56 protein-coding genes (1 of these 56 only partly in view) are annotated in these 55,638 nt (G+C 63.7%); 29 read left to right on the top strand and 27 right to left on the bottom strand.

Annotation, left to right across the window (positions count from 1 at the left end):
* Together AC1Y2B_RS01805 and AC1Y2B_RS01800 are read right to left on the bottom strand one after the other, a co-directional pair.
* Positions 1-390 carry the 5' portion of a DUF481 domain-containing protein gene (locus AC1Y2B_RS01805; protein ID WP_482251336.1) on the bottom strand. The gene continues 438 nt to the left of window position 1, outside the view, so 390 of the gene's 828 nt are visible here — the first part of the coding sequence; it begins with the start codon at positions 388-390; its stop codon lies off the left edge, out of view.
* Positions 391-1,073: 683 nt separating this feature from the next.
* Entirely contained in the window at positions 1,074-1,805 is a 732-nt protein-coding gene (locus tag AC1Y2B_RS01800) for a Crp/Fnr family transcriptional regulator (RefSeq protein WP_482251335.1), read from the bottom strand.
* A 212-nt stretch (positions 1,806-2,017) separates the two neighbouring features.
* Between AC1Y2B_RS01800 and AC1Y2B_RS01795 the strand changes: the two genes are divergently transcribed.
* Complete coding sequence (locus AC1Y2B_RS01795; RefSeq protein WP_482251334.1) at positions 2,018-2,254, top strand: hypothetical protein; 237 nt, start codon at positions 2,018-2,020, stop codon at positions 2,252-2,254.
* Positions 2,255-2,437: 183 nt separating this feature from the next.
* Here the strand turns inward: AC1Y2B_RS01795 and AC1Y2B_RS01790 are convergent, their stop codons facing one another.
* From AC1Y2B_RS01790 to AC1Y2B_RS01765, 6 genes are all read right to left on the bottom strand, one after another.
* Positions 2,438-2,821, bottom strand: a complete 384-nt coding sequence (locus tag AC1Y2B_RS01790; RefSeq protein WP_482251333.1) for a hypothetical protein — start codon at positions 2,819-2,821, stop codon at positions 2,438-2,440.
* Position 2,822: 1 nt separating this feature from the next.
* Positions 2,823-3,131, bottom strand: a complete 309-nt coding sequence (locus tag AC1Y2B_RS01785; protein WP_482251332.1) for a hypothetical protein — start codon at positions 3,129-3,131, stop codon at positions 2,823-2,825.
* Complete coding sequence (locus tag AC1Y2B_RS01780; RefSeq protein WP_482251331.1) at positions 3,131-5,023, bottom strand: AI-2E family transporter; 1,893 nt, start codon at positions 5,021-5,023, stop codon at positions 3,131-3,133. Before AC1Y2B_RS01780 ends, AC1Y2B_RS01785 begins: the two co-directional genes overlap by 1 nt.
* A gap of 174 nt (positions 5,024-5,197) precedes the next feature.
* Positions 5,198-5,929 (bottom strand): Crp/Fnr family transcriptional regulator, encoded by a 732-nt coding sequence (locus AC1Y2B_RS01775; protein WP_482251330.1) that lies wholly within the window; start codon positions 5,927-5,929, stop codon positions 5,198-5,200.
* Between the two features lie 893 nt (positions 5,930-6,822).
* On the bottom strand, positions 6,823-7,695 hold the full coding sequence (locus AC1Y2B_RS01770; protein WP_482251329.1) for an amidohydrolase family protein: 873 nt from the start codon (positions 7,693-7,695) through the stop codon (positions 6,823-6,825).
* 154 nt (positions 7,696-7,849) lie between these two features.
* Positions 7,850-8,185 (bottom strand): cupin domain-containing protein, encoded by a 336-nt coding sequence (locus AC1Y2B_RS01765; protein ID WP_482251328.1) that lies wholly within the window; start codon positions 8,183-8,185, stop codon positions 7,850-7,852.
* Positions 8,186-8,347: 162 nt separating this feature from the next.
* Here AC1Y2B_RS01765 and AC1Y2B_RS01760 point away from each other — a divergent pair, with 162 nt between their 5' ends.
* From AC1Y2B_RS01760 to AC1Y2B_RS01730, 7 genes are read left to right on the top strand one after another with little or no spacing between them, the layout of a single operon-like run.
* Positions 8,348-9,187, top strand: a complete 840-nt coding sequence (locus tag AC1Y2B_RS01760) for a helix-turn-helix domain-containing protein (RefSeq protein WP_482251327.1) — start codon at positions 8,348-8,350, stop codon at positions 9,185-9,187.
* 48 nt (positions 9,188-9,235) lie between these two features.
* Positions 9,236-9,679 (top strand): acetyl-CoA carboxylase biotin carboxyl carrier protein, encoded by a 444-nt coding sequence (locus AC1Y2B_RS01755; protein WP_482251326.1) that lies wholly within the window; start codon positions 9,236-9,238, stop codon positions 9,677-9,679.
* Between the two features lie 3 nt (positions 9,680-9,682).
* On the top strand, positions 9,683-11,038 hold the full coding sequence (locus tag AC1Y2B_RS01750) for an acetyl-CoA carboxylase biotin carboxylase subunit (RefSeq protein WP_482251325.1): 1,356 nt from the start codon (positions 9,683-9,685) through the stop codon (positions 11,036-11,038).
* Positions 11,035-12,501, top strand: coding sequence for a hypothetical protein (locus AC1Y2B_RS01745; protein ID WP_482251324.1), 1,467 nt, complete (start codon positions 11,035-11,037; stop codon positions 12,499-12,501). The genes AC1Y2B_RS01750 and AC1Y2B_RS01745 overlap by 4 nt, the downstream gene beginning before the upstream one ends.
* Positions 12,498-13,301, top strand: a complete 804-nt coding sequence (locus AC1Y2B_RS01740; RefSeq protein ID WP_482251323.1) for an HAD-IIA family hydrolase — start codon at positions 12,498-12,500, stop codon at positions 13,299-13,301. Before AC1Y2B_RS01745 ends, AC1Y2B_RS01740 begins: the two co-directional genes overlap by 4 nt.
* Position 13,302: 1 nt before the next feature.
* Positions 13,303-15,279: an acetoacetate--CoA ligase gene (locus AC1Y2B_RS01735; RefSeq protein WP_482251322.1), complete on the top strand. Its 1,977-nt coding sequence runs from the start codon at positions 13,303-13,305 to the stop codon at positions 15,277-15,279.
* Positions 15,276-16,037, top strand: coding sequence for an SDR family NAD(P)-dependent oxidoreductase (locus AC1Y2B_RS01730; RefSeq protein ID WP_482251321.1), 762 nt, complete (start codon positions 15,276-15,278; stop codon positions 16,035-16,037). Before AC1Y2B_RS01735 ends, AC1Y2B_RS01730 begins: the two co-directional genes overlap by 4 nt.
* Positions 16,038-16,115: 78 nt before the next feature.
* On the opposite strand, the gene AC1Y2B_RS01725 is transcribed toward AC1Y2B_RS01730, so the two are convergent.
* From AC1Y2B_RS01725 to AC1Y2B_RS01685, 9 genes are all read right to left on the bottom strand, one after another.
* A complete protein-coding gene (locus AC1Y2B_RS01725; RefSeq protein WP_482251320.1) occupies positions 16,116-16,436 on the bottom strand; it encodes a 2Fe-2S iron-sulfur cluster-binding protein in 321 nt (106 codons plus the stop codon).
* 10 nt (positions 16,437-16,446) lie between these two features.
* Positions 16,447-17,202: an SDR family NAD(P)-dependent oxidoreductase gene (locus AC1Y2B_RS01720; RefSeq protein WP_482251319.1), complete on the bottom strand. Its 756-nt coding sequence runs from the start codon at positions 17,200-17,202 to the stop codon at positions 16,447-16,449.
* Positions 17,202-17,804, bottom strand: coding sequence for an HD domain-containing protein (locus tag AC1Y2B_RS01715; RefSeq protein WP_482251318.1), 603 nt, complete (start codon positions 17,802-17,804; stop codon positions 17,202-17,204). Before AC1Y2B_RS01715 ends, AC1Y2B_RS01720 begins: the two co-directional genes overlap by 1 nt.
* Entirely contained in the window at positions 17,801-19,237 is a 1,437-nt protein-coding gene (locus tag AC1Y2B_RS01710) for an aldehyde dehydrogenase family protein (protein ID WP_482251317.1), read from the bottom strand. Before AC1Y2B_RS01710 ends, AC1Y2B_RS01715 begins: the two co-directional genes overlap by 4 nt.
* A 9-nt stretch (positions 19,238-19,246) precedes the next feature.
* Positions 19,247-19,849 (bottom strand): HD domain-containing protein, encoded by a 603-nt coding sequence (locus AC1Y2B_RS01705; RefSeq protein ID WP_482251316.1) that lies wholly within the window; start codon positions 19,847-19,849, stop codon positions 19,247-19,249.
* Positions 19,850-19,915: 66 nt separating this feature from the next.
* Positions 19,916-21,727: a PEP-utilizing enzyme gene (locus AC1Y2B_RS01700; protein WP_482251315.1), complete on the bottom strand. Its 1,812-nt coding sequence runs from the start codon at positions 21,725-21,727 to the stop codon at positions 19,916-19,918.
* Between the two features lie 37 nt (positions 21,728-21,764).
* Complete coding sequence (locus AC1Y2B_RS01695; protein WP_482251314.1) at positions 21,765-22,823, bottom strand: PEP/pyruvate-binding domain-containing protein; 1,059 nt, start codon at positions 22,821-22,823, stop codon at positions 21,765-21,767.
* On the bottom strand, positions 22,820-24,061 hold the full coding sequence (locus AC1Y2B_RS01690; protein ID WP_482251313.1) for a cytochrome P450: 1,242 nt from the start codon (positions 24,059-24,061) through the stop codon (positions 22,820-22,822). Before AC1Y2B_RS01690 ends, AC1Y2B_RS01695 begins: the two co-directional genes overlap by 4 nt.
* A 119-nt stretch (positions 24,062-24,180) precedes the next feature.
* Complete coding sequence (locus AC1Y2B_RS01685; RefSeq protein WP_482251312.1) at positions 24,181-25,617, bottom strand: AfsR/SARP family transcriptional regulator; 1,437 nt, start codon at positions 25,615-25,617, stop codon at positions 24,181-24,183.
* 225 nt (positions 25,618-25,842) lie between these two features.
* Here AC1Y2B_RS01685 and AC1Y2B_RS01680 point away from each other — a divergent pair, with 225 nt between their 5' ends.
* The 7 genes from AC1Y2B_RS01680 (at position 25,843) to AC1Y2B_RS01650 (ending at position 32,976) form a co-directional block, all read left to right on the top strand.
* A complete protein-coding gene (locus AC1Y2B_RS01680) occupies positions 25,843-27,459 on the top strand; it encodes a GMC family oxidoreductase (RefSeq protein ID WP_482251311.1) in 1,617 nt (538 codons plus the stop codon).
* A 55-nt stretch (positions 27,460-27,514) separates the two neighbouring features.
* The gene (locus AC1Y2B_RS01675; protein WP_482251310.1) at positions 27,515-28,768 is read left to right on the top strand and encodes an ABC transporter substrate-binding protein; all 1,254 of its coding nucleotides are present in this window, start codon (positions 27,515-27,517) and stop codon (positions 28,766-28,768) included.
* A 91-nt stretch (positions 28,769-28,859) separates the two neighbouring features.
* The gene (locus AC1Y2B_RS01670; RefSeq protein WP_482251309.1) at positions 28,860-29,816 is read left to right on the top strand and encodes a branched-chain amino acid ABC transporter permease; all 957 of its coding nucleotides are present in this window, start codon (positions 28,860-28,862) and stop codon (positions 29,814-29,816) included.
* The gene (locus AC1Y2B_RS01665; protein WP_482251308.1) at positions 29,816-30,802 is read left to right on the top strand and encodes a branched-chain amino acid ABC transporter permease; all 987 of its coding nucleotides are present in this window, start codon (positions 29,816-29,818) and stop codon (positions 30,800-30,802) included. Before AC1Y2B_RS01670 ends, AC1Y2B_RS01665 begins: the two co-directional genes overlap by 1 nt.
* Positions 30,799-31,515 (top strand): ABC transporter ATP-binding protein, encoded by a 717-nt coding sequence (locus AC1Y2B_RS01660; protein ID WP_482251307.1) that lies wholly within the window; start codon positions 30,799-30,801, stop codon positions 31,513-31,515. Before AC1Y2B_RS01665 ends, AC1Y2B_RS01660 begins: the two co-directional genes overlap by 4 nt.
* A complete protein-coding gene (locus AC1Y2B_RS01655; protein ID WP_482251306.1) occupies positions 31,512-32,213 on the top strand; it encodes an ABC transporter ATP-binding protein in 702 nt (233 codons plus the stop codon). The genes AC1Y2B_RS01660 and AC1Y2B_RS01655 overlap by 4 nt, the downstream gene beginning before the upstream one ends.
* Position 32,214: 1 nt before the next feature.
* Positions 32,215-32,976, top strand: a complete 762-nt coding sequence (locus AC1Y2B_RS01650; protein ID WP_482251305.1) for an SDR family NAD(P)-dependent oxidoreductase — start codon at positions 32,215-32,217, stop codon at positions 32,974-32,976.
* 129 nt (positions 32,977-33,105) lie between these two features.
* Here AC1Y2B_RS01650 and AC1Y2B_RS01645 read toward each other — a convergent pair whose 3' ends face one another.
* On the bottom strand, positions 33,106-34,002 hold the full coding sequence (locus tag AC1Y2B_RS01645) for a LysR substrate-binding domain-containing protein (protein WP_482251304.1): 897 nt from the start codon (positions 34,000-34,002) through the stop codon (positions 33,106-33,108).
* 93 nt (positions 34,003-34,095) lie between these two features.
* On the opposite strand from AC1Y2B_RS01645, the gene pcaD reads away from it, so the two are divergent.
* The 5 genes from pcaD to AC1Y2B_RS01620 all read left to right on the top strand — a co-directional run bounded on the left by pcaD (position 34,096) and on the right by AC1Y2B_RS01620 (position 37,997).
* Entirely contained in the window at positions 34,096-34,875 is a 780-nt protein-coding gene (pcaD, locus tag AC1Y2B_RS01640; protein ID WP_482251303.1) for a 3-oxoadipate enol-lactonase, read from the top strand.
* Positions 34,868-35,251, top strand: a complete 384-nt coding sequence (pcaC, locus tag AC1Y2B_RS01635; RefSeq protein ID WP_482251302.1) for a 4-carboxymuconolactone decarboxylase — start codon at positions 34,868-34,870, stop codon at positions 35,249-35,251. The genes pcaD and pcaC overlap by 8 nt, the downstream gene beginning before the upstream one ends.
* On the top strand, positions 35,248-35,988 hold the full coding sequence (gene pcaH, locus AC1Y2B_RS01630; RefSeq protein WP_482251301.1) for a protocatechuate 3,4-dioxygenase subunit beta: 741 nt from the start codon (positions 35,248-35,250) through the stop codon (positions 35,986-35,988). Before pcaC ends, pcaH begins: the two co-directional genes overlap by 4 nt.
* 63 nt (positions 35,989-36,051) lie before the next feature.
* Positions 36,052-36,666: a protocatechuate 3,4-dioxygenase subunit alpha gene (pcaG, locus tag AC1Y2B_RS01625; RefSeq protein WP_482251300.1), complete on the top strand. Its 615-nt coding sequence runs from the start codon at positions 36,052-36,054 to the stop codon at positions 36,664-36,666.
* Positions 36,666-37,997 carry a lyase family protein gene (locus AC1Y2B_RS01620; RefSeq protein WP_482251299.1) on the top strand — a complete coding sequence of 444 codons (1,332 nt, stop codon included), beginning with the start codon at positions 36,666-36,668 and terminating at the stop codon, positions 37,995-37,997. Before pcaG ends, AC1Y2B_RS01620 begins: the two co-directional genes overlap by 1 nt.
* A gap of 64 nt (positions 37,998-38,061) precedes the next feature.
* On the opposite strand, the gene pobA is transcribed toward AC1Y2B_RS01620, so the two are convergent.
* The gene (gene pobA / locus AC1Y2B_RS01615) at positions 38,062-39,231 is read right to left on the bottom strand and encodes a 4-hydroxybenzoate 3-monooxygenase (RefSeq protein ID WP_482251298.1); all 1,170 of its coding nucleotides are present in this window, start codon (positions 39,229-39,231) and stop codon (positions 38,062-38,064) included.
* Between the two features lie 51 nt (positions 39,232-39,282).
* Here pobA and AC1Y2B_RS01610 point away from each other — a divergent pair, with 51 nt between their 5' ends.
* Positions 39,283-40,164, top strand: a complete 882-nt coding sequence (locus AC1Y2B_RS01610) for a helix-turn-helix domain-containing protein (protein ID WP_482251297.1) — start codon at positions 39,283-39,285, stop codon at positions 40,162-40,164.
* Positions 40,165-40,432: 268 nt separating this feature from the next.
* On the opposite strand, the gene AC1Y2B_RS01605 is transcribed toward AC1Y2B_RS01610, so the two are convergent.
* The 4 genes from AC1Y2B_RS01605 to AC1Y2B_RS01590 are packed head-to-tail and all read right to left on the bottom strand — an operon-like array spanning position 40,433 to position 43,517.
* Positions 40,433-40,924: a pyridoxamine 5'-phosphate oxidase family protein gene (locus AC1Y2B_RS01605; RefSeq protein ID WP_482251296.1), complete on the bottom strand. Its 492-nt coding sequence runs from the start codon at positions 40,922-40,924 to the stop codon at positions 40,433-40,435.
* Positions 40,921-41,706 (bottom strand): bifunctional 2-polyprenyl-6-hydroxyphenol methylase/3-demethylubiquinol 3-O-methyltransferase UbiG, encoded by a 786-nt coding sequence (gene ubiG / locus AC1Y2B_RS01600; RefSeq protein WP_482251295.1) that lies wholly within the window; start codon positions 41,704-41,706, stop codon positions 40,921-40,923. Before ubiG ends, AC1Y2B_RS01605 begins: the two co-directional genes overlap by 4 nt.
* The gene (locus tag AC1Y2B_RS01595; RefSeq protein ID WP_482251294.1) at positions 41,687-42,511 is read right to left on the bottom strand and encodes a methyltransferase family protein; all 825 of its coding nucleotides are present in this window, start codon (positions 42,509-42,511) and stop codon (positions 41,687-41,689) included. Before AC1Y2B_RS01595 ends, ubiG begins: the two co-directional genes overlap by 20 nt.
* Positions 42,504-43,517 (bottom strand): alpha/beta hydrolase, encoded by a 1,014-nt coding sequence (locus tag AC1Y2B_RS01590; protein ID WP_482251293.1) that lies wholly within the window; start codon positions 43,515-43,517, stop codon positions 42,504-42,506. The genes AC1Y2B_RS01595 and AC1Y2B_RS01590 overlap by 8 nt, the downstream gene beginning before the upstream one ends.
* A 338-nt stretch (positions 43,518-43,855) precedes the next feature.
* Between AC1Y2B_RS01590 and AC1Y2B_RS01585 the strand changes: the two genes are divergently transcribed.
* Positions 43,856-44,239 carry a COG4315 family predicted lipoprotein gene (locus AC1Y2B_RS01585; RefSeq protein ID WP_482251292.1) on the top strand — a complete coding sequence of 128 codons (384 nt, stop codon included), beginning with the start codon at positions 43,856-43,858 and terminating at the stop codon, positions 44,237-44,239.
* A 450-nt stretch (positions 44,240-44,689) separates the two neighbouring features.
* On the opposite strand, the gene AC1Y2B_RS01580 is transcribed toward AC1Y2B_RS01585, so the two are convergent.
* Together AC1Y2B_RS01580 and AC1Y2B_RS01575 are read right to left on the bottom strand one after the other, a co-directional pair.
* On the bottom strand, positions 44,690-44,989 hold the full coding sequence (locus AC1Y2B_RS01580; protein ID WP_482251291.1) for a PRC-barrel domain-containing protein: 300 nt from the start codon (positions 44,987-44,989) through the stop codon (positions 44,690-44,692).
* Positions 44,990-45,107: 118 nt separating this feature from the next.
* Positions 45,108-45,593 (bottom strand): YciE/YciF ferroxidase family protein, encoded by a 486-nt coding sequence (locus AC1Y2B_RS01575; protein WP_482251290.1) that lies wholly within the window; start codon positions 45,591-45,593, stop codon positions 45,108-45,110.
* A gap of 564 nt (positions 45,594-46,157) precedes the next feature.
* Between AC1Y2B_RS01575 and AC1Y2B_RS01570 the strand changes: the two genes are divergently transcribed.
* The 7 genes from AC1Y2B_RS01570 (at position 46,158) to AC1Y2B_RS01540 (ending at position 53,343) form a co-directional block, all read left to right on the top strand.
* A complete protein-coding gene (locus AC1Y2B_RS01570; protein WP_482251289.1) occupies positions 46,158-46,394 on the top strand; it encodes a hypothetical protein in 237 nt (78 codons plus the stop codon).
* A 405-nt stretch (positions 46,395-46,799) separates the two neighbouring features.
* On the top strand, positions 46,800-47,021 hold the full coding sequence (locus tag AC1Y2B_RS01565) for a hypothetical protein (protein ID WP_482251288.1): 222 nt from the start codon (positions 46,800-46,802) through the stop codon (positions 47,019-47,021).
* A gap of 133 nt (positions 47,022-47,154) precedes the next feature.
* Positions 47,155-48,222: a type III polyketide synthase gene (locus AC1Y2B_RS01560; RefSeq protein WP_482251287.1), complete on the top strand. Its 1,068-nt coding sequence runs from the start codon at positions 47,155-47,157 to the stop codon at positions 48,220-48,222.
* The gene (locus AC1Y2B_RS01555; protein WP_482251286.1) at positions 48,219-48,713 is read left to right on the top strand and encodes an isoprenylcysteine carboxyl methyltransferase family protein; all 495 of its coding nucleotides are present in this window, start codon (positions 48,219-48,221) and stop codon (positions 48,711-48,713) included. Before AC1Y2B_RS01560 ends, AC1Y2B_RS01555 begins: the two co-directional genes overlap by 4 nt.
* Before the next feature lie 17 nt (positions 48,714-48,730).
* Positions 48,731-50,854, top strand: coding sequence for a catalase (locus AC1Y2B_RS01550; protein WP_482251285.1), 2,124 nt, complete (start codon positions 48,731-48,733; stop codon positions 50,852-50,854).
* Positions 50,855-51,589: 735 nt separating this feature from the next.
* Positions 51,590-52,519, top strand: coding sequence for a diacylglycerol/lipid kinase family protein (locus AC1Y2B_RS01545; protein WP_482251284.1), 930 nt, complete (start codon positions 51,590-51,592; stop codon positions 52,517-52,519).
* Entirely contained in the window at positions 52,516-53,343 is an 828-nt protein-coding gene (locus tag AC1Y2B_RS01540; protein ID WP_482251283.1) for a metallophosphoesterase family protein, read from the top strand. Before AC1Y2B_RS01545 ends, AC1Y2B_RS01540 begins: the two co-directional genes overlap by 4 nt.
* A 10-nt stretch (positions 53,344-53,353) precedes the next feature.
* Here AC1Y2B_RS01540 and AC1Y2B_RS01535 read toward each other — a convergent pair whose 3' ends face one another.
* Complete coding sequence (locus AC1Y2B_RS01535; RefSeq protein WP_482251282.1) at positions 53,354-54,133, bottom strand: phosphatase PAP2 family protein; 780 nt, start codon at positions 54,131-54,133, stop codon at positions 53,354-53,356.
* A gap of 137 nt (positions 54,134-54,270) precedes the next feature.
* A complete protein-coding gene (locus AC1Y2B_RS01530) occupies positions 54,271-54,750 on the bottom strand; it encodes a cupin domain-containing protein (RefSeq protein WP_482251281.1) in 480 nt (159 codons plus the stop codon).
* Between the last annotated feature and the right edge of the window lie 888 nt (positions 54,751-55,638).

Here is a 55,638-nt window from a genome sequence, read left to right as displayed (position 1 = left end):
GATATAGTAGTTCGCGTCATAAATGACGAAGATGTCTTGTTTCGATTTGACGCCGGCCGCGTCCGCGTAGTCGAGCGCAAAGCCGATGGTCTGGATCAAGGGACCGGCGGCATAGCGCAGGCGTGCCCCGATCGCCGTATCCTGCGACCGGTTGTTGCCGGTCTGCCCCGAATAGCTGAGCGAGGCGTTCCCCGACAGACCCGGCCGGAAATCAGGGTTTCCGAAACGGTTCGCATCGTTCCCCAGCGCAATGTCCTTGTTTGCGGCCGTCTGCATGTCGTCGATCCGCTGGTTCAATGCGGTCATGCCGGTGGTGTCAGGTGTCTGGGCCTGAGCCATCGCACCTGCCGACGCGAAGACCGCCGCGATCGCTATGATGTTCGATTTCATGATATACCCCTCGATGGGCTTGAAGTTGAAAAGGAAGCCCGGAAGACGCCATCGCCTTGCCGACACAATGAAACGCGCCATCCGTCGAAGGGTTGCCGTTTTTGGCCCGAAAGCCCGGCTTCTGTGCCACGTTGCCATTTCCTCAGAACGAACCAGGCCGACCGGCGGATATGCGCTCGACATGGCTGGCGGCATTTTATGACATAAAATCAGGTTGTTGCCGCACATTTCCCCGGATTTCGGTTCCTTGCGGTAACCTTGGATCTTCCCAATGGACCCTTTTCGCCGCAGCGACTGTCGCTTCCTTGCAACTATGACGAGAGTGAATTGTCGCAACCTTGATCTTGAAAGGACGTGTACAGGAGGGGTCTGCGCCGGTCATGGCGCCTGTCGGCAGGCCACGCAGTTGCAGGGTGATTTGGGGGGGTGGCCGGCAATCTGGTGAAACATCATGACGGCTGAGGGAGGCAGGCCCCACGACGCTACACCAAACTGCACTCATCGTGGCAACCGTACGGGCACGACAGGCCGATCTTGGGCCGATTCCTGCCCCATCATGCTGACGCACCTCAGTGGTTCGCCTGTCTACGTCACGCGGTGGAAGATTGGCTTGATTGCGTCACGCGCAGCGCGATGTCGCAGAGCCCGTGGCCGGGGTGTGCAAAACCCGCCCGGATGATCTCTCAATGCAGCAGCGGGCCCTTGTATTCCAGATAGGCCCGGTCGAAATCGGCAAATCGGACCAGACCGTCAAAGTCATCAAACTGCACGCGGCCATTGGCAAAGGTCACAAGCCCCGCTTCCTGCAACTGGCGCAGAACCCGGCTGACATGAATGGCCGAGATCCCCAGGGCGTCCGCCATCATGAAATGCGACAGGGGGCAGTCGTAGCCCAGCTTGCCGCCCATCCCCACAAGTTGCATGCGCGTGGCAATCTCCAGCAGGAAATGCCCCGTGCGTTCGGCAGCATTGCGTCGGCTCAGGCTGACCACGTGGTCCGCCAGCAGCGCTTCATCCCGGGAGGCCGACCACATCAGGGCAAAGCCAAGCCTCGGCGCCTGCGCCATGGTGTTCAACATGTCCGCCACCCGAACCTCTGCCGCAACGACCGGAGTAATTGCGGCGGTCAGGCGGTCGGGCGTCTGCAACAGGATGGACCGCAGGCCCAGAAAATCGCCCGGGATCCGAAAATCCACGATCTGGCGCGCACCGGCCGCGCCCTGCCGATAGGAAAAGGCCCAGCCCTCGGTCAGGATGAAGGCCTTCTGCTCATGCGGGATCGGGATCGGCACATCCAGACCGCCCCGGAAGGTGCGGCGACGCGATTGCAGATCCGACAGCACATCAAGCTCTCTGGAACTCAAGTCCGCAAACGCGCTGAGTTTTTGAGCCAAAGGGCTTGCCATGCCGATCATCAGGAAGATTCCTTTTGCGCCGTTTTATCCGGCATGGTTCGTCGGGTCGATCTCATGGAAATCGGCAGGGTCCTGAGAACCGGTTACACCAGCCTTGCCACCTATGAGGATCAGTGTCACTGGTGATTTGTGGACCAAGACGGTGCCATATGCAGTCTGTCCGCCATCCAAGGGCCGGTGGACGTCATTTCTCCGAAAGAAGCTGACCCTGAATGCAAAACACGTCGGATGTGGCCGGACTTGCGGCATTGGCCATTTGCGAGTCTCTGCTGCTTGCCCTCAATGACCGCAAGATCCTGCCAGAGAACGAAATCATCGGGATTCTGGTGGACGCCGCCGAAGGCCATGCCAGTGCGCCCGCAGATGACGAGAACAAAGGCACTCACCGCGCCGTCGCGGCCTTGATCCAAGCCATCATCGACGGAGGCAATTCGGTCCGCCACAGGTAGGCCGGGAACGAACAGGCTGGGCCGGTGACGTTGTCGCGGGTCGTCACGCCTTCCCGTTTTGTCATCAGCACTGTGCCCTGTCGTTCGAGGGACCAGAGAGCTTGCGCCCAAAGGCCATCTTGATGGATGGCAGATCGGGAAGCGCTTTGGGATTGGAACCGGGTAAGGCGGCGCGCCGCCGGATCAATCTTTTGGCCTGCCGCCCAGAATGAAGCCCAAGAGGGCGACGCCGATCAATGGGGCCCAGACCGCCGCCATCGCCGTGTTGTCCTTGAAGGCCGCGTTCAGGTCCTCCACGATAGAAGAGGCCAGCAGATCTGGCGGACGGCGGTTTTGCGCGATCAGCACCACAAGAAGGGCCATCGCCACGCCGCCGCCGCCGATCGTCAGCGCGGCGGCCACCGGGTCCAGAACCCGCGCCAGCCAGATCCACAGGGCGACCAGAAATCCGGTCATGCCAACCAGCAGACACAGCACGGCCAGCGCCCAGAGGCCTGCTGTCACCGCCACATGCCGAAGGGTTTGGGCAACCAGAAGACGGGCCAGCGTCAGGGCAAGGCGCAGCATGTCAACGGCGCCCGAACATCAGGCCCAGCAGCAGTCCCAGCCCGCCCGCCAGTGTAAGGGCCTGACCCGGGTTGCGCCGTGCATAATCCGTCACATCGGCAAGGGTTGCTTCCGCCGACCGGCCCGCCTCGGCAAGCCGGGCCTGTCCGTCGTTGCGCAGCGCCTCGGCCTGTTCGGCCAAGGTGGCGCGCAGCGTTGCGCCGCTGGTTTGGCCAAGTGCGGCAAGGGTCTCGGCGATGCGGGACATGTCGGCCCGCAGTTGCGCGATCTGTTCTTCCAGTTGGGCGACATCCGGTTCGGATTTGGCCATCATGTGCCTCCTGCGGCGATCGGTTTCAGATTGGGGCGGCGGGTCAGACGCGGCGTTGGTTTGGTGCGGTCGGGCACGGGCTTGGGCGGGCTGGCATCGCAGACGGCCAGCAACGCCGCCTCGATCGACGTCACCGCGAAATCAGCGCCAAGATCTTCGACTTCTGCCAGTTTGGCGGCAGAAACAGGCATCTGCAGGCCATCGGCGCGCAACGTATCCGGCATCTGCAAGATGACCACCCCGACCCGCACCTTTGGGGCGGCGCGCTTGATGCGGCGCACGTGCAAAAGAGAGGTGTGGGTGGGATTGCCGTCCAGGAACACCAGAACCAGACAATCGGTGGTCGCCAGCTGCAGGGTCGCGATGCGCGCGGGTGCCAGGTCGCCGTAGCGGCAGGCTCTTGTGGTTGCCCCCTCGATCCGCATGACATGCGCCAGCATGGCTGCCGCGACATTGTCGATCGAGCTGCGCCCGCCCACCACGCCGATGCGCAGACCCGCCGCCGGAAGGACATCGCCAGACGCGTCACCTTCTCCGGCATCCTCCATCGCCAGATCCTGCACCATGTCCAGGGCCACTTCGGCCAACCGGGCCTCCTGATCGCCATTCAGCACGCCACGGTCACGGTCATCCTGCGCCAGAAGCAGCGCGGGGATCAGGATGTCTTGGTAGTAATCGACCACCTCCATCGTCTCCAGCGCCTCTTCGGCGCCGAAGGTCGCCTCCATCGCGTCCCCGACCAAGAGCCGCTGGTACAGTTTGGCATGAACCGCCAGAACCTGTTCATCGCCCAACAGGATGTCGAAGATGCCGAATTGCGGAACATGGCGGCCCAGAACGACAAGACAGACGGTCAAAGGTGTCGAAAGCACCAGGCCCAGGGGCCCCCACAGAAAGGTCCAGACAATCGCTGCCACGATGATCGCCAAGGGGCTGAGGCCCGTGCGCGAGCCGTAAAGCCAAGGCTCGATGACGTTCGACGTGACCATCTCGACGGTACCGAACAGGGCTGCCGTCCACAGGACGGCCGACCAGTCGGGCGCGACGGCGAAGGCCAGAAACAGGGGGAAAGCCGCCGCGAGGGCCGAGCCGATGAAGGGTACAAACCGCAGGACCAGCGTCAGCAGCCCCCACAGAACGGCATTGGGCACCCCGATCAGGTAAAGCCCAAGCCCGATCGGCATGGCATAGACCACGTTGACCAGAAGCTGGATCAACAGATAGGTCGCAACCCGGTGGCCGGCTTCTTGCATGACCTGCGTCGTGCGGTGCAAGTCGTTGGAACCCACCAGACGGATGAACCGATCCCTCAGGTTCTCCCGCTCCAACAGCATGAAGATCACCAGAACGACGACCAATCCCGTCGTGGCCACCGGGCTGACCAGCGGGAAGACCAGACTTTGCAGCAAATCCACCGCATTGGCCGGCTTCACCACCTCGACCGGCATCGGGGCCTGACCCCCCGCTGGCAGGGCCGCGCCAATTCTGGCGTTGATTGCGGAAATCATGTCCGACAGCCGCGCAATCAGGCTGTTCCCGCCACTGCTTGCCTTCAGGCTTTCGACTTTGGTCAGGATATTCGCCTGAAAGGTCGGCAAATTCTGCGACAACGTCGCCAGTTGTGATGCCACGACCAAGGCGAAAGCCGCGATCAGCGTGAAGGCCAGAGTCACCACGGCAATGACGGTTGCCATCAACGGCAAGCCGCGACGCCGCAACAGGGTGACCAGAGGCGACAGCGCAAAGGTGATCAGCATGGCAATAGCCAAAGGCACGAAGATCTCGTGCGCCACCGTCAGAACCGTCGCCACACCCACCACCGTGGCCAATTGCGCAACATTGATCCGCCCGACCGGCGAGATCGAAGGGCCTTGCGTCCCGTCAGCAGCCATTGGCACGGCATCTCCCATCAGTCATAATGGCCATGGTGCGCCAAAGGCCAGCGAAGTCAACTCAACTCACAGCACGGGGATCTGCCAAAGGCCTTTGCAGGCTGTTCCGGCAGCGTGCCCGTCTTGATCTTCCGGCTTTTCGTCGTGGATCCGACAAGGGTCTACGCAAGCCCGTCAGTAAGGTGAAACGGGTCCGTCCTGATCCAGATAGCTGCGATCGAAGTCGGCGAAGTCGACAAGGTTATCATAGTCATCAAAGGACACGCGTCCGTTCTGAAAGGTCATCAGCCCAGCCTCGCGGATATCGCGCAGGACACGGTTTACGTGCACAGCTGTCAGGCCCAGGGCGTCAGCCAGATGGTATTGCGTCAAAGGGCAGTCAAAGCCGGCGCGGTCGCCCATGCCAACCAGCTTGAGCCGGGCGCCCAGTTCCAGCAGCAAATGCGCCGTACGCTCTGCGGCGGGCCTTTGGCCGACGCCCACCAGATGCTCGACCACCATCGCTTCATCGCGCGAAACCGCCCAAAGGACTGCCGTCGCCAGGCGCGGAGTCTTGGCAAAGGTCTGGAACAGTTCGGTCTTGGTCACCTCGGACGCCTCGATCGGCGTAATCGGCTCGACATTGTGATCCGAGGTGCGAAACAGCATCGAGCGCACACCCAGAAAATCTCCGGGGATCTGGAAGTTGACGATCTGGCGGTCCCCATCGGCGAGGATCTTGTAAGAGAAGGCCCAGCCTTCGGCCATGATGAAGGCGGATTGATCAATCTCGCCCTGATGGACAAGCTCAACGCCCGGCGCGAATTTCCGGCGGCGCAGGTAAAGGTCTGAAACTGCGTGTAATTCACCTTCGCCCAAACGGACATAGGATGCGATCTTGCGGGCGAAGGGACTGTTTTGAACCAAAGAGTAATCTTCTTTCAGGAATAAGCCGGCACCGTTCTCTTGCGATATTGCGGGGTCAAAGTGTCCCTATGCATACGGGGACAGGTTTCGATCCAAGAGGCCGTCCTTGCAGTTGCAAGGTCTGGGCCAGTGCCTGACGCGATATGTAGTCGAATGCCTTTCATCTCGCTACAGGTTTCTGGAATAATGCCATATGCCGCAGCGTCAGTCGTCATCCACCGCCATCTGAAGACGATGGCCGCTTGCCTCAAGTTTCCCGATGTCCCAGCCAACTCCTTCTGCCATGGTTGGCTTCCCCGGAAGGACATGCCGCCGACATTTCGTCCAATCCGGCACGACGTGGCGCTCAGTGAAACAACCCGAGAGCGCATTCTGACGGAAGTGCGCCTGCAAGGTCGGTCTCGATCCGACGGACATTCTTCCATGACCGGTGTTCCACCGCAAGGCACAGATCAATCCAAAGCTGCAGCGCGCCCTGATTTTCAACGCCAACCACACGCCGAAGGATCAGATTTGTGCGCCGTTGAGGCAGCCGCCTGCGGCTGTGCCGTCATCGTTTGCGACGCCGAGGGCTGCGCGGGGCTGATGCGCCCGCAACACACGGATGGCGGCAGGATTGCCGTGTTGGAACGGGCCGCCCGCGTCCTTTCAGCCGGGCGCGAAGCCTCCGATTGCATCGCCGGACTTTGCGCCCGGCTGAAAGGACGCTGACGGCGCCGCCGCACCGCTGGCCCCCTGCATCAACCGAAGGCCAGCGCGGCAGAACGGTGTTCGGCGTGCATTGCCATGCCGATTTCGGTGCCGGTTTGCACGATCAGGCTGGCGCGTTTCGCGGGCCTGGCACCGGGGCAGGGGCGCCTCCCGATCGCGATGTGTTTCGGCAACTGGTGCCCTTACGTCACGCCCAGAAGGCGCATCGCGTTGTCTTTCAGGATCAGCGGCCGCACCTCGTCCTTGAAAGGGGCCTTCTCGAACGCATCGAGCCACTTTTCCGGGGCGATCATCGGCCAGTCCGAGCCGAACAGCATCTTCTTCTTCAGCAAGCTGTTGGCATAGCGGATCAGGATTTCAGGGAAGTATTTCGGGCTCCAGCCAGACAAGTCTATGTAAACATTGGGCTTGTGCTGGGCGACCGACAACGCTTCGTCCTGCCAGGGGAAGGACGGGTGGGCGAGGACGATGGGCATGTCGGGGAAATCGACGGCCACGTCATCCAGAAACATCGGGTTGGAGTATTTCAGCCGCATCCCGTTGCCGCCGCGCATGCCGGATCCGACGCCGGTCTGACCGGTATGGAAAAGGGTGATGGCACCCTCTTCGGCAATGGCCTCGTAGAGCGGATAGGCCATGCGGTCGTTGGGGTAAAAGCCCTGCATGGTGGGGTGGAACTTGAAGCCCTTGACGCCGAAGTCGCGCACCAGCCGCCGCGCTTCGCGGGCACCAAGCTTGCCCTTGGCCGGGTCGATGGAGGCGAAGGGGATCAGGACATCGTCATTCTCGGCGGCCAGTTTGGCCACTTCCTCGTTGGCATAGCGGCGGTAGCCGGTCTGCCGCTCGGCATCGACGGGGAAGATCACGGCGGCGATGTTCTGGGCGCGGTAGTGGGCAGCGGTTTGCGGGACGGTGGGCGGATGCGACCACGGCGCGCCGAAGTATTTCGCCATGGTGGATTGCAGATCATCATAGCCGTCGTCGGCATGGCAACCGCAGGGCTCTTCGGCATGGGTGTGGAAGTCGATGGCGCGGATGGAGGAAAAATCAACCATGCGCGGCTCCGTTCAGGACGCGGCAGCCGCCGGGCGTTCTTGGGGCCGCCGACGGGGGGAATTTCGCAGTTCGGTTCGGTATGGGCATCGCAATCCTCCTGCCGGCAGTCTGGGGCAACGGGACTGCGCTGATCCAGAACTTTCTGCGGGCGTTTCACTTTTCAAGGTGGTTGATGGCGAAAGCCTTGTTGGTGAAAAGCAGAACCGTCACCGGCCCTTCGGCCGTGGCACCGTGGCAGCCGACCGTGCCTTCGGGATACCAGACGACATCGCCCGGCCCGAACGCGCCATCCTGCGTGAAAAGCCGCCCCGCGATCACCACCAGCCCATGCGCGCAAGGGTGGGTGTGGGCGGGCGTGACACTGCCGGCCCTATACCGCACCAGAATGGCCTCGGCCCCGGTTTCAGGGTCCTTGACCAGACGGGCGCTTTGGTGGCCGGTCCGGTCCTGCCAAGGGGTCTGATCCAGCCGCCACGCCTGCATGTTCATCTGATGCGCCCTTTGACCAAGAGCGGGGGTTTCACACCCCCGCACCCCCGTGGGATATTTGGACCAGGATGAATGGAATTTGATTTAAATTGTAGGGGTTTGGCGAGGCTGGTTTTCTTTTCGGTATTGGGTGCGATAGTTTGGCCTGTGGGGAGAGGTGCCATGCAGGTCAAATCGATTCAGGCGCTGGCGCGGGGGTTGCAGGTCTTGCAGGTCCTGCAGACGTCGCGCGGCATGTCTCTGGCGGTTTTGCATGGCCGGACCGGCGTGCCGAAGGCATCATTGCTGCGCATCCTGAAGACGCTGATGGAACAGGGCTTCATCTGGCAAAGGATGCTGGACGAGGCTTGGGTTCCCTCTTTCTCGCTGGCCGAGACGGCGGGGCGGATCGACCGGGATCATCAACTGGTCGAGGTCGCCTCGCCCATTCTGGAGGCCTTGACGGGCCGGGTCGAATGGCCCTCGGTTCTTGCGGTGCCACGGCTGAGCCATATGGAAGTGATCGAGACCAACGCGACGCGGGCCTATTTCGACAAGATCGCCCTCGGCCCGATGGGGTTTCAGGTCAACATGCTGCGGTCAGCCTCGGGCCGCGCGTTTCTGGCGTTCTGCGAAGCGCCGGCGCGCGAGGCGGTGCTGCAGACCCTGCGGCGATCTGACCGCAAGGGCGACCGGCTGGCGCAAAGTGCCGCCTATGTCGAGGCCGCCTTGGCTGAGACGCGGGCCCAGGGCTATGGCCTGCGCGACCCGGATTTCGGCGGCGATTTTGACGAAGGGCGGTCGGTCGTTGATGACGGGCGGGAATCGCTGGCCGTGCCGATAAGGCTCGCCGGTCATGTGCCGGGCACGCTGAACATCACCTGGACCCGCAAGGTCCACAAACGCGAGCGGGCGGTGGAGTTGCTGTTTGCCCCGGCACTGGCCGCAGCGGACGAGATCGCCCGACGGCTGGCAAGATCAGCGCCCGTTTCACCAAGTGAAATCACGCGCAGGGTGGATTGAGCGGCGCGCGCTCTGTGCCTAGCGTTTGGGCAACGCGAGGAGGCTTTCATGCTCACACGGTCAGACATCGACGATATCCTGAAGCTGATCGACGGATCGGATTTTCTGGAGCTGAAGCTGGAAATGGGCGATCTGAAGCTGGAATTGCGCCGGCCCGGAGCGGCTCTGTCGGCGGTTCCGGCTGAGCCGCCGGCGGTTGTGGCAAAGCCTGCGCCGGTCTCGGTGCCAGCGCCGGTCGTCGCCTCGGGCGGCGGGTCAGAGGTTCCCGCCCCGCTGCTGGGCATCTTCTGGCATGCGCCGCGCCCGGGCGCGGACCCTTTCGTTAAGCCGGGTGACAGGGTCACTGCGGATACCGTGATTGGCATCATCGAGGTGATGAAGCTGATGAACTCAGTGCCCGCCGGGATCGCTGGCCTGGTTCTGGCCTACGCCGCGCCCAACGGCGAGATGGTCGAACATGGCCAGGCCCTGATCCGCATCCAGCCGGAATAAGACATGATCCGCCGCATTTTTATTGCCAACCGGGGCGAGATTGCCGTGCGCATCATCCGCACCGCGCGGGAATTGGGGCTGGAGACGGTGCTGGGGGCATCCGCCGCTGACCGCGACTCGCTGGGGGCAAAGCTCGCCACGCGGGCGGTTGTGCTGGGGCCAGCGCCGTCGAAGGACAGCTATCTGAACATCGGCGCGGTGATCGAGGCGGCGAAGGGCACTGGCTGCGATGCCGTGCATCCGGGCTATGGGTTTCTCTCGGAGAACCGCGCACTGGCCGAGGCTTGCGCAGCGGCTGGCCTGATCTTCATCGGCCCCTCGCCCGACAATCTGGCCGCTGTGGGCGACAAGCTGACCGCCCGCGGCCATGCCGAGGCGGCGGGGGTGCCCTTGGTGCCGGGCGGGAATGCGTCTACCTTGGCTGAGGCGGAAGAGGTGGCCGGGCGCATCGGCTATCCGATCCTGATCAAGGCCGTCGCGGGGGGCGGCGGCAAGGGGATGAAGCGCGTTGACCGGCCAGAAGACCTCGCCCCGCAACTGTCGATGGCGATGGCCGAGGCGGCGGCGGCCTTTGGCGATGACCGCGTCTATCTGGAACGCTTCGTCACCGTCGGCCGCCATGTCGAGGTGCAGATCATCTCGGACGGCACCACCGTCCTGCATGCCGGTGAGCGTGATTGCTCGGTCCAGCGCCGCTATCAGAAGCTGGTCGAGGAGGCCCCCGCGCCGAACCTGTCCCCCGCGCTGCGGCAGGGCCTGCTGGACGCCGCCGTCGCCTATGCCCGCCATATCGGCTACCGCTCACTGGGCACGGTGGAATTCCTTGTCGACGTGCCGCGCAACGCCTTCTACTTTCTGGAAATGAACGCCCGGGTTCAGGTCGAACACCCGGTGACCGAGGCTGTCACTGGCCTTGACCTCATCGCCCAGCAGATCGCCATCGCCGAAGGCCGCCCCATGACCTTGCAGCAGGATGACCTGCACCCCAAAGGCCATGCCATCGAATGCCGCCTGAATGCCGAGGATGTTTTCCGCGATTTCCAACCCTCTCCGGGCCGGGTCACGCTGGCGTGGTTCCCCTCGTTGCCGGGCCTGCGGGTGGATACCCACATGACCACCGGCGCGCTGATCCCGCCCTATTACGACTCGATGGTGGCCAAGCTGATCGCGCATGGCCCAACCCGGGCCGATGCCATCGCCACCCTGCAAAAGGCGCTGAAGGTCTGCACCCTGCAAGGCATCACCACCAACGCGCCGCTGCATCAAGCCATCCTCGCCGACCCCGCGTTCCAAGCCGGCGGCGTCGATACCAACTACCTGACGGGCCTGCTGCCCAATCTGACAAAGGCCGCCCCATGACCAAGATCACCCTCATCGACACGACCGTCCGCGATGGCAACCAGTCGAACTGGGGCGCCACCGGCCTTGATACCGGCATGATGCTGCAAATCGCCCCGGTGATGGACCGCGTGGGGTTTGAGGCGATTGACTTCACCACCTCCACCCACATGGCCGTCGCCGTCCGCTATTCCAAGCAGAACCCGTGGGAGCGGCTGCGCCTGTTCCGCGCCGCAGCCCCCAAGACCACGCTGTCCTTCCTGACCACCGGCATGCGCTTCATCTCCTGGGAAACCGCCAGCCACGAGATGATGGAGTTCTCTTTCCGCCTGCTCGTCAACAACGGCATCCAGCGCTTTGCCGTGATGGACCCGATGAACAACGTCTCCGCCATGCTGACGATGGCCGACCTGACCCGCAAGGCCGGGGGCAGCCAGATCGTCGCCGCCCTCACCTTCACCCTCTCCCCCCTGCACGACGACGCCCACTTCGCCGACGCCGCCCGCCGCCTGACCGAGGGCGGCAAATTCGACCGCCTCTACCTCAAAGACCCCGGCGGCCTCGTCACCCCCGACCGCGCCCGCAGCCTCATCCCGGCCATCAAAGCCGCCATCCAAGTCCCGCTAGAGTTCCACTCCCACACCACCATCGGCCTCGCCCCCTTCTCCTACCTAGAAGCCGCCGAACGCGGCGCAGAGTGCCTGCACACCTCCTCCTCATCTGCCGCCAACGGCACCGGCCAGCCCGCCATGTCCCCCACCATCCGCAACCTGCGCGATCTTGGCCTGACGGTGGATGTCGATGACGAAGCCGTGGCGCAGATGGACGACTACTTCACCACCCTCGCGAAAGCCGAAGGCCTGCCGCACGGCACGCCGGGAGAATTCGACCGCAGCTATTTCCGCCACCAGATGCCCGGCGGCATGATGGGCACCATGAAGCGGCAACTCTCTGAAATGAAACGCCTTCACCTGCTTCCGCAGGTCCTTGAAGAGGTCGAACGCGTCCGCGCCGACCTTGGCTATCCCATCATGGTCACCCCCTTCAGCCAAGTCGTCGGCACCCAGGCCCTGATGAACGTCATCGCCGGCAAGCGCTACGAAACCGTCCCGGACGAGGTGACCCGCTACGTCCTCGGCCGTTTCGGTGCGCCGTCGATGCCCTTGGACCCGCAGGTCGAAGACCGCATCAAATCCTCCAAGCGGGCCAAGGAACTCGACGACGAACCCCGCATGGGCAGCCTCGACGAACTCCGCGCCAAGGTCGGCAAGCACTATTCGGACGAGGAATTCCTCCTCCGCGCCGTGATGCCCGCCGATCAGGTCGATGCCATGATCGCCGCAGGCCCCGCCCCGCAGACCTATGACCCCAAGACAAGGGGCGTCAAACACCTGCTGTCCGAACTGACCAAACGCAAGGGCCTGCAATCCGTGAAAATCTCCAAACCCGGCTTCAAGCTGGAACTGAACGGAGGCCAGCCATGATCCGCGCTGCCATTTTCGACATCGACGGCACCCTGGCCATGATGGACAAGGAAACCGGCACCTACACCGCCCTTCCCGGCGCGGTGGAGGCGCTGAAAATCCTCTCCACCAAAATGCCCGTCGTCGCCTATACCAACGGCACCTTCTTCCCGCCCGCCCATTACTACCCCCTCTTGGCCGACGCGGGCCTGCCCTTCAAACCCGGCCACATCCTCACTCCCGCCGCCGTCGCTGCCCGCCAACTGGCCCTGAAAGGCTACAAACGCCTGCTGGTCCTCGGCGCAGACGGCACCCGCGTCCCCCTGCGCGATGTTGGGATCGAGGTCGCCATCCCCGGCGACAAAGGCCCCTTCGACGCCGTGATGATCGGCTGGATGAAAGACTTCGGCGCCAAGGACCTTGAACACGCCGCCCAAGCCCTCTGGACCGGCCTGCCCCTCTACGCCACCTCGATCGCGCCCTATTTTGCGGGCGCCAACGGCCGCCTCCTAGGCATCTCCGGCGCCATCGCCGCCGCCCTGCAGAACGCCACCGGCGCCACCCCCACCGTCTTCGGCAAGCCCGAGACCATCGGCCTGCACGACATCGCCACCATGCTGAACATCCCGCCCGAGGATATGGTCGTCATCGGTGACGACCCCAAGCTTGAAATCGCCATGGCCCGCAAGGCAGGCGCCTTCACCGTGGGCGTCACCACCGGCACCGTAGACGTCGCAGGCTTCGCCGCCATGCCGGACACCCTCCGCGCCCATGTCACCCTGCCGGACCTGACCGGGCTTCTTTCGGAAAGCTGGTGGTAAGATGACCCCCGAAGGCACCATCCTGTGGGACGCATCCCAAGACCGCAAAGACAGCCTCAACATCACCAAATTCCTGCACTTCCTCTCCGCAAGGGGCCACACCTTCCAAGGCTACCAAGACCTCTGGCAGTGGAGCGTCACCGACCTTCCCGCCTTCTGGTCTGCCATCGCAGACCACTTCGACCTTATCCTCGAAGGCACCCCCACCGCCATCCTCACCGGCGACATGCCGAAGACGCGCTGGTTCCCCGGCACCAAAGCCAACTACGCCGAACACGTCCTGCGCCACGAACAGTCCGGCGACCCGGCGCGCACCATGCTGCACCACTCCAGCGAACTCCGCCCCATGCAGACCGCCTCATGGGCTGACATCGCCGGCCAAGTCCGCAAACTCGCCACCAAACTCCGCGCCATGGGCATAGGCCAAGGCGACCGCATCGTCGCCTACATGCCCAACCTGCCCGAAACCGTCATCGCCATGCTGGCCACCACCGCCATCGGCGCCATCTGGTCCTCTGCCGCACCCGAGTTCGGCGCCCAGACCGTCATCGACCGCTTCGGCCAGATCGCCCCAAAACTCGTCTTCGCCACCAACGGCTACCGTTACGGCGGCAAAGACTTCGACCGCTCCGCCGACCTGAACCGTATCCTGTCAGCCCTGCCGTCGGTGGAACACCTGATCCTCCTCGACTACCTCCCCGGTGCCGCCACCCCCGACCACCCCGCCACCAAATGGCAAGACCTGCTCACCGGCCCCGAAGTCCCAGCCGACGCCTTCCACTACACAAGGGTTCCCTCCGACCACCCGCTTTGGGTCCTCTTCACCTCTGGCACCACCGGCCTGCCCAAACCCATCGTCCAAGGCCACCACGGCATCCTCTTGGAACACTACAAATCCGCCGCCTTCCACTTCGAACTCCAACCCGGTGGAGCCCTCTTCTTCTACTCCACCACAGGCTGGATGGTCTGGAACACCCTGATGTGGGGCCCCCTGATGAACGGTCGCGCCGTCCTGTATGACGGCCACCCCAGCTACCCCGACGCCCGCCTCCTCTGGCGCATCGCGAATGAAACCCGCGCCACCGTCATCGGCATCAGCCCGACCTACATCCAGATCGTCAAACAGCAAAGTATTGTCCCCAAAGACGAATTCCCCCTCACCGCCCTGCAATCCATCATGCTGGTCGGCTCCCCCTCCACCCCCGAAACCTTCGAATGGGTCTACGGCAACGTCAAACCCGACCTCTGGGCAAGCTCTCAATCCGGCGGAACCGAGTTCTGCTCCGGCCTCCTCGCCGGCTCCCCCCTCCTGCCGACCCGCGCCGGCGAAATTCAGGCCCCCGGCCTCGGCACCGCCGCCTACGCCTTCTCCGATGACGGCCACCCCGTCATCGACGAAGTCGGCGAGCTGGTGATCACCCAACCCATGCCCTCCATGCCCCTGTTCTTCTGGGGCGACGAAACCTTCGCCCGCTACCAAGCCGCCTATTTCGATACCTTCCCCGGCCTCTGGCACCACGGCGACCGTGTGAAATTCAACGCCCACGGCGGCGCGCATGTCTTGGGCCGCTCCGATGCCACGCTCAACCGCTACGGCATCCGCATCGGCAGCGCCGAGATCTACCGCACCATCGAAGGCATCCCCGGCATCACCGACAGCCTGATCCTCTGCATCGAGGACGGCAAAGGCGGCTTCTACATGCCCCTCTTCGTGCAACTCCCGAAGGGCGAAACCCTCACCGACGCCCTCAAATCCCTGATCACCCAGCGCCTGCGCAGCGAACGCTCCCCCCGCCATGTCCCCGATGAGATCGTGCAAGCCCTCGAAATCCCCGTGACCCTGACCGGCAAGAAGATGGAGGTCCCGGTCCGCAAACTCCTGATGGGCCAACCGCTGGACAAGGTCGCCTCCAAAGACGCCACCCGCAACCCGGCGGCGTTGGACTGGTTCGCCGCCTTCGCCAAGGCCCGCGCATGATCGCCGACATCTTCTCGGTCAAAGGCAAAACAGCCTTCCTCACCGGCGCCGCCGCAGGCCTCGGCCGCGCCATGGCCGAGGCTTTGGGCGAAAACGGCGCCACTCTCTGCCTCTACGACCGCGACAGCGCCACGCTGGAAACCACCGCCCAGACCCTCCGCGGCCAAGGCGTGAAGGTGACCAATGTCACCGGCGACGTCACCGACGGCCCAGCCATCACCCAAGCCATCTCCGATCTTGTCGCCGCCGAAGGCCACCTCGACATCTGCATCGCCAACGCGGGCATTTCCGACGCCTCCCCCGCCCTCCTGCACGACGTGCAGGACGCCGACTGGACCCGCGTCATCGACGTCAACCTGAACGGCGTCTTCCTGACCTGCCGCGCAGCCCTTGGCCAGATGGTCACCCAAGGCCACGGCAAGCTGATCACCGTGGCCTCGATGTGGGGCCTCGCCGCCCCGGCCGGAGCCTTCCCCCGCCCCGCCTACGCCGCCAGCAAAGGCGCCGTCGTCAACCTGACCCGCGAAATGGCGCTGCACTATGCGGGCAAAGGCATCCAGATCAACGCCCTCTGCCCCGGCATCTTCCAGACCGAAACAAGGCCCAGAAACCCCGCCGCCGCCATCGCCTACACCCCCATGGGCCGCCTTGGCCGACCGGAAGAGATCAAGGGCGCCACCCTCTTTCTCGCCTCCTCCGCATCCGATTTCATGACCGGCCAAACATTGGTGATCGACGGCGGCGTGCTGGCGCGGTGACCCATTTGCTCCTTTGGAAATACTCTCGGGGGGGTCCAGGGGGGCTGAAAGCCCCCCGGCCTTGGCGGCCGCAGGCCCCTATCGCCCGGTCGCCACCTGAAACACCGCACCCTCCAGCGCCGCCGTCACGGTGATCTGACAGGTCAACCGGCTGTTGTCCTGCGGGTTATGCCCGTTGAACTCGATCGTATCCGCCTCATCCGGCCTCGGCGCGGGCAAAGCCCCCTCCGCCGCCGAGATCACATAGCAATGGCACGTCGCGCACATCGCCGACCCGCCGCATTCCGCCACGATCCCGCGTACGCCAAGATTGCGGGCGGCGATCATCAGCGGTTCGCCCACCTTCGCCTCGACCACCCGCCGCGTGCCGCCCTCTTCGATGAAGGTCACTTGCACCATAATCGTCTCCTCAGATGAACTGCCGGCCGCCGTCGATGATCATCGTCTGCCCGGTCATGAAGGCCGAGTGTGGTGAGGCCAGATACAGCGCCCCGCCCACGATATCCCCCGCCTCGATCGGCCGCTTGATCGCCGCGCGGTCCACGCCATACGCCCGCGCGTTGTCGATCAACCCCAGGCTCGCCTCGGTCATGGTGAAGCCCGGCGCCAGCACGTTGACCCGGATGTCATCGCGCCCCAGTTCCTTCGCCATCACCCGGCTCATCGCAATCACCGCCCCCTTGGAGGCCACATAATGCATCCACTGCGCCGAGCCGGAGAACACCGTCGCCGAGGCGATGTTGATGATCGACCCGCCCCCCGCCGCTTTCAGCAGCGGCGCACAAAACCGGCTCGCCTGCCACACACCCTTGACGTTGACCGCCATGACGCGGTCCCAGACCTCTTCGTCAATCTCTTCGAAATTCGCCCGCTGCAACCCGCCATACAGCGCCGCATTGTTGATCAGCACATCCAGCCCGCCCATATCGGCCTCAGCCCGCTCGGCCAAAGCTTTGCAGCTGGCGGCAGAGGTCACGTCCAGCACGCAGCCAAACCCCTCCGCCCCCTCGGCCCTGATCTGCGCAACCGTCTCGGCCACGTCCGCCACATCCCCCACCAGCACCTTCGCCCCCGCTTTGGCAAAGGCCAGCGCAAAGGCCCGGCCCAAGCCGCCCGCAGCACCCGTCACGATCACGCGTTTGCCCGCCAGCCCAAGGTCCGTCATCATGGCTCCAGATATTCAGAAAGCGATTGTTCGGCGCGCAGCGAGGCGGTGAAGCCCTCGGCCATCGCACGCCCCGGTGCGGTCAAAAGGCGCGGGTTCGAAACGACCGAGACCATCTCGATATATTCCGCGACACTCCAGCCATACCAGCCCCGGATCACGCCCATCCCATGCGGCGTGGTGCGCCAGCCCTTGTCCGAGTCCTTGACCACCGCATCCTCAAGCGACTTGGCATGGCGGGTCGTGTCATGCCCGTCAATGATCGCCAGAACCGCCGCGATATCCACGCCTTCGGGCCGATGCCGTTCCAGAATTTCCCGCGCAATCTCAACGCCGTATTCCTCATGCGCCCGCACCAGATCGGGACGCGAGGGGTTCTTGCCAATCGCCTCCAGCAGCAAGTCCTGGGGGACCTTCTTCCAGCCCACGTCATGCAGCAGGATCGCCGGCAGAACCACGCTTTCGCGCGCCTCGGGCAGTTCCTTCAGCAGCATCTTGGCCACGCCGTAAGCGACCAACGTATGCTCGTCATTGTTGCGCACATCCAGATAGGGGCGCGCATCCCGCCACAACGGAAGGTCGCGAGGGCTCAGAAGGCTCACTTCGGCACCTCGTAGCTCAGGTACATGGTCTTGTATTCCAGATAGCTTTCCACCCCGTACCGCCCCTTCTCCCGCCCGACACCGCTTTCCTTGACCCCGCCAAACGGCTCGTAGTGCGATGACCTTTGGATGTCGTTCAACCAAACCGACCCCGCCTCCATCCCTTCGCACAGCGTCAGGCCACGGGCCAGATCGCGGGTAAAGACAAAGCCCGCCAGCCCATAGCGGTTGTCATTGGCAAAGCGCAGCGCAGCCCAAGGGTCATCCACCGGGCAGATCCCCAGCACCGGACCGAAGGTTTCCTCGGTCAAGACCAGCATCTCATGCGTCGCATCGGCAATCAGCGTCGGCTGATAATAGAACCCACCATCAAACCCCGGCCCCGTCTGCCGCTGCCCGCCGCACAGCACCCGCGCCCCCTTGGCCCGCGCATCATCGACCTGCAAGGCGCTGTTGGCATAGATCTTCTCATTCACCAGCGGCCCCAGATCACCCTCTCCGCCAGCCGGAGCCAAGGTAAACCGCTGCACCCGCGCCAGCAGCTTCTCAAGGAAGGCGTCATAGACCAAACGGTCCACATAAATCCGGTTCACCCGATAGCAAAACTGCCCCGAATTGGCGAAGCCATGCCGCGCAATCGCCTCTGCCGCCTTGTCGATATCGGCATCGGCACAGATGATCGCCGCCGACTGCCCGCCCAGCTCCAGCGTCACCCGCTTCATCGTCTGCACCGCCGCCGCCGCAATCGCCTTGCCCGCCGTCGTCCCCCCGGTAAAGGCCACCTTGCGCGGGATCGGATGGTTCACCATCGCATCCCCAATTGCCCGCCCCGCCCCGGTGACCACGTTGAACACGCCCGCAGGCAAGCCATTGCGATAAAACAACTCCGCCAGCATCAGCGTTGAAAGCGGCGTATCCGCCGAGGGCTTGGCCACCACCGTACAGCCCGCCACCAAAGCTGCCCCCAGCTTGAACATCAGCAGATTCAGCGGGTAGTTGAACGGCGTGATCGCCACCACCACCCCCACCGGATCCCGCGTCACCACGGTCTTTTCACCCACACCAGCCGAGGTCATGGTAGACTGCACCCGCAGCCCCTCCTCGGCATAAATATCCAGCAAATCCGCTGCCCGGTTCACCTCTTGCAGACAGGCCGCCAAAGGCCGCCCCAACTCCCGATGCAGCGCCATCCCCACCGCGTCCGAGGCCCCCCGCATCGCCTGCGCCAACCGCTTCTGCAACTTCACCCGCTCCGCCATCGGCACCCGCCGCCAGCTTTCAAAGGCCCGCGCTGCGGACCGGATCGCAATATCCGCATCCTCCGCCGTCCCCTGCGGCACGGTATCAAACACCTCACCTGACCGAGGGTCCGTCACCGGCTGCACAGCCCCCGAAACCGAGGGCACGAAAGCCCCCTCAATGAACATCAGCATCGCGGCCCCCTAGATCACATCCACTTTCAACGCCTTGCGCGTCACCGCCAAAGCCGCCGTGGCCATCGCCCGCCCCGGTTCCGTCTCAAACTTCGGCAGGATGGCTTCGTTGCGGTCACACTGCTGGCGCGGCGTCTCGCCAAACCAGTCGCATCCGACCGCAATCCCCGTCACCTCATAGCGCCACAGCTTGTCCGCATCCCGCACGATCCGGTCGTTCAGATGCCGGGGCTCCGCCCGCGTGTCATGCCCGTCGATGATCTCGCAGACCTGCGCTATCACCGCTTCATCCCACCCCGTCGCCCGCAGCACTTCCGTCCCCAGCCGCACCCCCTCGGCTTCATGCCGATACCGCACGTCTGACGTCAGGATATTCGCACTCCGAAACCCCTGCTCGATGATCTCCGCCATGTCGATCGACCACCAGCCGATGTCATGCAGCAGGATTGCCAGCAGACACACATCCCGGTCCGCTTCCGGAAAATGCTCCAGCAGCTTCACGCACCAGTCAAACGACAGCGGAATATGCACGTCATTCTTGCGCGCCCGCATATAGGGTTCAGCCGCGCGCCAGACCGGGTCGTAGCGCGAGATGTCATCGGTCTGAGTCATCAGTGGATTCCGTCTGCAGGTCTGTCGCCGGGGCGGGCGCGATTTATCGCGCCCGCCCCTTTGGGTTTAGTCCAGAATGGTCACGGTCCCGGTATTCCCATCGACCCGCAGCCGCATCCCGGTCTTGATCTTGGCGGACGCGGTGCCGGTGCCCGTCACCGCAGGCAGCCCGTATTCCCGGCAGACAATGGCCGCATGGCTCATCATCCCGCCGATATCCGTCACCGCCGCCGCGATCTTGCCGAAGACCGGAGCCCAGGACGGCGCCGTCACCGGCGTCACCAGAATCTCGCCCTTCTGCAGTTCCCCAAGCTGGTCCGGAGAGCGCAGAACCCGCGCGATCCCCTCGACCACGCCCTGCGACGCTGCCATCCCCTTCAGCCCGCCAGTATCATCCGAAGCCCCAACCCAACGCTGGATCGCATCCGAGGTGATGCCCCACAGCATGATGGTGAAGGGTTCCGAGATGACTTCCGGCGGCTCATTCAGCGCCGGCAGCGGCGGCTGGCTGCCCAAAGCGGTGACCAAAGCCCGCCTGCGCGCCACCTCAGCCGGCCAGATCGCGCTGCCCACATTCTGTGTCCCAATCGCCCACGACGCACCGTAGTCCCACAGCACATCCCGTACTTCATTGCGCGACAGGTAGAACATCCCGTCCTCGTCCGGCCAGAAGCCAGCGCCCTGCAACAGCTTGGACAGCTCCCGCGCCTTGCGCCAGAAGACGCCCAAGGCCCAGTGCTCGATATAGAAGTTGTGATCCTCGACATAGGGAAACACCGTCCGCGCCAGACCCAGCTTGCCGTCAAAGACAGCCTGAGCCTCTTCGTCCATCATGTCGCGGTATTCTTCCGTAATCCGGTCGCGTTCGGCCAGCAGCCGTTCCGTCGGCCGTTCAATCCGCTCACCAGCCTTCGCCCGCGGGATATAGTCGCGCAGGTAGGACAGCGGGATGTCCAGATGGTCGATCCAGTATTTGTCCGTCGAATAGAAGCCGTTGCCGGAGGTGAAGTTGAACCACGGGTCCTTCGCCGCCTCCCAAGCCGCCAGCCACTTCGCGCCATTGGCCAAAGCACCAACTGCCGCCAAAGCCTCGTCCACCGAGCCGCTCAACAGCGCATCATCGACGCCCAGCTCCACCGCCAGCCGCGCCAGCTTCTTGATCTCGTCATCCGGGCGGAACAGTTCGCTGTCCACGCCCTGCACCATCTTGGCAATGGCCTGATCCGGAATCGTCGGGAACTGCGACTTCACGAAGCCGAAGAAGTCCAGATAGGCCGCATAGCCAAGGTTCAGGAATTCAAAGTGGTACTGCCACGTCTTGTAAGACAGCTCGATCAGCTTGTCATAGGCCTCGAAAATCGCGTTGGTGTTGTCCAGCCCCCGGCCTTCCTTCACCCATTCCAGCGGCACCACATCCGGCAGCGTGCTGAACGAGATCGCATTCATCTGCGCGATCATATCAGCGACCTTGACCTTCCAGTTCGCCAGCAGGTCGTTCCAGTTGCCGAAGTAATGCCCCGCCCGCTCCAGGAAATGCGGAATCCGCGCTTCAATATCCTGCGGTGCCACGGCAACCGGCGAGAAGTACACGAACCCGTTCAGGATGCGGTAATCAATCCCATTCGCCGGCGGCACCAGCAGGTGACGCGAGTTATACTGCCCCAGGCACTTGATCGCGAAATCCAGAAAGATCACGTCAAACGGCCGCAGCGGTGTCGGCCAGTGCTGCGAGTTGCAGAACCAGAACTTCGCGTCATCCTCCGCACGGCGGCTCGGCTGGAATTGCGTGTAATAGGGGTAAAGGCCCTCCCAGCCCTCTGCCCCTTTCGGCGGTTTCACGTCGAAGGCGCTGGGGAACAGCGATACTTTGGCGTCCATGTTTCGTTTCCTCCCTGAGAATTTTGTTATTTTACTGTCAGCGCCGCACGGGCATCGCCGTGGTCAAGGTGCCGACGATGCCCATCATGCCGGTGGCATAGGTCTTCTTCGGCTCGTCCTTCTTCTTCTGGCTCCAGATCGTTTCGGGGCGGCTTTGCAGGGCCAGCAGGTTCTCCCCGTCGGCCAAGTCCGCATCAATCGCCCATTCCACATCTTGCGGGCATTTGTTCTGCTTTTCCAGCCGCTTGGCAAGCCGCGCCACCGCCAGAATCTCGGCATCGGTCAGGCACTGAACGCGGCGACGCGCCTCGTCGACCTCACGCTCCACCGCCTCGCCCAGAACAGCATCCCCAACCAGTTCAACATGCTTGTCAGAGATGACGCGCTTGATGATCTGCTCCATCACCTTTTCAACGGTGTAGTTGTCCGGCGTCACAACACCCGACACGACCATTTCCCCCAAGCCCCACGAGGCATCAATCACAATCTTGGTCCGGTCGCCGTTCAGCGGGTCCAGTGACATCGCCACCCCCGCCGCCCGCGCATTCACCATCTTCTGCACGCCCACCGACATCAGCACATCGGCATGGACAATGCGGTTCTTCTCCCGATAGGCCACAGCGCGGGTGGTATAAAGCGAGGCCCAGCAATCACGCACCTTCTCCAGCACGTCCTCAATCCCGCGCACCCACAGGTAAGTGTCCTGCTGCCCGGCAAAAGACGCATCCGGCATATCCTCTGCGGTGGCCGAGGACCGGACCGCCACCGGAATATCCCCCATCTTGGCATAGGCGGCACGGATTTCGGCCTCTACCGCCTCGGGCAACTTGTGGCTGCGGATGCGGATGCGGATCGCCTGCGCGGCCCGGTCGATGCTGTCCAGATCATAGGGGTCCACCCCCGTCATATGCCGTTCAATCTCGGCCCGCAGACCATGAGAGTCCAGCATCGCCGCATAGGCATCCGTCGTCACGGCAAAGCCCGGTGGCACGGCCACGCCAGCCTGCGTCATCTGCCCAAGCGAGGCGCATTTGCCTCCCACCCGCGCATGGTCCGCCGTGCCGATGACACTGAAATCGAGGGTATAAAGGCTCATTGATCCCACTCCACCAGAACCGAATTGGGCACCCGGAAGCCCAGATTGCGATGATATTCCGCCGTAAACCCCGGCGCCAAGCGCAGGCTGGGGAACCGGTCCGACAACTGCTTCAGCAGCGACCCTGCCTCCATCTTCGCCAGCTGGAAGCCCAGGCAATAATGAATGCCGTAGCCAAAGCTCAGATGCGTCCGCGCATTCTCGCGGCGGATGTCCAGCTTCTCCCCAGCCGGGAAGTGGCTCTCATCCCGGTTGGCCGACCCCGTGATCATCAGCACTTCCGCCCCCGCAGGCAGGTCCACGCCCCCCACAGTCGTCGCGTGCCGTGCCTTGCGCCGCCACCCCACGACCGAGGGCATATACCGCAGCATCTCCTCCACCGCGTTCGGGATCAGGCTGGCATCCGCCTTGATCATGTCCCAAGCCTCACGGTTGTCCATCATGGTCAGCACATAATTGCCCATGAAGGTCGAGGTCGTCTCGTGGCCTGCAAACAGCGTCGAATACAGAACCCCGGCAATCTCCTCATCCGTGATATCCGCCCCCTCCGCCTGCAAGCGCAGCAGATCGGACGGGAAATCATCCCCCGGATTGGCCCGCCGCATCGCCAAAAGATCGTGGATGTATTTCCAGTACGCCACCATGTCATGCGCAATGGCCACCTGTTCCTCATCCGAGGGATCGCCCCAGGTCATCTTGCCCCGGCTGGCGCCATATTGCTTGATCTTCGGCACATCTTCATCCGGAATGCCCATCAGGGTGAACAGCACGTAAGCGGGAACCGGATAGGCCACGACCTCCCAGAAGTTCACCGGACCTTTGCCCGCCGCCGCCTCCAAAGCATCCAGATGGCGGGCCACAATCGTCTCGATCTGCGGCGCAATCGACTTGAAGCGGCGCGGCCCAAAGCAGCTTTGCGCCACCTTCCGAATCCGCGTGTGGTCCGGCGGCACCCGCGCCGTCAGCCCCGAATAGGCGGTGAACCCGCCCTCCTTCAGCACCTTCCGCGCCGCATCACACATCGCCCTTGCGGGCTTCTGCGCGTTCTCGGAACTGAAGGTCTGCCAGTCGTCGAAGATCGCCTTGATGTCGTCATAGCGCGAGACGATCCAGTACCCGGTCTCCTCGTGGAAGAAGATCGGCTCATCCTCGCGGAACGCTTTCCAGCGGGCATGCGGGCTGTTGAGGTCGAAGGGATCATACCCTTCAGACGGCTTGACGCCGTTGAAATCCTTCATGGTCGTTTCCTCCCGTGGTGGGCCAAATCCGGGGTCAGGTGGCGCGTGCAGCCCTGACCCTCTTTCGAATCAGGGTAAGGCCAATGGCTTTGGTTTTTCTTTGGCGTTTTCGGCAAATCTCACCTCGGCTTCGACAGGTCGCGATAAAGCGCCATGATTTCAGGACCTTCCGTTGCGCCGATTGTCGCCAAGGCCTGCCGGTACTGGCGGAACTGCCGGTGCATCGCATCGACGCGCCCCTGCGCCACGAAGATCTTCATGGCCTCGGCATTGGCCCCTTCCGAGGCCGGATCAATCGCCAAGGCCTTCATGCAATGCTCCAGCGCCTCCCGCGTCCGCTGCGACCGCATCAGCACTTTCGAGAAGTCGTACTGCAACTTCAACGCCATTTCCCGCAGCCAGATCCGGCGCGGCATGCACCAGTCCTCCTGCTCGGACTGGACATATTCCAGCGGCAGATCCTCGAACAGATCGCCGGTGTAAAGCTGCTCGGCGGCGGCATAGATACGCAAGGCCGCCTCATCCTCGCCGCGCTTGTACAAGGACAGACCCCGGCGGCAGAGCTGTTCAAACGTGTCGATGTCGATCCAGCTGCCGCGCGGCGGGCTGAGGCGGTAATATTCCCCCATCCGCACCACGCCCCCGGCATCTCCCAAGGTCTTGCGCAGCATCGCCACCGTGTGATGCAGCCGCGTGCGCTTGGTATCCTCCGACCCATCCTCGGGCCACAGCAATTCCCCAATCCGGTCGGCATGCGCCCCCTTTTCGCCGCTTTGCAAAAGGTAGGCGAACAGCGTCCGCGTCTTCTTCGGCGCCCCGCCCTGCAGCCGCCAATCCACCGCCCGGTTACCGATGAAAACCTGCAAATGACCCAGACAATGGATATGCCAGCGCGCCGCCCCCGGCTGCGCGCCCAACAGCGCCCTTGGCTTGGCCAGCCACGACGGCGTGGCCCCGCGCGCATGCATCTGCCCGGTCCTCCGCCTTGCCCGCAGGCTGGCATAATCCGGCACCACGCGGCCCAGCATGTACGACAACTGGTCATCCAGCAGCGCACCATCCAGCAAGTCCGCCGGGATCCAGTACGGGTTGTCATGCAGCCCCGAGGGCGCCAGAAACTGCCGATGCGCCCGGAACGCCGCCTGCATCTGCTCCTCGATGGTCAGGTCCTGGTTGTAGATGCTGACCACCGGCCGCCCCAAATCACGCGCCAGCCGGTCTGCCACGGCGCCCCAGCTTTCCAGACTGGTGGCGCCCTGCAAATTCGCCACCGCCCAGCCCATATCCACCACCAGCCCGCCCGCGCTTTCTGCCAGCCTTGGCCGCAGCCGGGCGAAAACCTCTTCGGGGTCAACCGGCGCATGATCCAGCGCGGTCTCATCCACCGGCAGCCGACACGCCGCCGGGATCGCGGGCAGCAAGTCCGGATCGTCGGTCAGCAACACCGCTGTGCCCAGATCCAGCACGCAGTCCAGCGAGGTGGTCAGGAATTCCGCGTCATCCGTGTCGTAAAACAGCGCCGCGTTGATCTCGGTCGGCGGGGGCAGGGCGGTCATGGCAGACTCCGCAAGGGGCAGGGGCCAGCTTAGCCCCGGGCGCGCCGGATGCCAAAGAAAAACCAAAGACCCAAAGACTAGATTGATTCGCAAGCCCCGGCACAGGGGCCGGGAGGGTCTTTCAAAGTCTGCAAGGGTGGCATCCGCCGACCGGCTGTGACCTGTGGTCGCAGCGGGGCCTTGCATCGCTTCAAAGCCGCCTCCGCAAACGGGATCAGGCTGCATATGACAGAAGGGTCGACATTCGATTACGTGATCGTCGGGGCAGGGTCCTCGGGCGCCGTTCTGGCCAATCGCCTGTCCGCCGACCCCAAACTGACCGTCTGCCTGATCGAGGCGGGGCCGCCCGACCGCAGCCCCCTGATCAACATCCCCCTCGGCGTGATGTGGCTGTCAAAAGACCCCAGGCACAACTGGCTCTACGCCTCCACCCCGCAAACCGCGCTGGATGGCCGCAAAGTCTCGATCCCGCGTGGCAAGGTGCTGGGCGGCAGTTCCGCCATCAACGGCATGATCTATATCCGCGGCCACAAGGCCGATTACGACGCCTGGGCCGCAGCGGGCTGCGAAGGCTGGGACTACGAGACCCTGCTGCCCTACTTCAAACGCTCCGAGGCGAACCGCAATGCCGCCCTTGACCCCACCTATCACGGCACCGATGGCCCGCTGACCGTGTCCGACCTTCAGGACCCCAACCTCATCGACCGCGATTTCATCGCCGCCGCAGGCGACCTGCAACTGCGCCCCTGCGCCGATTTCAACGCCCCGGAACCTGAAGGCATGGGCCTCTACCAAGTCACGCAAAAGGACGGCAAACGCCACTCCACCGCCCGCGCCTTCCTGACACCGGTGAAATCCCGCCCCAACCTCACCCTCCTGACCCATGCCGAAGTCCACCACCTCAACCTGACCGAGGCCACCGCCACCGGCGTCACCCTGCGCCACAACGGCCAGACCCGCACCCTGCACGCCCGGGCCGAGGTGATCCTGTCCGCCGGCGCCATAGGCTCCCCCGACATCCTGCTGCGCTCCGGCATCGGTCCCGCCGCCCAGATCACCGCCGCAGGTGGCACGCCGCAGCACGACCTGCCCGGCGTCGGCCAGAACCTGCAAGACCATGTCGACGTCATGGTGATCTGCCAAAGCCGCTCCACCACGCCCTACGGCATCAGCCTGAAGGCCCTGCCGCGACTGGCCCTCGACGCCCTGCGCTGGATCACCACCCACCGGGGCATGTTGTCCTCGAACATGGTGGAAGCGGGCGGCTTCGTCCGCTCGCAACCCTCCGAACCGCGCCCCGACATCCAGTTCCACATCATCCCCGGCCGCAAAAGCCACCGGGGCCGCATGGTGGAATACGGCCACGGCGTCAGCCTGCACACCTGCGTCCTGCGCCCCGAAAGCCGGGGCTCGGTCACCCGCAGCCGCCCAGAAGGCCCGCCTGACATCGACCTTGGCCTTCTGACCGCGCCAAACGACATGGCCCGCCTGATGCGCGGCGTCCGCCTTGCCCGCGCCATCCTCGCCCAGACCCCAATGGCCCGCCACGGCCTGACCGAGGTCATCCCCGGCCCCACCGCCCAGTCCGACGACGCCCTTCGCGCCTATATCCGCGCCAATGCCCGCACCGTCTACCACCCGGTCGGCACCTGCGCGATGGGCACCGGCCCGCAGGCCGTGGTCGACCCGCGCCTCAAGGTTCACGGGGTGAAACGCCTGCGCGTCGTGGATGCCTCGATCATGCCAAACATTGTATCGGGAAACACCAACGCCCCCGCGATCATGATCGCGGAAAAGGCGGCCGACATGATCCTTGAGGACCGAAAACGGACCCAAGGCTGACCAAAGGGCCAGCAAAAGGCCTGACAGCAAGAAAACTGCAACGGAGGAGGAAAGAATGGAACTGAAGAAAGGGCTTATGGCGCTCATCGCCATGGGGATCATGGCGATCGCAGGCCAAGCCTCGGCTGCCGTCACCTGCGGGGCCACCACCGGGCAACCGGCCACCGGCGCGCCCATCGTCATCGGCGGCATCTTTGCCAACGGCGCGCCGGGCGACTGGTCGTCCTCGACCGACGCGGCAGCGGCCTATTTCGCCTGCGTCAACGCCAACGGCGGCATCAATGGCCGCCCCATCGACTACCGCGTCGAAAACGACCAATGGGCGCCGGAAGCGGCGGCTCAGGCGGCGGCAAAGCTGGTGAACGACGACAAGGCCGTGGCCCTTGTCGGCAACGGTTCCTTCATCGAAATGGCCGTCAACGCCAAGACCTACAAGGACGCCGGCATCATGGTCATGGCCTCGGCCTGCGCCATTTCCGAGTGCTTTGAATCCTCCAACATCGTTTCCACCAACGAAGGCCCGCTGCCCTCCGACCTCGGCGCCGCCGAATATGCGCAGGCCACCTTGGGCGCCAAGAACGTGGCCTGCATCGGCCTGAACATCCCCGACAACGGTGTGTGGTCCTGCCAGGCCGTCATCGACATGATGACCAAGCGCGGCGGCACCGGCTCCATGGCCATGCTGAACCCCGGCGCGCCCGACGTGAACTCGGCCCTGCTGGAGGCCGTGGCCTCCGGGGCTGACACCATCCTGCTGAACCTGCCCTCGGGCCTTGCCATCGCCGTCCTGAAAGCCGCGCAAGAGCAGAACCTGCGCGACAGCTACAACTGGATTGCGCCGACCACGATGTATGACCTGTCCGTGCCTGCCGCGATTGGCGACTATTGGGACGGCAAGCTCTATGTGCAGGCCGAACTGGCCCCGGTTTCGGTCAACGGCCCGGATGCGCAAAACTGGGTCGCCGTGATGGACGCCTTCGGCAAGAAGACTGACCCGCGCGACACGTTCAGCCAATCCGGCTATCTCGCTGCCGAGTTCTTCACCAAGGCCGCCTTGGCCATGGACCCCAAAGACCTCGACGACCGCGCCAAGGTTGCCGCCGCGATCAAGGGCATCGTCGGCTACAAGTCTGATCTGATGTGCGGCCCCTACTATGTCGGCGATGCTGATTTCCACATGCCCAACCACGCGGGCTATGTCGTCAAGGTCAGCAAGGGCGGCTACGAGATCGTCCAGAACTGCACCGAGTATGAAAGCGATTACTTCGCCCGCCACATCGACCTCGAAAAGAAACTGGGCCTTCGCTAAAACCTGCGTCAGCCCGGTCGGCTGACCCAGCCAAATATCCCCGCGCCAGCCGCTTGCCCGGCTGGCGCACCCCTGTCCCGGACATGGTGCCATGACCAGAACCTCGCTTATCAACTGGGCGCTTTATATCGCCCTGATGGCCGCCACCCTGCTGTGGCTGGCCTGGGGCAAACCGCTCGCCGTCGCCGGTATGTTCATCACCGCGGGCCTCGCGGTCGGCTCGCTTTACGCGCTTGGCGGCATCGGCATGGTCGTCCTGTTCCGCGCCTCGGGTGTCCTCAACTTCTCCTCCGGAGCCGCCGGCGCCGCAGGTGCCATGACCGCATGGCAGATCACCCAATGGGGCTTCTGGCCCCCCCTTGCGTGGCTCTCCTGCATCATGGTCGCCCTGATCCTGACGCTGGCCTATGGCCGCTTCATTGCCCCCCTGCTGGCCTACCGCGAAACCGTTGTCAAAGCCGTGGCCACCCTCGGCTTTGCCCTGATCCTCCTCGGCCTCGTCTCCTACAGCTGGCCCGATGACCCGCGCTCGCTTGGCTTGCCCACCGATTCCATCGGCCTCACCCTTCTCGGCCTCAAGGTCACCGGCACCCGCGTGCTGGCCTTCGCGGCTTCGGTCGCCATCTGCATCGGCATCTATGCCTTCCTCGGCCGCACCGAAATTGGCCTGCAAATGCGCGCTGTGGCGAATGACCGAGACCTCTCGGCCCTCCTCGGCATCCCGATCCTGAAGGTGGAAACCATCGCTTGGGCCATCGCAGGCCTTCTGGCCGGCTTCACCGGCCTGATGTTCGCCAATCTGATCCGCCTTGAACCCGTGGTCATCACCTTCATGGTCATCCCCTCCATCGCCGCCGCCCTCTCGGGCCGGCTTGACAACCTCGGCCTCGTCCTGATCGGCGGCCTGTCTATGGGCGTCATTGAATCCATGCTGACCCTCTCCCCCACCCTCAAAGGCGTCCGCCCCATCGCCCCCTTCGTCATCGCGGCCCTCGTTCTCCTCTACAATCAGCGCGGCAGCCGCCTCCTCTTCGCAGGCCGCTCCTGATGGACCGCTCCCTCTTCCGCATCACCCCCTCGGGCGCCGCAGGCCTGATCCTCGCCGCCGCAGCCTTCACCATCCTGCCCGCAATCGCAGGATCGTACTGGATGAGCGTGCTGACCTCCGCCGCCTGCTTCACCATGGCCGCCGCCGGTGTCGCCTTCATGTACGCCCGCCTCGGCATGGTCTCCCTCACCCAAGTCGGCCTGATGGGCATCGGCGGCTGGGTCACCCTGCGCCTGAACTACGCCTTCAATTTCCCGTTCGAGGTCAACCTGATCCTCGCCGCCCTCGCCACCATGGTCTTCGGCTGGCTCCTCGCCCTGCCAGCTCTGCGCATGCGCGGCCTCTACCTCGCCCTCGTCACCCTGATGGCCGCCGGCGGGCTCGAGATCCTCTTCTCCACCTTCCAGTTCCCCAATGGCGGCACCGGTTTTTGGGGCGTGAAGATCGGCTCCACCGACCCCTTCCGCGGCCCCCTGCTCGCCCAGACCCCCGAAGCCTTCCTGCGCTACGTCATCCTCATGACCACCCTCGGCTTCCTCTTGATCGAGGCGCACCGCCGCACCGCCCCCGGCCGCGCCTGGGCCCTGATCCGCAAGTCCGAGGCCGCCGCGATGGCCGCCGGCGTCAACGTCACGCTCTACAAAACCTGGGCCTTCGGCATCGCAGGCCTGCTGGCGGGCGCGTCCGGCGCATTGCTGGCGGCAAGCCTCGGCCTGTTGGACGATGGCACCTTCCGCTCCCCCGAAAGCATACTCCTCTTCGCCCTCGCCGTGGTGGGCGGCGCGCGCTACTGGCTCGGCCCCGTCATCGCCGCCTTCCTCTACCGCATCCTGCCCGCACTCCTCTCCACCTGGGGCGTCAACGCCGACCTCGCCTATGTCATCTTCGGCGTGGGCCTCCTCCACGCCCTGATCACCGCCCCCAACGGCATCGCGGGCCAGATCTTCGACGCCGCCCGCGCCCTGACCCATAGGGGCACCAAATGATCGAAATCGACCAGGTCCTCGTCCGTTTCGGCGGCGTCATCGCCCTGAACGCCATCACGGCAACCTTCACCGCCCCGATCGGCGGCATCATCGGCCCGAACGGTGCCGGCAAAACCACCCTGATGAACGTCATCTCCGGCTTCGTCACCGCCAAAGGCGGCCGCGTCGTGGTGAACGGCCAGAACATCCTGACCCACCCCCCGCACAAACGCGCCCACTTGGGCCTGCGCCGCTCCTTCCAGAAAGAGCAGATCGCCGACGACCTGACCGTCCTTGAAAACGTCCTCGTCCAACTCGACCACCGCCTCGGCGGCCTCTCCGCCAAACGGGCCGAGGCCGAAAAGATGCTGGCCCTCGTCGGCCTGAAAGACCGCGCCCATAAACCCGGCGCGCTCCTCTCCGGCTACGAACGCCGCCTCACCGACATGGCCCGCTGCCTCGTCGGCGACCCCAAGCTCATCCTCTTCGACGAACCCGCCGGCGGCCTCTCGGTCGAGGAAACCCACCGCCTCGGCGACCTGATCCTTGGCATCCACGCCCTCACCGGCGCGCAAACCCTCGTCATCGACCACGATGTCGAGCTGATCTCCCGCGTCTGCACCGAAACCCTCGTCCTCGACTTCGGCCGCCGCATCGCCTTCGGCCCCACCGCGCAAGTCCTCGCCGATCCCAAAGTCAAAGCCGCCTACCTCGGCACCGAGGATATCGCATGACCCTCACCGTCCAGAACCTTTCCGTCACCGACGGCACCCGCACCCTCCTGTCCGGCGTCTCCCTCTCCATAGAACCCGGTCAGGTCACCGCCGTCATCGGCGCCAACGGTGCCGGCAAATCCGAACTCGTCCTCGCCCTCGCAGGCTTGCTGCCGATCAGTGCCGGCACCGTCACCCTCGACGGCCAACCATTGAAACCCACCCCCGAAGCCATCCGCCGCGCAGGGATTGCCGCCGTCCCCGAGGGCCACCGCGTCCTCACCATGCTGTCCGTCGACGATAACCTCCGCGCCGCAGGCGCCCTGATGGGCACCAAAGCCCAAGCCCAACTCGCCCATGTCTACGCCACCTTCCCCGAACTGGCCGAGCGTAAACCCCAACTCGCCGGCACCCTCTCCGGCGGTCAGCAACAGATGCTCGCCCTGGGCCACGCCCTGATGTGCGCCCCCCGCTACCTCCTGATTGACGAGATGTCCCTGGGCCTCGCCCCCCTCATCGTCAAACGCCTGCTCTCCGTCGTCACCACCCTGAAATCCCAAGGCGTGGGCATCCTCCTGATCGAGCAGTTCACCGACCTCGCCCTGTCCATCGCCGAAACCGCCGTCGTCCTGCGCTCGGGCAAAATGCGCTCTTCCGGCCCCGCCGCAGCCCTGATCGCCGACAAAACCCTCCTGCAAAACGCCTACTTCGGAGTCTGAAATGGACCTCCTCAACCTCCAAGGCAAAACCGCCCTCATCACCGGCGGCGCAGGCTCCATAGGCCTCGCCACCGCCCGCCTCCTGAAATCCCAAGGTGTGAATATCGCCCTCGTCGACCGCAACGAAAAGGCCCTCGCCAAAGCCGCCGCAGACCTCGGCCCCGAAACCCTGACCCTGACCGCCGACGTCGCAGACGAGGCTCAAACCCAAGCCTACATCGCCGCCACAATCGCCCGCTTCGGCCGCCTCGACATCCTCTTCTCCAACGCCGGCAACTTCGGCACCGTCGCCCCCATCGCCCACTACCCCACCGAAACCTTCGACGCCGTCATGGCCACCCACGTCAAGGGCGCCTTCCTCGCCGCCAAATACGCCACCCCCCACATGCGCGCCGGAGGCTCCATCATCATCACTTCCTCCGTCGCAGGCCTGCGCGGTGATCCCGGCGTCTACGCCTACATCACCGCCAAACACGCCCAAACCGGCCTGATGCGCGTCCTCGCCAAAGAACTCGCCCCGCGCGGCATCCGCGTCAACACCCTCAACCCCGGCCCCGTCGCCAACGCCTTCCAACAAGCCGTCGAGGATGACCTCACCCCCATCCTTCACCGCAACGCCACCCAATTCTTCAACGACGCCATCCCCATGGGCCGCCACGCCACCCCCGACGAAATCGCAAACGCCGTCCTCTACCTCGCCTCCGACCTCTCATCCTTCGTCACCGGCACCACCCATTCCGTTGACGGCGGCATGGCCATCTAACCCCCTAAAACTTATCTAAAATTTCCATTCATCTAGGCCCAAATATCCCACGGGGAGCGCGAGGGGTGTGAAACCCCTCGCTCTTTTGGCGTGGAGCGCGAGGGGTGTGAAACCCCTCGCTTCCGTCGCCTACAAAGCCTCCCGACACAGCCGCATCAAAACCCCCACCGCCCCCGGCACCTCCACCCCCTCCAACGTCGTCATCCCCACCGCCCCCGACAAAAACGTCGCCCCCAGGGCCACCGCCCCCAACACCCCCGCCTCCACCTCATTCTCCACCACACCCTTGGAAATGAACCACACCGCGTCCGAGGCCAACAGCAACCCCCGCCCCAGCGCCAGGGTCGAAGTCTCCACCGCAGGCTCCAACCCCGCCAGCCCCAAAGCCCCCAGATACTCGTCCACATTCTTCCGGATGATAGACTCCCGCGTCGGCAGGATCACCGGATACTCCCGCAAGATCCGCCCAATCCCCTCCCGCGCGCCCGGATGCCCGGCCCGAACCACCGCAATGATCGGCTCCTCGTACAGATACTCGAACGAAACCCCCGCCATCTCCGCCGCATTGGGCATCCGGCCAATCATCAAATCCATCTGCCGCGCCCGCAGCTTCTGCAGCAAGAACGGATGTGACCCCGTTTCAATCGACAAGGTCACCGCCGGACGCCCCTCCAGAAACCGCCCCACCACCTTGGGAAAGAACCGCGTCGAGACCGTCGGCAACAACCCCACCGACACCCGCTGCCGCAAACCTTCCCCCCGCACCCCCTGCGCGCCAGCATCCAAAGCCGCCACCGCCTCGCGCGCATGCCGCCGAAATCCCTCGCCCTCCGGCGTCAGAACCATCCGTCGCCCCAGCCTTTGAAACAGCAAGGCCCCCAGCAAATCCTCCAGCTCCGCCAGCGATTTCGACACCGCAGGCTGCGACAGCCCGAGAACCTCAGCCGCCGCCGTCAACCCCCCCGAGTCCGCAATCTGCAGGAAAACCCGGATCTGCCGCAGCTTCACGCCTGAATGCATAACCATTTCGCTATCCCAAACGCATGATTTCTCAGTATCCCGCCGCAAATGATTATGCGAAAACCAAGACCGGAGGAAGCCCATGCCAAATCTTCTTAAATGAGCGTATTGATCCGCCCCTGGGGCCACCTGCACTACAAGGACGAGGGCCCGAAAGACGCCCCCGCCGTCCTGTTCGCCAATTCCCTTGGCACCGACCTGCGCATGTGGGACGCCGTCACGCCCCTTCTGTCCCACCGTACGATCCGCTTCGACAAGCGCGGCCACGGCCTCAGCGCCACCCCCTCCGCTGACTGGACGGTCGAAGACATCGCCGCCGACGCCATATCCCTCCTCGACCACCTCGGCATCGACAAAGCCACCATCGCCGGCTGCTCCGTCGGCGGCATGGTGGCTCAAGCTGTCGCCATTCATCACGCCACCCGAGCCCAAGCCCTCATCCTCTCCAACACCGCCGCCAAGATCGGCACCGCCGAAAGCTGGGCCGCCCGCATCAGCGCCATCGAAACCGGCGGCATCGCCTCCATCGCCGACACCATCCTGCAACGCTGGTTCCCCAAAGCCTTCCTCGACAGCCCCGAGCACCTGCCGTGGCGCACCATGCTCTTGCGCAGCGACCCCGCAGGCTACCTGCAAACCTGCCGCGCCCTCGCCAAGGCCGACCTGCGCGCGGGCCTGACCCAAGTCAAAATCCCCACCCTGCTGATCGCCGGATCAGAAGACCAATCCACCCCACCCACCCTCGTCCGCGAAACCGCCGCCCTGATACCAAACGCCCAAGTCCTTGAACTCCAAGGCTCCGGCCACATCCCGGCCATCGACGCGCCCGCAGCGACAGCCCAAGCCATCGCAACCTTCCTCGGAGGCCTCCATGCCTGACATGCAAACCCAAGGCATGGCCACCCGCCGCAAAGTCCTCGGTGACGCCCACGTCAACCGAGCCGAGGCCGCCAAGACCCCATTCGACCAGCCCTTCCAATCCCTCATCACCGACGCCGCCTGGGGCCACGTCTGGTCCCGCGACACCATCACCTTGCGCGAACGCTCCATGCTGACCATCGCGCTGCTGGCGGGCCTCGGCAACGACCACGAGCTTGCCATGCACATCCGCGCCACCGCCAACACCGGCGCCAGCGAATCCGACGTCATGGAATCGCTCCTCCACGTCGCCATCTACGCCGGGGTTCCCCGCGCCAACCACGCCATCAAGATCGCCAAAGACACCTTCGCCCAAATGCGAGAGGCCACCAAATGACCCTGAAGCCCGCAGAAAGACTTGCCGAATTCTACATGCGCGACCGCGCCCTCCAGCCGCCCGCGCACCACCCCGGCTACAAGACCAGCGTCCCCCGCTCCCCCCGCCTCCCCCTCCTGACGATGCACCAAACCGTGTCCGAGATCACCGGCCCCACCTTCGGCCACTCTGACCTTGGCCCCCTCGACAACGACCTGACCCTGAACTACGGCCACGGCGGCCTGCCGATCGGAGAGCGCATCATCGTCCACGGCCGCGTCCTCGACGAAAACGCCAAACCCGTGCCCCATACGCTGGTAGAAATCTGGCAAGCCAATGCCAGCGGCCGCTACCGCCACAAGAAAGACACCTACCTCGCCCCCATCGACCCCAACTTCGGCGGCTGCGGTCGCACCCTCACCGACGAAAACGGCTACTACTTCTTCCGCACCGTCAAACCCGGCCCCTATCCCTGGCTGAACTACGTCAACTCCTGGCGCCCCGCCCACATTCACGTCTCGGTCTTTGGCTCCTCTTTCAGCCAACGCCTGATCACCCAGATGTATTTCGAAGGCGACCCCCTCATCGCCAAATGCCCCATCGTCAACACGCTGCCCAACCTCGCCGACGCAGGCCGCCTGATCGCCCCCCTAGACCTCAACACCGCCGTGCCGATGGACTGCCTCGCCTACAAATTCGACATCGTGCTTCGAGGCCGCCGCTCCACGCTCTTTGAAAACAAGCCCGAGGGGAACTGAGCATGTTCAGGAAAAGTGGGAACCGGTTTTCCGGTTCGAACATGCGAAAAAGAGGAAACTGAGATGCAATCGCTCCACTACCTGCAAGAAACCCCCTCCCAAACCGCCGGCCCCTATGTCCACATCGGCCTCGCCCCCGGCGCCGCAGGCTTCCACCTCTTCGAACAGGAACTGGGCCAAACCATCGCCCCCGAAGGCACCCCCGGAGAGCGCATCACCATCGAGGGCCTTGTGACCGACGGCACCGGCGCCCCCGTCAAAGACGTCCTGATCGAGACTTGGCAGGCCGATGCCAACGGCATCTACCCCCACCCCGAAGACCCCCGCGTGGCGCATGTCGCCAAAGGTTTCAAAGGCTGGGGCCGCATCATCACCAACTTCGACACCGGCCTCTGGACCATCAACACCATCAAACCCGGCCCCGTCCCCGGCCGCCAAGGCACAACCCAAGCCCCCCACATCTCCCTCTGGCTGGTCTCTCGCGGCATCAACATCGGCCTCAACACCCGCGTCTATTTCCCCGAAGACGAAGCCCTCCACACCAACGACCCGATCCTGCGCACCATCGAACAGCGGCACCGCGTGGCAACCCTCATTGCCACCGCCGTAGCGCCGGGCCACTATCGCTTCGACATCCGCCTGCAAGGCGAGGGTGAGACCGTTTTCATGGATATCTGATGCCCGCCAGCCCCGCCGACTCCGCCCTGTACCGCCACCTCTTCAATGATGACGAAGTGGCGGCCCTCTTCACCGACTCTGCCGAAATCCGCGCCCTCATGCTCACCCTTGGCACCTTCGCCAAGGTCCAGGGCACCCTCGGCGTCATCCCCGAAACCGCCGGAGCCTTCCTGCACCGCGCCAGCTTCGAACTGCAAATCGACCCCGCAGGCCTCGCCCAAGACACCGCCACCAACGGCGTCCCGATCCCCGCCCTCGTCGCAGCCTTCCGCAAAGCCGCCGAAGCGCCCGAACACGCCGCCTTCCTGCATTGGGGCGCCACCAGCCAAGACATCATGGACACCGCCTTGGCCCTCCGCCTGCGCCGGATGCTGACCATCTTCGACACAAGACTGAACCTGCTGATCCCTGCCTTGGGCCACCTCGCCCAAACCCATGCCGAAACCGCCATGGCCGCCCGCACCTACGGCCAAGCCGCCACCCCCACCTCGTTCGGCGCGGTCGTCGCCAGCTGGGGCCGCCCCATCCTGACCCACCGCGCCCACCTTGCGGCCGTCACCGCGCACGTCACCCAAGTCTCCCTTTCCGGGGCCGCAGGCACCCTCGCGGCCATGGGTCCGCAAGGCCCGCAGGTCCGCGCCGCCCTCGCCAAGGCGCTCAACCTCAGCGACCCCGGCGCATCCTGGCACACAGACCGCTCCGGCATCGCCGCCCTGTCGGCATGGCTCACCACCCTGACCGCGCTTCTGGCCAAGATGGGCGAAGACCTGATCCTCCTCACCCAGTCCGGCCTGAACGAGGTGACGATCAGCGGGGCAGGGGCCTCCTCCACCATGCCGCAAAAGCAGAACCCGGTCGGCCCCTCGGTCCTCGTCGCCATCGCAAGACAAGCCGTGGCCCTCAACTCAGCCCTTCAAGGCGCTACCCTCCACCGCCAGCAACGCGACGGTGCGGCATGGTTCACCGAATGGCTCAGCCTGCCGCAACTCTGCATCCTGTCGGCGAAAGCCCTCGCTCTCGCCACAGACCTCGCAACCCGCATCCACCCCAACCCCGAGGCGATGCAACAGGGCCTCGATGCCGGAAACGGCGTGATCTTTGCCGAGGCGCTGACCTTCGCCCTCGCCCTCCGCATGCCCCGGCCAGAGGCCGCAGCCAAGGTCAAGGCCCTCTGCCTGGAGGCTGCCCAAGGCACCCACCTTCTGACCCTCGCCGACTTGCACTATCCGGACAAGACCTGGCCGGACACGACCTGGCGCGCCGCCCTTCAAAAAGACATGCTGGGTCAGGCCCCCGCCGAGGCGCGGGCCTTTGCGACGTCTTCCACCTAAGTCCGGCGTGTAGCTACAAAAGAACTACGGATAAACGACGGGTGCAGGACGCAAACCCTGCACCTCAAAACGGCAGCCCGGTGTAGTTCTCCGCCATCAGTTTCCGCGCGGTGTCCGAGGTCGCCAGCGTCGCCATCTCGGTATCCTGCATCCGCCGCTCATAGGCGTTGAAGTCCGGGAAGCGGTGCATCATCGTCGTCATCGACCAGGAAAACCGCATCGCCTTCCAGATGCGGGCAAGGGCCTTTTCCGAGTATCCCTCCAGCCCCGACGAATCCCCCGCGCCATAGAAGTCCTTGATTCCCTTTGACAAATAATACACATCCGAGGCCGCAAGGTTCAGCCCTTTCGCCCCGGTCGGCGGCACGATATGCGCCGCATCCCCCACCAGAAACAACCGTCCCCACCGCATCGGCTCGGTCACGAAAGACCGCAGCGGCGCGATGGATTTCTCGATAGAAGGCCCTGTGATCAATGACTTGGCCGCACTTTCCGGCAAGCGCAGCTTCAACTCCGCCCAAAACGCCTCATCCGACCAATCCTCGACCGCATCGGTCAACGGCACCTGTATATAGTAGCGCGACAAATTCGCATTCCGCATCGAGCACAGGGCAAATCCCCGGTCATGCGCGGCATAGATCAATTCCTCTGCCACCGGCGGCGTGCGCGACAAAACCCCAAGCCAACCAAAGGGATAGACCTTTTCGTACTCCCGCCGAACCCCTTCGGGAATGGTCTGCCGGCTGACCCCGTGGAACCCGTCACACCCCGCCACATAGTCACAATCCACCCGCTGCGGCACACCACCTATAGTATAGGTAACCCAAGGCGCATCAGTCTCCAACCCATGCAAAACCACGTCCTCGGCGTCATGGATGACCGAAGCCCCCAAAGCGTCCTGTGCATCGTACAGATCACGGGTCACCTCGGTCTGCCCGTAAACCATCACCTGCTTGCCGCAAGCCTCATGGAAATCGACCCGGAACATCTTGTTATTGCTGGACAAATAGCAGCCGTCATGAACCATCCCCTCCCGGTCCATCCGCGCCCCGACCCCAGCCGCACGCAGCAGCTCAACGGTCGTCCACTCCAGCACGCCAGCCCGGATGCGGCCCAGCACATAGTCCCGGGATTTCCGTTCCAGAACAACGGTTTCGATCCCCGCCAGATTGAGCAGTTGAGACAGCAAAAGCCCCGAAGGCCCCGCCCCGATGATGGCCACTTTGGTGCGCATGTTCCCTCCCAGGTTCGCCCGGCCATCTTGACCAAAACGCCCCGCAAGGGAATGGACGGACAGCACTTCCTCTGGTACTTTCCGGCCATGACCCAAGCCCAAGTCCCCACCTGGCAACTCTATGGTGAAGTCAATGGCTTCCCGGATATTTTGCATGTGGAACAAGTGGTTGACCGCGCCGCTGGCCTTGATTGGACCATCGCGGCGCACCGTCATTTGCATCTGCACCAGCTGTTTCTTCTGACATCCGGGGACATTCACCTGACACTGGACGACCGGCCGCAAACCGTCATGTCGCCCATCGTCATCAACATCCCGCGCGGCACGGTGCACAGCTTTTCCTTCTCCGCCGGAACCGAAGGTCACGTGGTGACCCTTCCCGCCGACGACTTCCCCGAGCTTTTCACCGCCCCCGCCGAAACCGCCGCCGCCCTGGCCCGCGTCTTCACCCTCGTTCCCGATGCCACGCTCTGCCAGCGCTTCGCGGCTCTGGCCCGGGCCCATGCGGGAAACGTGGCCTTCCGCCAGACCCTGCTGCGCGCCGAGGCCGCCGCGCTGGTGGCGCAAGTGCTTGAAAAGGATATGGAACTTCACATTGGCCCGGCCTCGCTTGACCCGCGCATCCAGCGCTTTGCCGCGATGGTGCGCGATCAGGTCACCCGACGCTTCAGTCTGGATGCCCTTGCCGAAGCGCTTGGCCTGTCGGCCCGCCACCTCAGCCGGCTGTGCAAGGCCGAGACCGGAATGACCGCGCAACGCTATTTCGAGGCGCAGAAGATGCGCGAGGCCTGCCGCCTGTTGGTCTACACACGGATGAGCGTCCAGCAGATTGGCTACCATCTTGGCTTCGATGATCCGGCCTATTTCAGCCGGGCCTTTCAGCGCAATCTCCGTTTGTCACCAAGCGCTTACCGGGCCGGGTTTGATCGTTAGCGGATGGCAGGCCGGAATCTTGCGGTGTGTCCTGACAGTGGCCCGGGCGATGTCGTGGCGGAGGAACCTGCGGCCTGTCGCGTTCGGCCGGGTGGGCCCATCGCGTGCCCATGCCCGTCACGCCGCACGCGCCGGTTTGCAAGTCTACAGCACGGGCAAAGCTGGGGTCTATTGGCCAGACCGCCTGGGCTGCCGACGATGTGGCCCTTAGCCTGCTTGCCCAAGGTGGCTAAAAGGCCAAATGCCGCGCGAAGGCCGCCAAAGCGTGTCAGACCAGCGCGACCTTGGCCACGTTGGCCTTGGGATCGGGCTTTGGATCGGTCCCGAACAGCAGGCTCAAGCCTGCCAGGAAGCCGGTTGCATCACGCCAGATCTCCGCCCGGGTCGGATCGAAGCGCAGCAAAGCCAACGCCGGATCATCCTTGCCGCCCTTGTACCAAGCCGCCACGGCCGGGTTCCAAAGCCGGTCAATGGTCGACCGGTCGGTCGAGCGGATCAGATGGCCGTGCACGGTGGCAAAGATATCCTGACCCTTCGAGACAAAGCTGAACACGGCAAGGTCGTGCTCTGCCATGGCCTGCACCAGTGAGGCCGATGTCGATGAAAAGAACCAGATCGGGCCGGTATCGGCATCGCCGTCCACCTGAGCGGTCATCGGGCGCAGGCTGGTCGGAAGCTCATCCTCCAGCCCCAGCATGACGAGGTGGTCCGAGCGCAGGCGTTTCCAGAAATCGGCTGTGATGTCTGCATCATGGTTCATCGGGGACGCTCCTTTGGAGTTGCCAAGGACAACGCGCGCAACCGGGGTCTGGTTCCCTTTGGCGGCGCCCAAAGGGTGGCCGGTTTTACGGCTGTGCCGATGTAGATGACGGCGGTGCCGGGCCAGAGGCCAAAGGTCAGGTCAAGCCGCCGGTTCAGGCCGGTGGGACCAAGGCCGGTGAAGCGGCCCGGGATCAGACCGGCCTTGGCGAGGGCGAGGCGCATCTCGGCCGGGGTGATGAACATCGCGGGGTCGTGGGTGCCATGGGGCAGCAGGCCAAGCAGTCCCTCGGCTACCGTGATGGTCACCAGTCTGGCAAGGCCCGTGCGGTTGATCGTGTCAAACAGGAACAGCCCGCCCGGGCGCAGGACACGGGCGGTCTCGGCCAGAACACGGGGCAGGTCGGTGACATGTTCCAGCACATCAACACAAACCACCGCATCGAAGCTGGCGTCAGGATAAGGCAGCGCCTCGCCCGAGCCCACGTCATAGCTTAGTGTCAGTCCGGTCTCTTCGGCGTGGTCCCGTGCGGCAGCGATGGCATCGGCGGCGGGGTCGATGCCGGTGACCACGGCGCCGCGCTGCGCCAGTCCCTCCGACATGAAACCGCCCGCGCAGCCAAGGTCCAGCACCCTGGCACCCGGCCAGGCGATGAACCTGTCGAAATAGCCCAAGCGCGCCGGGACCATGTTCTGCAAGGTGCGCACCCAGCGGATTTCGTCGGACCACCAGTGTTTGGCCGCCCTGTCATAGATCGTCAGGTCATTGCGCGTTCTGGTCATCTTTGGCCCTCAGGTTTGGCATCATGTAGGGCACCCGGCTTTGATAGTCCCGGAAACGGTTGCCGTGCAGCGCTACAAACCGCGCCTCTTTGCGGCGGGGAGCCAGCACACAGTAGGCGGTGAAGCCGATGGCCAGTTCCAACTGGTCGGGCGTCCAGATCGGCACCGTCCACAAGGTTGCGGCAAAGGCCACGTAGATCGGCTGGCGGATCAGGCGGAACAGGCCACCCTGTGGCAGATCCGGAAACCGCACGGGGATGTCTTGCAGCACGGACATCCAGCCCAAGGCGCCCACCTGCAACTCGATCCCGGCATCAAGAATGGCCTTCAGCAGCAAGAGCCACGCCGCAGCATAGGCGGCACTCAGCAGCGCAAGGCTCCAGCCCTCGGCCTGCCACCAGACATTGCCCGATGGGGTCCACAGCACAAACAGCATCAGCAGTTGCAGCGAGGCGATCAAGGCATAGGTGGTGGTCGACAGGGCATGGCCATGCGGACCGGGGATCAGGCGGGTCAGCCAGCCCCTGCCCCAAGGGCTGAGAAGGGCCGAGTGCAGCAGCGGGAATTGCAGGATCAACGCCAGATTTGCCAACAGGTCAAAGGGCTGGGGCACCCTTCCCCAACTGCGGCTGAGGCCGAAGAACATGGCCAGCATCATGGCCCCGACGCCGGCAAGGAAGGCCAGATGAGTCAGGGTTCCGTAGGCGAGTGCCAGCGCAATCCGCGCCCGGCCCGGCGGCGGGTCAAGGCACCCGGCGGCCAGCCTTGCCGCCCGGTGCAGGGGCAGGTCTGCCCCGTCAGACATGAAGTGCCTGACGCAGCCGTGCCGTGGCAAACGCCATCGCCTCGGCCGCCTGCGGCACTACGGCACCCATGCCGAAGAATTCATGGGTGACACCGTCGTAGATGCGCATCTCGACCGGCACCCCTGCCGCCAGCAAGGCAGCCCCGTATTCCAGCCCTTCAGAGCGCAGGGGATCAATCTGCGCAAGGATCAGGGTGGTGGTTGGCAAGGCCTGCAGATCAACCCGCGGTGAAAGGTCGATCCTGGGGTCGGCCGCGTCCTCAAGGGGGGCAAAGACATTCTCGACAAACCACGCCATGTCGGCCTTGCCCAGCGGAGCGGCGGTGGCGTTTTCAAGATAGGACGGTGTGTCCATGTCATTGCCAGCCACCGGATAGACCAGCAACTGGTGCAGGGGCAGGGTGATGCGTGCATCACGCGCCATCAGCGCCACGTTGGTGGCCAGATTGGCCCCGGCACTTTCCCCGGCGACAGCGATCTGACCGGGCTGGCCATTCAGGTCCTCCATATGGCCAATCGCCCAGAAATAGGCGGCATAGGCATCGACATGGGCCGCCGGGAAGATGTCTTCCGGCGCCTGACGGTAGTGGCAGGACAGCACGACCACGTCGGCCCCCAACGCCAAGGCGCGGGCCGAGGCGTCATAGGTGTCGATGCCGGCAATGACCCAGCCACCGCCGTGGTAATAGACAACCACCGGAAATGGTCCCGCCCCGGACGGCGCGTAAACCCGAGCCTTGATGTCGCCTGCCGGTCCTGAAATGACCATGTCGCGGGTCTGGATGCTGCCTTCCGCACCGGGCAGGATCTGGCGCGCGGCCATCACGGCGGCCACAGCATCGGCCGGAGTGGCCTGAGCGCGCGCGGCCTCGATCGTCAGGGTGTGCAAGGGCTTGGCGCCCAAAGCCGCCAGTTTGTCCAGCACAGCCTGCATTTGCGGGGCAGGGCTGGCCATTGGGGCCGCTTCAGCAGGCGTCTGTTTCACCGCAGGGGCTTGATCTGTCATGACGTGGTCCTTTACGCGAATGCAGGATGGATCGGGGCAGCGCAGTGCAAAGGGAACGAAGCCCACGGCGTTTGGTTCCCCAAAGATCAAAGGCCCTTCGCGCTGACGCCGCGGTCCGTTTGGTCGGCAAGGTTGCGGCCACTGTGGCACGCTTCAACCTTGGCCTGCGTCCCGGTCCGGACAACGCGTTGGGTGGGTGACGCGCCTGCGCTGCATCCTGTCACGTTCACGGCATTGGCCGACGAGCCGGGCGTTCAAGGGGAACGTATTCCCAAGGCCAGAGTTGGTCCCCGCAGCCTTGGCATTCTGCCACCGGGCGGCAACAAGGAGGCTTCACGATGCAAACCAGAACAGTTGTTGGCTTGTTGATCCCTGCGTTCATGCTGGGCGCGCTTCCCGCGCTCGCTGATGCGGTGATGCCGGGTGTCATGGGCACGACCACGATGGGCCAAGCCATGGTGGATGGCAAAGGTATGGCGCTTTACACTTATGAGAAAGACGTCGGCGGCAAGTCGATGTGCAACGAAGACTGCGCCAAGGAATGGCCTCCATTGACCGCGGCTGCGGACGCCAAGGCCAGCGGGGATTGGACGATCGTGACCCGGGCCGATGGAACGATGATGTGGGCTTTCAAGGGCATGCCGCTTTACACCTTCCTTGATGACAAGAAGGCTGGCGATGTGATGGGCGACAAGAAGGATGGCTTCCATCTGGCCATGTAATCCCGGCCAAACCTGAAACAACCGGTGTCCCGCGTGGCGGGTCACCGGTCTGGTCAGCGCGACGCCAATCACCCGAACCGACACGGCCCATGAAACTGCGGGGGTGATTCCCCGATTTGTTCAATGCAGCGGCCGTCGTGGCACGATCGCATCTGCAGGCAGGATGGTTCCCCCCTCCTCAAATCACGGCCGGCCCTTCTTGCTGAGCAGATCGTCAGCGATCATCCGGGCGCAGGTCCTGCCGTTGACATCCGCGTGCAGTGCAGCGCCCGCCTTTTGAGCCGAGTGTGGTTGAGGGTTTTTCCCTACCGTGACGGATGGCAGAAGCCCCGTTTGTCCAAAGCTTTGGACGCGGGGACGTTCTTCCGGCAAGCCCGCCCCTGCTTGGCAGGCTCTCCTGACAGGTGTCGGACCTTGGCCCGGCTTCCTGCAGCTTGGGTGGTGAAGCCCTTAGCCGTGGTGTTCGGGCAGGGCCTGCACCCGATCCTTGGTCCAGCGTGTCTTGGCGTAGATGCCGCCGCCCGGGGACCGCAGGAAGTTCAGTTCGCTGGCCGCGAGCAAAACCGGTTTCGCCCCCACGCCCAGGAAGCCGCCCACGTCGATGACCACCTGCAACACGGCATTGAGGCCGTGGACATGGGAAACGGTCCCGATCTTCACGTCATCGACGCTGTAAACGACGGCACCGATCAGGGTTGCTTCATTCAGTTCGTCGTGCGCCAAGGCTGTTGGGGTCGACGTGTCCATCATCGGTATCCTCCGGTTTGGGTGCGAGCGCGCTTGCTCCACCTCATAAAGTGCCGTCCTGCGTTCCACATCGGGCGCGGCGGGTCGGGCAGCATCTTGCGCCCGACCCTTCCTCAAACTCTCAAGCAGCGACCTTGATCTTGTTGACCGATGCCACGGCAAGGCTGGTCAGTTTGGAATTGGTTGCCTTTTCCATATCGAGGATCTCGCTCAGCAGATCATGCGCTTCGGTCAGGCCCAGAACCTTGGCCCATTCGCGCAACGTACCATAACGGGCGATTTCGTAGTGCTCGACGGCTTGCGCGACAGCGATCAGGCAGGCGTCCAGTGCGACGCCGCTGGCCTCTGCGATAATGCCTTCGGTCTCCATCAGCAGGCCTTCGATGGCATCGCACTTCAGGCCCGCAGGCTTTTGCTTGAGCAGGGCGAAGACCTTGTCGAGGATGATAACCTGCTGTTTGGTTTCAGCAAGGTGCGCTTCGACCAGAGTCTTGAACGCCGGGCTGATGGCGGCGTTGGCCACCTTGGGCAGCGCCTTGATCAGGGCGTTTTCTGCAAAATAGATGTCTTGCAGCGTGTGATGGAAAGCTTCGGCAAGCGTTTTCATGTGTTTATCCTGAGTTGAGACTTTTGGGATGCAACAGGTGAACCGTGACGGGATCTTGGTGCGAGGCCGCGCTTGACGGGTCTGTCGCAAGGAAAACGCTTGATTCTGGATTGGGTTCCCGCCCAAGCGGCCCGCCCTCGGCCAGAGGCGGAGATTGGCCGGTTGCGGCAGGTGCCTTGGCGAAAGCCGATGCAGCACTGGCCCGGCGTTCGTCGCCACATGAAACGGGACCGCTTTGGACCGGACCGCACTTTGACTGTATTGCTTCGCCGGGATCGTTGCGGCGGCGGTTATCGGCCACGTCAAGATCGGCCAGACCCGCCTGCGAAAAGTCCACGCAGGGGGCAATCTTTCTGGCGAATCGACTGTCTTGCGCCCTCAGGCCTGCTGTTCACCGGGGCCTTGAGGCACTGGATTATGAATCAGCTGACCAAATTGCACCCAGCCCTGAAGCTCCAGGCTGCTGCAGATCAGGCGGTGATCCATTTCCTCTGCTATGCTCCGTGGCCGCGATGAAGCCCTTGCACGACTATGTAAGTGCATGACATATATGGGATAAGCCCGATGATCGAGTTGCCGAATGTTTCTGGAGTGGCCGCCTTGGCCGTGTGCGAATCGCTTCTTCTGGCGCTGAATGATCGCAACGTCATGCCGGAAAGCGCAATCGTCGGGGTGCTGAAGGACGCCGCGCAATCGTTGACGGAGGCGCAGGCTGGCGACGGACCGCAGGGCAGCAATGCCGCCGCAGCGGCATTGCTTCACAACATCATCGCAGGTCGCAACTCTGTGCGCCGCCCCTGAGGTGCTGCACGTCAACAGTCCCGCTGCAGGGCATGGTCCAATCGCGTTGGCTGTGGTTCTGCGCTTGCCTCCGCCGGTCTTTGGCGAGTGCATCTTCCCAACGGGCCAATGCCGTCGCCGTTTCCCGAGGGTTTTGCCCCCTTGGCCTTGTCAGGGCGGCGATCGTGACCTTCAGAACTGCGAGCGGGTTTGCTTGTCTGTCTTCGGGTGTGGCGGTGACGTTACGGCAAGATACGTCAATCTGGCGCGACGCGAACCTGCGTCAGTCCGGCAGGGCCGTTCCGAGTTCATGGTCAGGCGTGGCCACCCAGCGTGTCGCCACATCTGACGACAAGGCATCACGGCAGGGTCTGGCCCGATCTTGATGGCTTCAAGTCGCAACGCAAAGACCAAAGGACTGACATCATGACCATGGCAGAAAAGCCTGTGACCGAAAAGCATATGGCGGCAAAACCCACCGTTGCAGAGCACATGAAGACCGTCAAGGCGGCGTGGGACAAGGCGCCCGCCGGGGCCAAGAAGGATGCCGCGCTCAAGCACTATCACGCGGCTGAGAAGGCCCATACCGCCAAGCATGACGCCGATGCCACCAAGGAACTGGACGCAGCGGTTCACGCGCTGGCCTGACACCGTTCGAGTGCCCTCTGGCCAAAAGGCCGGAGGGCGCCGCAGCGGCAGCTTCGGCTTCACATCTTGCAGGGCCCGCCGCTGCGACAGCTTTTCCGGCCCCGACCGACACTTGAGCCCAGAAGGAAATTGGATGACCGCCCCGATCACACTTGTCTCGATTGCCACCGCCACCCCGCCTCACCGGATTGACCAGCGCGAAGCCGCCTTGGCCGCCCACGACAGTTTCGGATCCCGGTTTGACGGCTTTGACCGGCTGGCCCGGGTGTTTGACTCGGCAGGCATCCGCAGCCGCTATCTGGCGCGGCCTTTGGAATGGTACATGCAGCCAAGGGGCTGGGCCGAACGCAATGCCGTCTATCTGTCGACCGCCGAAGACCTGTTCATGCTGGTCGCAGATCAGGCGCTGGAGAAGGCTGGAGTTTTGGCCGCACAGGTTGATACGATCGTCACGGTCTCTTCGACCGGACTTGCCACGCCCTCAGTCGATGCCCGGGTCAGCGATCAGATGGGCTTTCGCGCTGATGTCGAACGGGTTCCGGTCTTTGGTCTTGGCTGTGCGGGGGGCGTGACCGGCCTTGGCCTTGCGGCACGTCTGGCGCAGTCGCGGCCAGGCAGCGTGGTTCTGCTGGTGGCGGTGGAGTTGTGTTCCGTAGCCTTCCGGCTCGACAAGCTGACCAAGGAGAACATCGTCGCCTCGGCCTTATTCGGCGATGGCGCTGCGGCTTGCGTGCTGCGGTCAGGCGTGTCGGGCCGGGACGCTGACGGTCTGGCACAGGTGGAAGCCTCTGGTCAGCACACTTGGCCCGGAACCCTGGACATCATGGGATGGAGTGTCGACGACACCGGGCTTGGCGTGATCTTTGACCGGGCCATTCCGCCTTTCGCCACAGACCACATGGGACCTGCGGTTGAGGGGATCCTTGCCCTCAGCGGCATCAAGATGGCGCAAGTCGACCGGTTTGCCTGTCATCCCGGCGGGGCCAAAGTGATCACTGCATTGGAAATTGCCCTGTCGCTGGATCAGGGGACGCTGGACCACGAACGCGGCGTTCTGGCCGATTATGGCAACATGTCGGCCCCGACGGCGCTGTTCGTGTTGGAAAGACTGGCGCAGGCCGGTCTGCCCTCCCGCACCGTCCTGACCGCGATGGGGCCGGGTTTTACCGCCAGCTGCGTGTCCTTGGCGCAAGTGGCATGACCGCTGCGGCCGTCATCTTGGCCTTGGTCACCGCCGAGCGTCTGGCAGAGCTTTGGCTGGCCCGGCGCAACACAAGGGCCCTGCTGGCGCGCGGTGCTGTGGAGGTGGCGGCGGATCATTACCCGCTGATCGTGGTGCTGCATGCTGCCTGGCTTGGCACGCTTTGGCTGATGGGGTCCGATGCCGTCGTGCATCCGGGCTGGCTGGCGCTGTTCGCGGCGCTGCAACTGGCCCGCTTCTGGGTTCTGGTCACGCTGGGCCCGCGCTGGACCACACGCATCATCATCCTTCCCGGTGTGCCGCTGATCACCACCGGGCCCTACCGCTGGCTGTCGCATCCCAACTATGCCGTCGTGGTGGCCGAGATCGCCGTGCTTCCGCTTTGCCTTGGCCTGCCATTGGTGGCCCTGGCCTTCAGCTTGGCCAATGCGGCCGTACTGACCCTTCGCATCGTGTCCGAAAATGCCGCCCTGCGCGACGCAACAACCTGACGTCGAAAGGATATTCCATGAACCCGCCGCATTCCGATTTGACCATTCAGTCTGCCGATCTGAACGACCTGATCTCTGCCCGAGGTGCCGGTGGTGAGATCCACCAGACCGCCACTCTTGGTGGCGAACGTTTGACCACGGCGCAAGGGGTGGTGATCAGCGACGACCAGAACGCGCTGAGGGCCGGGGCGCCGGGGCCCACCTTGCTGGAGGACTTCGCCTTCCGCGAAAAGATATTCCACTTCGATCACGAGCGCATTCCCGAGCGGGTCGTGCATGCACGGGGCTATGGGGCGCATGGCACGTTCACTTGCACCAAGCCCATGGCAGACGTCACCCGCGCCGCGCCCTTTGCGGAACTCGGCAAGGTTACCCCGGTTTTCGTGCGATTTTCCACGGTTGCGGGGTCCAAAGGCTCACCCGATCTTGCGCGTGACATCCGGGGTTTTGCCGTCAAGTTCTATTCCGATCAGGGCAACTGGGATCTGGTGGGCAACAATGCCCCGGTATTCTTCATTCAGGATGCGATCAAGTTTCCCGACCTGATCCATGCAGTCAAACCCGAACCGGACCGCGATTTTCCGCAGGCGGCCTCGGCGCATGACAATTTCTGGGATTTCATCTCTCTGACACCCGAGGCGATGCACACCATCCTTTGGGCGATGTCAGACCGCGCCATCCCGCGTTCTTTCACCACGATGGAGGGGTTTGGCGTTCACACCTTCCGATTTGTCAACGCCAAGGGGGCCAGCACCTTCGTCAAGTTCCACTGGAAGCCGAAGCTAGGCCTGCAATCACTGGTGTGGGATGAAGCGGTCAAAAGCAACGGCGCTGACGCCGACCGCCACCGCCGCGATTTGTGGGATGCCATCGACCGGGGCGATTTCCCGGAATGGGACCTTGGCGTGCAGCTGTTCGATCAAGCCTTCGCCGACAACTTTGCCTTCGATGTGCTGGACCCGACCAAGCTGATCCCCGAAGAGGACTGCCCGCTGGAAATCATCGGCACGATGACCCTGAACCGCAGGGTTGACAACTTCTTTGCCGAGACCGAGCAGGTTGCCTTCTGCACCGCCAATGTCATCCCCGGCATCGACTTTACCGATGACCCGCTGCTTCAGGGGCGCAACTTTTCCTACTTGGACACGCAGATCAAACGGTTGGGCGGGCCGAACTTTACTCAGATCCCGGTGAACGCCCCGAAGGGCTGCCCGGTCAGCCATTACCAGCAAGACGGCCATATGCAGACCGCTGCCCGTGCGGGCCGTGTCAACTATGAACCCAACGGCTGGGGCGAAGGCCCGCGCCCGCATCCGCTGGAGGGGTATGTCAGCTACAAGGCCCCGATCACCGGAGACAAGGCGCGCCTGCGTCCGGAAAGCTTCGCCGACCACTATTCACAACCCCGGCAGTTCTACATCAGCCAGACCCCGTCCGAGCAAGGTCACATCGCCGCCGCTCTGATCTTCGAACTATCCAAATGCGTCGAGCCGGGGATAAGGTCGCGCATCGTCTCGCATCTGCGCAATATTGACCACGCGCTGGCCGAAACGGTTGCGGAGCAGCTTGGCATCACCCCGTTGCCCGCCGCTGCCCCGGCGGCGGCGCCCACCCGCATGGACCTTGCACCCTCGCCCGCGCTGAGCATTGCGGCCAATTCGCCAGGCAGCTTCCACGGCCGGGTTCTGGGCATCATGGTCAGCGATGGCTTTGACGGCAAGCTGCTGATGGACCTGCGCAAGGCGGTCGCTGAGGCCAAGGGGCTGGTCAAACTGATTGGCCCGAGGATCGGCGGCGTCTGGTGCAGCAAGCACAACTTGCATCCGGTCGACGCGCGGATCGGCGGCGCGCCATCGGTTCTGTTCGATGCCATTGCTATGATCCCCGGCACCGACAGCCTAACCCTGACGCCCGCCGCCCGCAGCTTTGTCACCGACGCGTTCCAGCACTGCAAGTTCATCGGTTGGGCGGAAAGTGCGAAAGTCATGCTTGACGAACTGGGTCTGATCCGCGACGCCAAGGACCCCGCAAATGGTGACCCGGCCCTGTGCGCCCTGACCGATACCGCCTCGGCAGCAGCCTTTGTCGGGGCCTGCAAAACCCTGCGATATTGGCCGCGCGAGGCTTTGTTCAAACCGTAATCGACCCCGCCGCCATTGGGTATGGACCCGCAGAACGCTTTTGTCAGTTTGCGTGCACGGGATGCGAGAATTTCGGGTTCACCTGCTTTGCGCACTTGATGGGCGGGCCTGAAGCCAGGGCCTTGGCTTGCTGGCCGTCAGGCAAAGCATGTCCCAGCACGATCGAGCCGTACTGCGATGGAGGCGGTATGAACTCTGCGCCGCGACGGGAACGCGGGGTGCAGCCTTGGCGGCACTCGTCCCTCCTTGCGCCGCGCGCAACGGGTTGAGAACACGAACCGGCGATTGAGCCTCTTGTGGCACGACAGGCTTCAGTGTTTTCGAGGCCGATGGCGTGAAGGCCATGCGTGCGATTTGACGAGGAAGCCAGCTATCGTCTTCTGGGCTGCTTTCGTGACCTTGGTGGCGCGCATGATCCGATGGGCCGGGCGCTGCGCAGGTGCAAGCTTGGGTGACACTGGAATTTTCCGGATATGATGCCACGAGGCCAAGCGCGCTGATCGACGTATGACCCTGTTGGCAAGGCGCCATTTCTTCAACTTGGGGACAAAGCGGCGCAGGACCGCGCCGTGGCATGATATCCTTGGCAAGATTGGAACCCAAACCGGCGCCAAGCTGTTGTAGGGTTGGGAGGGGGTTTGCAAGGTGAAGCGGCAGGATAGGATGGTCACGTCAAGCCATGCGCCTTGCCCGGACCTGTGCATCCCCAACGTCATGGCAAAAGGAAGCCTGTTCTTGAACGCCTCAGACATCTGCATCCTTCTCAATGTCGGATCTGGCCAGCGCGATGCGAAGTCGGAACCGGACAACATTCTTGCAGCCTTTGCGGCGCTGGGTGCGACCTGCACCCTGAAACGGATTGAGCACGGCGCGCAGATCGAGGCTGAGACCCGTGCCGCCATGGCAGAGGGTTTCAAGATCATCGTGGCAGCGGGCGGCGATGGCACCATCTGCGCCGTTGCCTCCGTCCTGAAGGGCAGCGATGTGGTCATGGGCATCCTGCCGCTTGGCACCTTCAACTACTTTGCCCGCTCTCTGGACCTTCCGATGGAGGTGGAGGCGGCGGCCCAGGTGATTGTTGACGCAGACACCCGGCCTTTGCGGGTCGCCCGCATCAACGACAGCTTGTTTCTGAACAATGCCAGTCTGGGGGCCTACCCGGCCATTCTGGAAACCCGCGAGGGCATTTACAAACGTTGGGGGCGGACCCGGATCGCGGCCTATTGGGCGGTGGTCAAGACGCTTGCCACCGTGCGCCGCCCCCTGCGGCTGCGCATCACGGTGGACGGGCATGCACGCCTCGTCCGATCGCCGCTCGTCTTCGTGGTGAACAAAGCTTACCAGTTGACCCAGTTGCACGTGTTGGGCGCCGACCACATCGAGGCTGGCAAGCTGGTTGTCTTCGTCGCCCCCGACGCTGGCCGGATCGAGATGATCCGCATGGCGGTCGTCATCGCCCTGGGACGCGGATTGCCCGAACGGAAGTTCGATGTGCTACACGGTGCCGACATCCTGATCGAGAACACCGGCCGTCCGCCCGGTCACCGCCTGACGATTGCCCGCGATGGCGAGCGCGAAAGGCTTGCCGGACCCTACCGGCTGCAGGTGATCGAAAACGCGCTGCACGTCCTCGTTCCGGTTCCTGCCCCCGGCAAACTGGAATGAGGCGGCTTGTCCACATCTCGGATCTGCATTTCGGTCGTGACCGTCACGAGGTGCTGGCGCCCTTGCTGCAGGCGGTGAACCAGTTGCGTCCCGATGTTGTGGTCATCTCTGGCGATCTGACCCAGCGTGCCACGGCGCTGCAATTTGCAGCGGCTGCGGCCTTTATCCGGAACTTGGCGGCACCCGTCCTTGCCATTCCCGGCAACCACGACCTGCCGCTGCACAACCTTTTCCTGCGGATCATGATGCCCTGGCGCCGTTACCGCCGCTGGATCACCGCCGATCTGGAGCCGAAGTTCGTCGACGATGAGATTGCCGTCATCGGCGTAAACACGGTCAACCGGTTTGCCTGGCAGCAGGGCTGGTTCCGAAGCCGCGCCATCCGTCGGGTTTGTGAAGAGTTCGGTGGATCAACCGGCAAACGCACGCATATCGTCGTCGTTCATCACCCCTTCGAACATCAACCGGACGAACACAAGCGCCTGATGCGCAACGCCTCTCGCGGCATTCAGGCGCTGTCAGACTGCGGTGCCGATGTGGTGCTGTCGGGCCACCTGCACAGCTGGCGTGCGGATGCTTTTGCCAAGATCGAGAGGCGCAGGTCCGCCATTCAGGTGCACGCCGGAACCAGCCTGTCCAACCGGCTGCGCGGCGAGGTCAACGATTTCAACCTTCTTGAGATCGAACCCGGCAAGATCAGCGTCCTGCGCCATGCCTACAGTGATACAACCCTGTCCTTCACAGCGGTCGGATCCGTTTGCTTTACCGCCGGAACCGGCGGTTGGAGCCGCGAAAGCACGCCGGAGCTCCCCCCATTGTCATGAATGGGTATCGTTATCCCAGACGTGCGGACAAGGATGGGGCAGTGACCAAGAGGCCGCGCGTATACGCGTCAACCCCGACCCACATCGCAGTCCCGGTGATGACAACTACGGCGACCACAGCGAACCTCCGCCTCAGTGACAGGTGCCGGATGTCGCCAAGGTCACCTTTGGCGGGCCCCGCGCCCGAGAGGCAGATGGCCAGAACGAGCCAAGCCGCACCAACCAGATAACCGCTCAAGACATCGCTTAGATAGTGTTCAAGCAGGTAAAGCCTGCTCAAACCCACCATGACAACGGCCACCATGCCCGTGACGCCGACGAGTATGCGCGGGAGAAGCCTTTCCCGGATGAGGACAGAAGCAAGAAAGCCAAAGATCACGACACTTGCCGCGCTGTGGCCGCTGGGAAAGGCCGCGCTGTTTTCCTGATAGACAGCAAACGGCGGCCGCGGTCGACCAAACAGGGTCTTGAGGAAATATACACTAATCTGGTTGCCCATCAGCCCAAACCAAAGTCCAGACAGATACGCAGCGCGGCGGCAGATCACCATGATCGCTGACGCCGATCCGGCCAAAAGGAGCACGACGCCCCAATACCCAAAGGCGGTAAGAAAGGTGAAGGCCTGGACAAGGCCGGGACTGCGCAGATTCAGCGCCTGCTGTGCTGTCCACAGATCCAACGGTCCAATCGACCCCCTGGTTGCAGGGGCCGATCCTTGCGCGGCACAGGCAAGCAAGACCAATCCCGTCGCCATGACGACCAAAAGCACCACCGCCCCTGCTTTGGTCACTGCCGTCCACCGGCCGCTTCACGCATCATGTCACCCGCCCATCTGCGAGAGAGACGGGTTGATTGCGACGACCGCAGCGCAATCTGGTGCAACGAAGCCGGAAGCCAAGGCGTGTTCCTGACCCGCCTTGAACGCGGTCAGCCGTGCTTGTCGGGCACATGCTTTGGCTGCACCGACCATGCGGCAGGCTTGTCGCCCTTGTCAGCCATAGCATCGGCCTCGGTCAATTGCACCTTGTCGGGCGCGTGATGGGCCGGTGCATAGATCGCGTAGACCTGCATCGGCTCGGTGCCGGTGTTGGTGATGTTGTGCCAGGTACCGGCTGGCACAAGAACGCACCAGCCATCCGAAACCGGCTTGTCGAATGTCAGGTTGTCCTTCGTCTCTCCCATCTGCGCCCGTCCGACACCCGCCTCAAGGCGCAGGAACTGATCGGTCTCAGGATGGGATTCAAGACCAATGTCGCCGCCCACCGGGATCGACATCAGCGTGACCTGCAGGTAGCGACCGCTCCACGCGACAGAGCGGTAATCTTCATTGAGGGTCGTCGCGCGTTCGATGTCGAACGACTGCGGATGCGGCCCGATGTCCTTGATCCTGTCGGCGGTGGTGTGCATGTCTCATGTCCTCAATCACAGCTGTTCCGCAGGGTATGACAGGTTGGCCGGCAGGTTGTGCTGATCTGAGATGGGCATGGGTTCGCGATCTGATCCGCGAGGCTTGTAAAAGGAGCGAGATCTGCGCGGAAGCTGTAACAGGGGCCGCTGTCGGCGTGATGCTGCCAGAAGGCCGGATCCTTGATCAGGCAGGGCGCGTTCAAGCTTCGGGCAAACCTGACCTACGCGTTTATTTTGGTTTTTCTGATTGGGGTTCGGATTTATCGGAACGGCGCGTGGAGCTTGGTTCCGGCGTAAGGCTGGGGTTTTGATTTGCTTTGGGGGGAAGAATCGGCGGGAGCTGGGAGTGGTGTGGTGTGGCGGTGGGGGTCTCGCAAGAAAGTGTCGCGGGCAGTGCTGACTGTTTGGTAAAATTTCTTGTAAGGCTCTGGTATTGGCTGAAGATCTTGGTTGATGCAGAAAAGTTTGGCGTTTGTGATTTTTGGTCTTGCGGGAAGTGTTGGTGGGGCCTAGATACCGCTTCACCGAAACGACGATGTTGCCAGACGGTGATGGACGCGGGTTGGGTGCGGCGGTTGGTGGCGAAAGCTACGTGCTGACGTAGGAAATTCTGGATGTAAGGCGGTTCCGGGAACGCTAGGAGACTGGCGCCCTGAGTTGTTTTGTGTCTGTGCTCTTTGAAACTGTAGGGATGAAGGGATATGTGGGCGGTTTGGGCGCATCGGCGTCAAAACGTTCACATATCGGGCCAGTAGGGAAGTCGCTGAGAGGCGATGGTACCGATGATCTGGTTGAAAGCTTCACGGTTTGTGGGTTCTTGTTACTTCGGTAACACGAGCACATGAAACGGAAAGACCTGTGCCTTATGGTGCAGGCAGATGTGCGAAG

Source organism: Stagnihabitans sp., from assembly GCF_964946895.1.
The sequence above is the reverse complement of the archived record's forward strand: the minus strand, read 5'-3'. Positions and strand labels throughout refer to the sequence as shown.

Coding starts and splice junctions, on each gene's coding strand:
- AC1Y2B_RS01800 (WP_482251335.1), bottom strand. CDS start 1,805: ATGATCGGCATGGCAAGCCCTTTGGCTCAAAAACTCAGCGCGTTTGCG.
- AC1Y2B_RS01795 (WP_482251334.1), top strand. CDS start 2,018: ATGCAAAACACGTCGGATGTGGCCGGACTTGCGGCATTGGCCATTTGC.
- AC1Y2B_RS01790 (WP_482251333.1), bottom strand. CDS start 2,821: ATGCTGCGCCTTGCCCTGACGCTGGCCCGTCTTCTGGTTGCCCAAACC.
- AC1Y2B_RS01785 (WP_482251332.1), bottom strand. CDS start 3,131: ATGGCCAAATCCGAACCGGATGTCGCCCAACTGGAAGAACAGATCGCG.
- AC1Y2B_RS01780 (WP_482251331.1), bottom strand. CDS start 5,023: ATGGCTGCTGACGGGACGCAAGGCCCTTCGATCTCGCCGGTCGGGCGG.
- AC1Y2B_RS01770 (WP_482251329.1), bottom strand. CDS start 7,695: ATGGTTGATTTTTCCTCCATCCGCGCCATCGACTTCCACACCCATGCC.
- AC1Y2B_RS01765 (WP_482251328.1), bottom strand. CDS start 8,185: ATGAACATGCAGGCGTGGCGGCTGGATCAGACCCCTTGGCAGGACCGG.
- AC1Y2B_RS01760 (WP_482251327.1), top strand. CDS start 8,348: ATGCAGGTCAAATCGATTCAGGCGCTGGCGCGGGGGTTGCAGGTCTTG.
- AC1Y2B_RS01755 (WP_482251326.1), top strand. CDS start 9,236: ATGCTCACACGGTCAGACATCGACGATATCCTGAAGCTGATCGACGGA.
- AC1Y2B_RS01750 (WP_482251325.1), top strand. CDS start 9,683: ATGATCCGCCGCATTTTTATTGCCAACCGGGGCGAGATTGCCGTGCGC.
- AC1Y2B_RS01745 (WP_482251324.1), top strand. CDS start 11,035: ATGACCAAGATCACCCTCATCGACACGACCGTCCGCGATGGCAACCAG.
- AC1Y2B_RS01740 (WP_482251323.1), top strand. CDS start 12,498: ATGATCCGCGCTGCCATTTTCGACATCGACGGCACCCTGGCCATGATG.
- AC1Y2B_RS01735 (WP_482251322.1), top strand. CDS start 13,303: ATGACCCCCGAAGGCACCATCCTGTGGGACGCATCCCAAGACCGCAAA.
- AC1Y2B_RS01730 (WP_482251321.1), top strand. CDS start 15,276: ATGATCGCCGACATCTTCTCGGTCAAAGGCAAAACAGCCTTCCTCACC.
- AC1Y2B_RS01725 (WP_482251320.1), bottom strand. CDS start 16,436: ATGGTGCAAGTGACCTTCATCGAAGAGGGCGGCACGCGGCGGGTGGTC.
- AC1Y2B_RS01720 (WP_482251319.1), bottom strand. CDS start 17,202: ATGACGGACCTTGGGCTGGCGGGCAAACGCGTGATCGTGACGGGTGCT.
- AC1Y2B_RS01710 (WP_482251317.1), bottom strand. CDS start 19,237: ATGCTGATGTTCATTGAGGGGGCTTTCGTGCCCTCGGTTTCGGGGGCT.
- AC1Y2B_RS01705 (WP_482251316.1), bottom strand. CDS start 19,849: ATGACTCAGACCGATGACATCTCGCGCTACGACCCGGTCTGGCGCGCG.
- AC1Y2B_RS01700 (WP_482251315.1), bottom strand. CDS start 21,727: ATGGACGCCAAAGTATCGCTGTTCCCCAGCGCCTTCGACGTGAAACCG.
- AC1Y2B_RS01695 (WP_482251314.1), bottom strand. CDS start 22,823: ATGAGCCTTTATACCCTCGATTTCAGTGTCATCGGCACGGCGGACCAT.
- AC1Y2B_RS01690 (WP_482251313.1), bottom strand. CDS start 24,061: ATGAAGGATTTCAACGGCGTCAAGCCGTCTGAAGGGTATGATCCCTTC.
- AC1Y2B_RS01685 (WP_482251312.1), bottom strand. CDS start 25,617: ATGACCGCCCTGCCCCCGCCGACCGAGATCAACGCGGCGCTGTTTTAC.
- AC1Y2B_RS01680 (WP_482251311.1), top strand. CDS start 25,843: ATGACAGAAGGGTCGACATTCGATTACGTGATCGTCGGGGCAGGGTCC.
- AC1Y2B_RS01675 (WP_482251310.1), top strand. CDS start 27,515: ATGGAACTGAAGAAAGGGCTTATGGCGCTCATCGCCATGGGGATCATG.
- AC1Y2B_RS01670 (WP_482251309.1), top strand. CDS start 28,860: ATGACCAGAACCTCGCTTATCAACTGGGCGCTTTATATCGCCCTGATG.
- AC1Y2B_RS01665 (WP_482251308.1), top strand. CDS start 29,816: ATGGACCGCTCCCTCTTCCGCATCACCCCCTCGGGCGCCGCAGGCCTG.
- AC1Y2B_RS01660 (WP_482251307.1), top strand. CDS start 30,799: ATGATCGAAATCGACCAGGTCCTCGTCCGTTTCGGCGGCGTCATCGCC.
- AC1Y2B_RS01655 (WP_482251306.1), top strand. CDS start 31,512: ATGACCCTCACCGTCCAGAACCTTTCCGTCACCGACGGCACCCGCACC.
- AC1Y2B_RS01650 (WP_482251305.1), top strand. CDS start 32,215: ATGGACCTCCTCAACCTCCAAGGCAAAACCGCCCTCATCACCGGCGGC.
- AC1Y2B_RS01645 (WP_482251304.1), bottom strand. CDS start 34,002: ATGGTTATGCATTCAGGCGTGAAGCTGCGGCAGATCCGGGTTTTCCTG.
- pcaD (WP_482251303.1), top strand. CDS start 34,096: ATGAGCGTATTGATCCGCCCCTGGGGCCACCTGCACTACAAGGACGAG.
- pcaC (WP_482251302.1), top strand. CDS start 34,868: ATGCCTGACATGCAAACCCAAGGCATGGCCACCCGCCGCAAAGTCCTC.
- pcaH (WP_482251301.1), top strand. CDS start 35,248: ATGACCCTGAAGCCCGCAGAAAGACTTGCCGAATTCTACATGCGCGAC.
- pcaG (WP_482251300.1), top strand. CDS start 36,052: ATGCAATCGCTCCACTACCTGCAAGAAACCCCCTCCCAAACCGCCGGC.
- AC1Y2B_RS01620 (WP_482251299.1), top strand. CDS start 36,666: ATGCCCGCCAGCCCCGCCGACTCCGCCCTGTACCGCCACCTCTTCAAT.
- pobA (WP_482251298.1), bottom strand. CDS start 39,231: ATGCGCACCAAAGTGGCCATCATCGGGGCGGGGCCTTCGGGGCTTTTG.
- AC1Y2B_RS01610 (WP_482251297.1), top strand. CDS start 39,283: ATGGACGGACAGCACTTCCTCTGGTACTTTCCGGCCATGACCCAAGCC.
- AC1Y2B_RS01605 (WP_482251296.1), bottom strand. CDS start 40,924: ATGAACCATGATGCAGACATCACAGCCGATTTCTGGAAACGCCTGCGC.
- ubiG (WP_482251295.1), bottom strand. CDS start 41,706: ATGACCAGAACGCGCAATGACCTGACGATCTATGACAGGGCGGCCAAA.
- AC1Y2B_RS01595 (WP_482251294.1), bottom strand. CDS start 42,511: ATGTCTGACGGGGCAGACCTGCCCCTGCACCGGGCGGCAAGGCTGGCC.
- AC1Y2B_RS01590 (WP_482251293.1), bottom strand. CDS start 43,517: ATGACAGATCAAGCCCCTGCGGTGAAACAGACGCCTGCTGAAGCGGCC.
- AC1Y2B_RS01585 (WP_482251292.1), top strand. CDS start 43,856: ATGCAAACCAGAACAGTTGTTGGCTTGTTGATCCCTGCGTTCATGCTG.
- AC1Y2B_RS01580 (WP_482251291.1), bottom strand. CDS start 44,989: ATGATGGACACGTCGACCCCAACAGCCTTGGCGCACGACGAACTGAAT.
- AC1Y2B_RS01575 (WP_482251290.1), bottom strand. CDS start 45,593: ATGAAAACGCTTGCCGAAGCTTTCCATCACACGCTGCAAGACATCTAT.
- AC1Y2B_RS01570 (WP_482251289.1), top strand. CDS start 46,158: ATGATCGAGTTGCCGAATGTTTCTGGAGTGGCCGCCTTGGCCGTGTGC.
- AC1Y2B_RS01565 (WP_482251288.1), top strand. CDS start 46,800: ATGACCATGGCAGAAAAGCCTGTGACCGAAAAGCATATGGCGGCAAAA.
- AC1Y2B_RS01560 (WP_482251287.1), top strand. CDS start 47,155: ATGACCGCCCCGATCACACTTGTCTCGATTGCCACCGCCACCCCGCCT.
- AC1Y2B_RS01555 (WP_482251286.1), top strand. CDS start 48,219: ATGACCGCTGCGGCCGTCATCTTGGCCTTGGTCACCGCCGAGCGTCTG.
- AC1Y2B_RS01550 (WP_482251285.1), top strand. CDS start 48,731: ATGAACCCGCCGCATTCCGATTTGACCATTCAGTCTGCCGATCTGAAC.
- AC1Y2B_RS01540 (WP_482251283.1), top strand. CDS start 52,516: ATGAGGCGGCTTGTCCACATCTCGGATCTGCATTTCGGTCGTGACCGT.
- AC1Y2B_RS01530 (WP_482251281.1), bottom strand. CDS start 54,750: ATGCACACCACCGCCGACAGGATCAAGGACATCGGGCCGCATCCGCAG.